This is a genomic window from Aeromonas sp. ANP5 (genome assembly GCF_963870295.1).
Taxonomy (GTDB): domain Bacteria; phylum Pseudomonadota; class Gammaproteobacteria; order Enterobacterales; family Aeromonadaceae; genus Aeromonas; species Aeromonas veronii.
In genome coordinates, this window is the sequence record NZ_CAWMRY010000036.1 from 1 (window position 1) to 52619 (window position 52619).

At 58.7% G+C, this 52619-nt stretch carries 47 protein-coding genes; 25 read left to right on the top strand and 22 right to left on the bottom strand.

What is annotated here, in order from left to right; genetic code table 11:
• Positions 1-150: 150 nt before the first annotated feature.
• Positions 151-1347 (top strand): NnrS family protein, encoded by a 1197-nt coding sequence (locus AACT07_RS17795; protein ID WP_069529242.1) that lies wholly within the window; start codon positions 151-153, stop codon positions 1345-1347.
• 16 nt (positions 1348-1363) lie between these two features.
• On the opposite strand, the gene AACT07_RS17800 is transcribed toward AACT07_RS17795, so the two are convergent.
• Positions 1364-1933 carry a helix-turn-helix domain-containing protein gene (locus tag AACT07_RS17800; protein WP_005340196.1) on the bottom strand — a complete coding sequence of 190 codons (570 nt, stop codon included), beginning with the start codon at positions 1931-1933 and terminating at the stop codon, positions 1364-1366.
• A 119-nt stretch (positions 1934-2052) separates the two neighbouring features.
• Between AACT07_RS17800 and AACT07_RS17805 the strand changes: the two genes are divergently transcribed.
• Positions 2053-3228 (top strand): benzoate/H(+) symporter BenE family transporter, encoded by a 1176-nt coding sequence (locus AACT07_RS17805; RefSeq protein WP_069529243.1) that lies wholly within the window; start codon positions 2053-2055, stop codon positions 3226-3228.
• A 122-nt stretch (positions 3229-3350) separates the two neighbouring features.
• On the top strand, positions 3351-4415 hold the full coding sequence (locus tag AACT07_RS17810; protein ID WP_069529245.1) for a DUF3103 family protein: 1065 nt from the start codon (positions 3351-3353) through the stop codon (positions 4413-4415).
• Between the two features lie 69 nt (positions 4416-4484).
• On the opposite strand, the gene metF is transcribed toward AACT07_RS17810, so the two are convergent.
• The gene (metF, locus tag AACT07_RS17815) at positions 4485-5375 is read right to left on the bottom strand and encodes a methylenetetrahydrofolate reductase (RefSeq protein ID WP_005340191.1); all 891 of its coding nucleotides are present in this window, start codon (positions 5373-5375) and stop codon (positions 4485-4487) included.
• Positions 5376-5704: 329 nt separating this feature from the next.
• Here metF and AACT07_RS17820 point away from each other — a divergent pair, with 329 nt between their 5' ends.
• Positions 5705-6505 carry a GNAT family N-acetyltransferase gene (locus AACT07_RS17820; RefSeq protein WP_069529246.1) on the top strand — a complete coding sequence of 267 codons (801 nt, stop codon included), beginning with the start codon at positions 5705-5707 and terminating at the stop codon, positions 6503-6505.
• A 73-nt stretch (positions 6506-6578) separates the two neighbouring features.
• On the opposite strand, the gene AACT07_RS17825 is transcribed toward AACT07_RS17820, so the two are convergent.
• The 12 genes from AACT07_RS17825 to AACT07_RS17880 form a co-directional block, all read right to left on the bottom strand.
• Entirely contained in the window at positions 6579-8054 is a 1476-nt protein-coding gene (locus AACT07_RS17825; RefSeq protein ID WP_069529248.1) for an ABC transporter substrate-binding protein, read from the bottom strand.
• Between the two features lie 8 nt (positions 8055-8062).
• Complete coding sequence (locus AACT07_RS17830) at positions 8063-10042, bottom strand: HAMP domain-containing methyl-accepting chemotaxis protein (RefSeq protein ID WP_069529250.1); 1980 nt, start codon at positions 10040-10042, stop codon at positions 8063-8065.
• Between the two features lie 223 nt (positions 10043-10265).
• On the bottom strand, positions 10266-10862 hold the full coding sequence (locus AACT07_RS17835; RefSeq protein WP_069529252.1) for an OmpW family outer membrane protein: 597 nt from the start codon (positions 10860-10862) through the stop codon (positions 10266-10268).
• A 458-nt stretch (positions 10863-11320) separates the two neighbouring features.
• A complete protein-coding gene (locus tag AACT07_RS17840; protein ID WP_069529254.1) occupies positions 11321-12994 on the bottom strand; it encodes a diguanylate cyclase in 1674 nt (557 codons plus the stop codon).
• 121 nt (positions 12995-13115) lie between these two features.
• Positions 13116-15944 (bottom strand): excinuclease ABC subunit UvrA, encoded by a 2829-nt coding sequence (gene uvrA, locus AACT07_RS17845; RefSeq protein ID WP_069529256.1) that lies wholly within the window; start codon positions 15942-15944, stop codon positions 13116-13118.
• A gap of 89 nt (positions 15945-16033) precedes the next feature.
• Complete coding sequence (gene csgH / locus AACT07_RS17850; RefSeq protein ID WP_253182278.1) at positions 16034-16333, bottom strand: curli-like amyloid fiber formation chaperone CsgH; 300 nt, start codon at positions 16331-16333, stop codon at positions 16034-16036.
• A 125-nt stretch (positions 16334-16458) separates the two neighbouring features.
• Positions 16459-18048 carry a curlin gene (locus tag AACT07_RS17855; RefSeq protein WP_069529260.1) on the bottom strand — a complete coding sequence of 530 codons (1590 nt, stop codon included), beginning with the start codon at positions 18046-18048 and terminating at the stop codon, positions 16459-16461.
• 34 nt (positions 18049-18082) lie between these two features.
• Positions 18083-18604 (bottom strand): curlin, encoded by a 522-nt coding sequence (locus AACT07_RS17860; RefSeq protein ID WP_069529262.1) that lies wholly within the window; start codon positions 18602-18604, stop codon positions 18083-18085.
• A gap of 187 nt (positions 18605-18791) precedes the next feature.
• The gene (locus tag AACT07_RS17865) at positions 18792-19628 is read right to left on the bottom strand and encodes a CsgG/HfaB family protein (RefSeq protein WP_069529263.1); all 837 of its coding nucleotides are present in this window, start codon (positions 19626-19628) and stop codon (positions 18792-18794) included.
• A gap of 7 nt (positions 19629-19635) precedes the next feature.
• The gene (locus AACT07_RS17870; RefSeq protein ID WP_019445195.1) at positions 19636-20037 is read right to left on the bottom strand and encodes a curli assembly protein CsgF; all 402 of its coding nucleotides are present in this window, start codon (positions 20035-20037) and stop codon (positions 19636-19638) included.
• Positions 20038-20048: 11 nt separating this feature from the next.
• Complete coding sequence (locus AACT07_RS17875) at positions 20049-20492, bottom strand: curli production assembly/transport protein CsgE (protein ID WP_069529265.1); 444 nt, start codon at positions 20490-20492, stop codon at positions 20049-20051.
• Complete coding sequence (locus AACT07_RS17880) at positions 20492-21139, bottom strand: LuxR C-terminal-related transcriptional regulator (RefSeq protein WP_069529267.1); 648 nt, start codon at positions 21137-21139, stop codon at positions 20492-20494. The genes AACT07_RS17875 and AACT07_RS17880 overlap by 1 nt, the downstream gene beginning before the upstream one ends.
• A gap of 426 nt (positions 21140-21565) precedes the next feature.
• On the opposite strand from AACT07_RS17880, the gene AACT07_RS17885 reads away from it, so the two are divergent.
• Both AACT07_RS17885 and AACT07_RS17890 read left to right on the top strand, forming a co-directional pair.
• Entirely contained in the window at positions 21566-22153 is a 588-nt protein-coding gene (locus AACT07_RS17885; RefSeq protein WP_069529269.1) for a single-stranded DNA-binding protein, read from the top strand.
• A gap of 149 nt (positions 22154-22302) precedes the next feature.
• On the top strand, positions 22303-23046 hold the full coding sequence (locus tag AACT07_RS17890) for a substrate-binding periplasmic protein (RefSeq protein ID WP_069529270.1): 744 nt from the start codon (positions 22303-22305) through the stop codon (positions 23044-23046).
• 72 nt (positions 23047-23118) lie between these two features.
• Here the strand turns inward: AACT07_RS17890 and AACT07_RS17895 are convergent, their stop codons facing one another.
• Positions 23119-23244 carry a hypothetical protein gene (locus tag AACT07_RS17895; protein WP_019445191.1) on the bottom strand — a complete coding sequence of 42 codons (126 nt, stop codon included), beginning with the start codon at positions 23242-23244 and terminating at the stop codon, positions 23119-23121.
• A 460-nt stretch (positions 23245-23704) separates the two neighbouring features.
• On the opposite strand from AACT07_RS17895, the gene AACT07_RS17900 reads away from it, so the two are divergent.
• The 8 genes from AACT07_RS17900 to AACT07_RS17935 all read left to right on the top strand — a co-directional run bounded on the left by AACT07_RS17900 (position 23705) and on the right by AACT07_RS17935 (position 31384).
• Positions 23705-24607 carry a cation diffusion facilitator family transporter gene (locus AACT07_RS17900; protein WP_043822581.1) on the top strand — a complete coding sequence of 301 codons (903 nt, stop codon included), beginning with the start codon at positions 23705-23707 and terminating at the stop codon, positions 24605-24607.
• Positions 24608-24753: 146 nt separating this feature from the next.
• Positions 24754-25038 (top strand): DUF3811 domain-containing protein, encoded by a 285-nt coding sequence (yjbD, locus tag AACT07_RS17905; protein ID WP_005340165.1) that lies wholly within the window; start codon positions 24754-24756, stop codon positions 25036-25038.
• A 595-nt stretch (positions 25039-25633) separates the two neighbouring features.
• Positions 25634-25846, top strand: a complete 213-nt coding sequence (gene cspE, locus AACT07_RS17910; protein WP_005316548.1) for a transcription antiterminator/RNA stability regulator CspE — start codon at positions 25634-25636, stop codon at positions 25844-25846.
• Positions 25847-26151: 305 nt separating this feature from the next.
• Positions 26152-27510, top strand: a complete 1359-nt coding sequence (locus tag AACT07_RS17915) for an NCS2 family permease (RefSeq protein ID WP_069529272.1) — start codon at positions 26152-26154, stop codon at positions 27508-27510.
• Positions 27511-27748: 238 nt separating this feature from the next.
• Positions 27749-28819 carry a dihydroxyacetone kinase subunit DhaK gene (gene dhaK, locus AACT07_RS17920; protein ID WP_005340163.1) on the top strand — a complete coding sequence of 357 codons (1071 nt, stop codon included), beginning with the start codon at positions 27749-27751 and terminating at the stop codon, positions 28817-28819.
• 9 nt (positions 28820-28828) lie between these two features.
• A complete protein-coding gene (dhaL, locus tag AACT07_RS17925; RefSeq protein WP_069529274.1) occupies positions 28829-29458 on the top strand; it encodes a dihydroxyacetone kinase subunit DhaL in 630 nt (209 codons plus the stop codon).
• Between the two features lies 1 nt (position 29459).
• Positions 29460-30176 (top strand): dihydroxyacetone kinase phosphoryl donor subunit DhaM, encoded by a 717-nt coding sequence (gene dhaM, locus AACT07_RS17930; RefSeq protein ID WP_069529276.1) that lies wholly within the window; start codon positions 29460-29462, stop codon positions 30174-30176.
• A gap of 125 nt (positions 30177-30301) precedes the next feature.
• Positions 30302-31384: a glycerol dehydrogenase gene (locus AACT07_RS17935; RefSeq protein WP_069529278.1), complete on the top strand. Its 1083-nt coding sequence runs from the start codon at positions 30302-30304 to the stop codon at positions 31382-31384.
• Between the two features lie 90 nt (positions 31385-31474).
• On the opposite strand, the gene dhaR is transcribed toward AACT07_RS17935, so the two are convergent.
• The 5 genes from dhaR to AACT07_RS17960 form a co-directional block, all read right to left on the bottom strand.
• Entirely contained in the window at positions 31475-33376 is a 1902-nt protein-coding gene (gene dhaR, locus AACT07_RS17940; protein ID WP_069529296.1) for a dihydroxyacetone kinase operon transcriptional regulator DhaR, read from the bottom strand.
• A gap of 177 nt (positions 33377-33553) precedes the next feature.
• Positions 33554-35860 (bottom strand): hypothetical protein, encoded by a 2307-nt coding sequence (locus AACT07_RS17945; RefSeq protein WP_069529280.1) that lies wholly within the window; start codon positions 35858-35860, stop codon positions 33554-33556.
• Positions 35861-35998: 138 nt separating this feature from the next.
• On the bottom strand, positions 35999-37069 hold the full coding sequence (locus AACT07_RS17950; RefSeq protein WP_069529281.1) for a helix-turn-helix transcriptional regulator: 1071 nt from the start codon (positions 37067-37069) through the stop codon (positions 35999-36001).
• A 207-nt stretch (positions 37070-37276) separates the two neighbouring features.
• Positions 37277-38362 carry an AI-2E family transporter YdiK gene (gene ydiK / locus AACT07_RS17955; protein ID WP_069529283.1) on the bottom strand — a complete coding sequence of 362 codons (1086 nt, stop codon included), beginning with the start codon at positions 38360-38362 and terminating at the stop codon, positions 37277-37279.
• Positions 38359-39747, bottom strand: coding sequence for a bifunctional NUDIX hydrolase/phosphatase PAP2 family protein (locus AACT07_RS17960; RefSeq protein WP_069529285.1), 1389 nt, complete (start codon positions 39745-39747; stop codon positions 38359-38361). The genes ydiK and AACT07_RS17960 overlap by 4 nt, the downstream gene beginning before the upstream one ends.
• Positions 39748-39932: 185 nt before the next feature.
• Here AACT07_RS17960 and AACT07_RS17965 point away from each other — a divergent pair, with 185 nt between their 5' ends.
• From AACT07_RS17965 to AACT07_RS18005, 9 genes are all read left to right on the top strand, one after another.
• Positions 39933-40313 (top strand): hypothetical protein, encoded by a 381-nt coding sequence (locus AACT07_RS17965; protein WP_005340143.1) that lies wholly within the window; start codon positions 39933-39935, stop codon positions 40311-40313.
• 255 nt (positions 40314-40568) lie between these two features.
• Positions 40569-40967 (top strand): ribosome-associated heat shock protein Hsp15, encoded by a 399-nt coding sequence (hslR, locus tag AACT07_RS17970; RefSeq protein WP_005340141.1) that lies wholly within the window; start codon positions 40569-40571, stop codon positions 40965-40967.
• A 77-nt stretch (positions 40968-41044) separates the two neighbouring features.
• Positions 41045-41929 (top strand): Hsp33 family molecular chaperone HslO, encoded by an 885-nt coding sequence (hslO, locus tag AACT07_RS17975; protein ID WP_005340140.1) that lies wholly within the window; start codon positions 41045-41047, stop codon positions 41927-41929.
• A 149-nt stretch (positions 41930-42078) separates the two neighbouring features.
• Entirely contained in the window at positions 42079-43704 is a 1626-nt protein-coding gene (gene pckA / locus AACT07_RS17980; RefSeq protein WP_005340139.1) for a phosphoenolpyruvate carboxykinase (ATP), read from the top strand.
• 193 nt (positions 43705-43897) lie between these two features.
• A complete protein-coding gene (locus tag AACT07_RS17985; protein ID WP_069529286.1) occupies positions 43898-44563 on the top strand; it encodes a GntR family transcriptional regulator in 666 nt (221 codons plus the stop codon).
• A gap of 33 nt (positions 44564-44596) precedes the next feature.
• A complete protein-coding gene (locus AACT07_RS17990; RefSeq protein ID WP_005355029.1) occupies positions 44597-46399 on the top strand; it encodes an aminopeptidase P family protein in 1803 nt (600 codons plus the stop codon).
• Between the two features lie 87 nt (positions 46400-46486).
• Positions 46487-46891 (top strand): nitrous oxide-stimulated promoter family protein, encoded by a 405-nt coding sequence (locus AACT07_RS17995; protein ID WP_005356534.1) that lies wholly within the window; start codon positions 46487-46489, stop codon positions 46889-46891.
• 112 nt (positions 46892-47003) lie between these two features.
• Positions 47004-47501 carry a GNAT family N-acetyltransferase gene (locus tag AACT07_RS18000; RefSeq protein ID WP_069529288.1) on the top strand — a complete coding sequence of 166 codons (498 nt, stop codon included), beginning with the start codon at positions 47004-47006 and terminating at the stop codon, positions 47499-47501.
• Between the two features lie 97 nt (positions 47502-47598).
• Positions 47599-48066: an outer membrane lipoprotein gene (locus AACT07_RS18005; RefSeq protein ID WP_005340126.1), complete on the top strand. Its 468-nt coding sequence runs from the start codon at positions 47599-47601 to the stop codon at positions 48064-48066.
• Between the two features lie 81 nt (positions 48067-48147).
• On the opposite strand, the gene amt is transcribed toward AACT07_RS18005, so the two are convergent.
• Entirely contained in the window at positions 48148-49575 is a 1428-nt protein-coding gene (gene amt, locus AACT07_RS18010; RefSeq protein ID WP_069529290.1) for an ammonium transporter, read from the bottom strand.
• Between the two features lie 505 nt (positions 49576-50080).
• On the opposite strand from amt, the gene AACT07_RS18015 reads away from it, so the two are divergent.
• Entirely contained in the window at positions 50081-51004 is a 924-nt protein-coding gene (locus tag AACT07_RS18015; protein WP_069529292.1) for a GGDEF domain-containing protein, read from the top strand.
• A 90-nt stretch (positions 51005-51094) separates the two neighbouring features.
• On the opposite strand, the gene AACT07_RS18020 is transcribed toward AACT07_RS18015, so the two are convergent.
• Positions 51095-51718, bottom strand: coding sequence for an outer membrane beta-barrel protein (locus AACT07_RS18020; RefSeq protein WP_069529298.1), 624 nt, complete (start codon positions 51716-51718; stop codon positions 51095-51097).
• Between the two features lie 251 nt (positions 51719-51969).
• Here AACT07_RS18020 and AACT07_RS18025 point away from each other — a divergent pair, with 251 nt between their 5' ends.
• Positions 51970-52608, top strand: coding sequence for an exopolysaccharide biosynthesis protein (locus AACT07_RS18025; protein WP_069529294.1), 639 nt, complete (start codon positions 51970-51972; stop codon positions 52606-52608).
• Positions 52609-52619 lie beyond the last annotated feature (11 nt).

Genomic DNA, 52619 nt, shown 5'->3' on the forward strand with positions numbered 1-52619 from the left:
CAGCAAAAAAGTTCGTTCGCTCAGATATCAAGCAATCACCTCTTTTTTTGCTCGAAATGACATCAATTCTGACTATTGCCGGATTTAAATTGAACATTTGAAAAGCCAATTTTATAATTACCATCTCAAATGTTTAATTAGAATGCCCTCATGCATCAAATCCTCGATAGCCATAAGGAAGAGCAAATCGTCCCGCTGTTCCGCTTGGGGTTCCGACCCTTCTTCTTGTTTGGGGCTCTGTTTGCGGCCGTCGCCATGTTGCTCTGGCTGGGGCAGCTCAACGGTTGGCTAACCTTGCCAGGGATTGCCAACCCGATCTGGTGGCATGGTCATGAGATGCTGTTTGGTTTCGGGGCTGCCATCGTCGCGGGTTTTCTGCTCACCGCGGTGCAGAACTGGACGGCCCATCCCGGTGTTCGGAGCTGGCCATTGGCAATGGTGGTGGGGTTGTGGATGTTGCCAAGGACCTTGTTACCCTGGCTGGGTGAAGAGAATACGATTCTGATGTTGGCAGACCTGCTCTGGTTGCCGCTTTGCGCCTGGTTCCTTGCCAAGCCTATCTTGATAACCCGGCAATGGCGCAACCTCTTCTTCGTGCCCCTGTTGCTGATACTGACCCTGCTCAATGGCGCCAGCTGGTTATGGCATAAAGAGTGGACCACCGTTGAGCATCTGCTGATCACCACTGTGCTGTTGTTTACCAACCTGATCGCTGTGATGGGTGGAAGGGTGATTCCGTTCTTCACCGCCCGGGCAACCGGTCAGGAGAAAGCTGCACCTCAGCTCTGGCTGGAACGGGCGGCGCTCGCGGCACTGTGGCTTATATTGCTGTGCTGGTTGCTGCTCCCCACTCAATGGGTCACCAGCATATATATAGTGCCTCTCTATATAGTGGCGGCGAGTTTGCATCTGTGGCGGCAACTGCGTTGGCATCTGCCATCGACCCTTGCGCATCCCCTGCTGTGGTCACTCCATCTCGCCTATCTGTTTATCCCTCTTGGCCTACTCGCACTTGCGGCACATAGCGCGGGTCAGCCCATCACGTTGTCGATGGCCAGTCACCTGCTCAGCGCAGGCGGTATGGGCACCATGATCCTGGGCATGATCGCGCGAGTCTCCCTCGGCCATAGCGGTCGGGCCTTGCAGGTAGGACGCAGGATCACTGGCGCATTCGCACTGGTTATCGCCGCCGCCACAATGCGGGTGGTGATTCCCCTGCTCTGGCCTGCTTATACCCTGCATGGCTGGAACCTCAGCGCGCTTGCCTGGATCGCTGCTTATGGTCTGTTTGTCTGGGTCTATACCCCGATACTGATCCGCCCCAGAGCAGATGGTCGACCGGGTTGATGACTGCGGAACATGTTCAGGGTGTTGCCAGCGGATAGTGGATCAGGTTGTGGAAGATCGCCGGGGCTATGCCCAGATTGCGATAACCGTGGGGGCGATCGGCAGCAAAACGCACCGCCTCTCCTTGCACCAGTGAGCGCCACTCCCCTTCCACCAGCACCTCCATCATGCCACTGATGACGATGACATGCTCGGTCACTCCCGGCTCATGGGGCTCGGATTCACGCTGGTAACCCGGCAACAGGGTCAGTTCAAGCAACTCGAAACCAAACCGGTTTTCATAAGGGAAGAGGGGGGCCACTTGCATGCCCTCTCCCGCAGGCTGCTGGCGAATGGCATCGGCGGTGCGATAGAGCACCTCTGCCTGCGCAGCGGGTGTGGGCTCAATAAAACTGGAAAATGAGACTCGAAAACCGGTGGCTATCTTCCACAGCGTCGCCACTGTCGGGCTGGACTCTCCCCGCTCAATCTGCCCCAGCATCGCCTTGCTGACACCCGTTTCGCGCGCAGTGGCATCCAGGCTCCAGCCGCGCTCGCTGCGCAGCCCCTTCAGTCGAGCAGCCAGATGCTGACTCATCTCTTGCATAACTGCCTCTTTATTACTCTTGCACGATGCACCTTGTGCGCTATAACGCACAGCGATATAGTCAAAGCTGTATTGTACGTAATAACGCACAGCGCGTCACAACGCCAAGAGGAAGAGTCATGCCCTTCGCACTCCCCCATCTGGTCGCAGGCTTTATCGCCGTGATGGTCGGCTACACCAGTTCCGTCATCCTGATCATCCAGGCCGCCACGGCAGCGGGTGCTGATACTGCTCAAGTCGCCTCCTGGCTCTGGACGCTGGGGATCGGCATGGGGGTGAGCTGCATCGGCCTCTCTCTCTATTACCGCATACCCATACTAACCGCCTGGTCCACACCGGGCGCGGCACTGCTGATCATCACGCTTGGCAACTTCACTCTGGCGGAAGCCATCGGCGCCTTTGTGATCTCCTCCCTGCTGATCACGCTGTGTGGCATCAGCGGCTGGTTCGACCGTTTGATGAAACATATCCCGGCTCCACTGGCCGCCGCCATGCTCGCTGGCGTGCTGCTCAGATTCGGATTGGATCTGTTCAAGGTCGCCCCGCAAGATCCCTTGCTGCTTGGCACACTGCTGCTGGCCTTCCTGCTGGGTCGTCATCTCTGGCCCCGCTATACCATGGTGCTGGTACTGGGAGTGGGGATGCTGATCTGCAGCGTGCGGGGGGATTTGCAAATGGGCACCCTTCACTGGCAACTCGCCAGCCCGGTCTGGACATGGCCAGCCTTCTCCCTTGATGCTCTGTTTGGTATCGCGCTGCCGCTGTTCATTGTCACCATGACATCGCAAAACATGCCGGGAATTGCCATCTTGCGGGCCCATGGCTATCAGCCTTCCACCTCCTCGCTGATCAGCTGGACTGGCCTGACTGGCCTGCTGCTCGCCCCTTTTGGCGGCTATGCCTTCAATCTGGCCGCCATCACTGCCGCCATCTGCATGGGCAAAGAGGTCGACCCGGATACCAAGCGCCGCTGGCCAGCTGCGGTATGGGCGGGTTGCTTTTATCTCGTGACCGGCTGCTTCGGCGCAACCGTCGCGGCCCTGTTTAGCGCCTTTCCGGCAGCCCTTGTCACCTGCGTCGCTGGTTTGGCCCTGTTAGGCACCATCGGCAGCAGCCTGCACTCGGCCTTGCAAGAGGATGAAGCGCGAGAAGCTGCGCTGCTCACCTTTATCATTACCACGTCCGGGATCAGCCTGCTCGGCATCGCGGCAGCCTGCTGGGGTCTGCTGATTGGTCTGGCTATCTATCAGTTCCAATCATATCGACAAAGGAATCAATTGAACCTCAAACCGTGAACCTCTGCACACTATCCAGATAAAATGATTCACAAGTGAAACTAATTTCCTTCTAGTGGTGCCAGGGCACCAATCTTCCCGGACATGGTGCCCTGTCAGGTTCCATGCAACGGAGTATAAAAATGAAAAATCAGGCTGTCTTGTTACTACTGGCCATACTGGGTGCTACGAGCGTCCAGGCTGCCGATACGGATCGAGAGCTGGCTCGCCAGCTCGCACTTCAGCAGAAAAACCTGCTGCCCCTGCTGAGCAACCAGCAATACCAGAGCCCGCTTCCCAACCTGCTGCAGAAGGCCAGCCCGCGCCTTAAACGGCAGGCGAGCGATGCCAACCAGGCAGCCATCAGCCGGCAAGGACTGGATGGCGAGGTCAAGCAACTGATGCAGTTGCGGCTGGCCAACACCGATCAGGCCGCCGCACTGCAACAGGGGGTCGAACCGCTGGTCGCCTATGTTCCAAGTGGAGATGAGAAGAGCTGGAGCGCCATTGAAGCGTTCGACAGCGCTGGCAATCCCGTCTATCTGGATGTGGACAAGGCACCGGCCCGGCCGGTTCTGGTAGTCGAAGCCGATCCCGTCAAAGCCAAGAACGCAGGCTTGAAGGTGATGCGCAAGGCGCTGGCCGATGCGGACCTGCAAAGCGCCCCGCGAGTAACGGCCAGCACGGCGCCACTCAAGACCAGTATCCTGAAAAAGATCAGACTGAAGGATGATCAGGAGCCCTGGCTGCTCGGCGCAGCCGAAGTGTATGCAGTGGTCGCAGGGGTTAATCCCAGCCGGGATGAACCAGTGGTCGATATTGTCGACATGCCCTACCTCGACTATGACAACACAGACTACACCCCCAACCAGATCCTGGTTTACTGGGATCGCTATCGCTGGGGTGCCGTCGATGTGGTTATGATGGAGCAGGATGACAACGTCAACTACAAGGAGCTGAGCGCCCTGCTGATTGAAGCTCTCAAACTCGGCTTTACTGCGGGTGGCGTGCCGGAAGCCCTGCCCTTCCTCGATCTCGGCGGTCGCATCGTCAAGGCACTGCCCGACTCCTGGATGACCAATAACGACGACTATCTGGATACCTTCTACACACTGGAGCAGGATCAGGTCTATCGCCAGTATCCGGGGGCTGCCGGTAATGCGGTTATCGATCTTGAGCCAAAAGAGATCGCCCCGACCAGACCTTGATAATCGGCCATAACGAAAAAGCCAATGAGCAACTCATTGGCTTTTTGCTTTTATCGCGGTGACCACCGGTCAACCCTTGGGACGAACCCCCAGAGTATGGCAGATGGCATAAGTCAGCTCGGAGCGGTTCAGGGTATAGAAGTGGAAATCCTTCACCCCTTCCTGACTCAGCACGCGCACCTGATCGATGGCGATGCTCGCCCCCACCAGATTGCGGGTCATCTGATCGTTATCCAACCCCTCGAAACGCTGATGCATCCAACGCGGGATCTTCACGTTGGTAAAACCGGCAAACTTGGCCAGGGTCTGATAGTTGGAGACCGGCAGGATCCCCGGCACGATTTCAGCATCGATGCCGATAGCGGCGCAGCGATCCCGAAAGCGCAAATACGTTTCCACATCGAAGAAGAACTGAGTGATGGCGCGGTTGGCACCGGCATCAATCTTGCGCTTGAGATTGAGCAGGTCGGATTGCGCACTCTTGGCCTCCGGGTGACCTTCCGGATAGGCGGCAACCGAGATATCGAAGTCCGCCTCTGACTTGAGCAGGGCAACCAGATCGGTGGCATACATATCCGGTTTCTCCAGCCCCTGCGGCAAGTCACCGCGCAGAGCCACGATATGACGAATACCGCTGTTCCAGTAGTCGCGGGCGATGGTGCGCAGCTCGTCGCGGCTGGCATCGATACAGGTCAGGTGCGGCGCCGCAATCAGGCCTGTCCGCTCCTTGATGTCCTTAATCACCTTGTGGGTGCGATCACGGGTACCGGAGTTGGCGCCATAGGTGACGGAGACGAACTTGGGTTCCAGTACCTTCAGCCGTTCGATGGACTGCCAGAGGGTATTCTCCATCCCTTCACTGTTGGGCGGAAAAAACTCGAAACTGACCGATATATCGCCATTCAAATCTGCCAAGCTCTGGTTGAGCGCCTCAACCTGACGTGCACTGTGAAATCCCATCTGCTCTTCTCCCTGTCCTGCAATCCATCTGCCTACGTCAAAACGGATGTTTGGACGTCTAAACGTCTTTATATTTATGAGTAAAACGACACAAAGTCAACAGGGATTTACCTCACATCCGATCTGACGAACTTCATAATTACAAAATTAACGGTACGTAACCGAAAAGTGCCCATCCCAAAATTGCCCCAGTCGAGTTATGATGGGGTCAGATCGTCCTGGACGTTCTGAATCTGCGTGTGATTGTTTGGCCGGAGGTTTCTCCGGCCCCTTTTCATCTATTTCCCACTCCTGCCGATAACAGAATGAGTCTTTGCAGGAGCACCATCATGGATACCCACCCCGGCTTTGCCACCGACTTGCTGTTCGATCGCTATCAGGGCGAGGTTGTTCAGCACGATCAGTTCTGGGCGGTTCGCACGCCGGATGCTCCCGATTACTACTTCGGCAACTACCTGCTACTCCCCAACCCACCCAGCGACCGTGACAAAGGCTGGCTGGAAGCCACATTTGATCAGCTGATCGGCCAGGATCCTCGAGTGCGCCACCGCACCTTCCAATGGCCGCTGGCCGCCGGGCAAAACAGCCGGATCGCCGGTTTTGTTGCAACGGGATACCAATATATGGAGTGCGTGGTACTGGCGCTGGATGAACAGAGCTGCCCACCTCCTCACGACGACATGAACAAGGTTGAGGCACGCACCTTCACCACAGCTGATTGGCCTGAGTGGCTCGACTTCGAACTCCATGAGCGGGATGAGGGGCACACGGCAGAGAGTTATCTCCCCTATCTGCAATCCCGCTGGGCGCTCTATCAGGCCATGATTGCCGATGGTCTCGGGGACTGGTGGGGGATCTGGCAAGAGGGGCAACTGGTCGCCAGCTGTGGTCTCTTCTTTTGCGGCACACTTGGGCGCTTCCAATTGGTACGCACACACCATGCGTGGCGCAACCAGGGGTTATGCCGCCAGTTGCTGAGTCAAGTGGCTCGCGCAGGATTATCCCGTGCCAAACAACTCATCATAGTGGCCGACGAACACTACCATGCCCAGCGCATTTACCGCTCTCTGGGGTTTGCCCCGGTAGCCCGCATCGGCAGCCTCTGCCGCTGGCCCCACGAAGCACAATAAAGCGATACATGCTGGCCGCGAACCATAAAAAAACGGGAGGCTGATGCCTCCCGCTCTTATTGATGCAGATGACCTATTGCTGTGGCTGCTGTGGCGCTTCCAACTCGTTGGAGAGCGCCTGTTCCACCTCATCCGACTGCGCCGGTAATGGGGCAGCAACCGCTGATGCGGGTTCTGCGGAAGTCACAGCTGGTGCCACCACGGCCGATGTTTCACTGGTCGCGGGGGCTGCGGACACCTCAGTCGCTGGCGCTGAAGCCGAAGCAGGAGCAGGGGCAACAGCATCACACTGACAATCCGCGCTCTTGGCCTTGTTGCCCTGATGAGGGGCATACCAGCCCTTCAAGCCACTTTCCAGTCGATCAGCGGCAGCTTTGGGCTCCATCTTGCCAAGCAGCACAGCCTGACTCACCTCTGCCAGTTCATCCCCCAACTTGGGCGTACCACGGGAGAGGATCTGGGTCGCCACCCGAATGGTCGAGTCACACTGATCGCGCCACTCCATCATCTCTTTGGCCGCCGGATTGGTGACATCGAAGAAGTGGTTGGAGAGGGAGAAGAATCCCGGCAGCGAGTTGGTATAGAGCTCGGCAAATTGCGGCGTCGTCAGCCACTGCAGAAAAGCCATTGCCCCCTCTTTATTCTTGCTGGCCGGATTCATCCCCATACCGATATCGGTGTGGTCGGTAAAGAAACAGCCATCACCCTGTTTGGCCACCGGCGGACGCATGACGCCAAAATCGACCTTGCCGGTGAAGGGGGCAATCTCCCAGGAGCCCGCCACGTAGATGGCGGCCTTGCCCGAAGTGAACAGCTCGTTACTGGTCGCATAATCGCGGCTCTCTCCACCTTCACCGAGGTAGGAACGCCAGCGGGCCAGCTCGTCGAACACCTTCACATATTGGGGGTTGTCCAACCGCTCCTGCCCGCCGATCAGTGCCAGACGGCCGTCCTCCCCCTTCCAGTAGTTGGGGCCAATGTTCTGGAACCCCAGTTCGGAGGCAACCCAGCTCTCGGAACCACTCATGGCCAGCGGCACATAGCGACCGTCGGCCTTGATCTTGTCCAGCACGGCGAAGAACTGATCGCGGGTTTGCGGCAAGGTGAGCCCCAACTCACTGAAAATCTTCTTGTTATAGAAGAAGCCATGGATCACCGAGGCCATGGGTACACAGAAGGTCTGGGCACCGGAATCGGTCTGCCAGGGTGACTGGGCAAAACTCGGGAAGTTCTCCATCCCTGCCATCTCGGTCAGCTCGGCCAGATGGCCCGCCTTGAACAGGGCGAGCGAGTCATCAAACGGACGACAGGTAATAAGATCCCCCGCCTTACCGCCTTTCAGGCTCTCCCACAGAGTGGGCATGTAGTTGACGTTCTGCACCGGATGAAAACTCACCTTGATGCCGGGATGCGCCACTTCAAACGCCGGGATAATCTTCTGCTCCCACAACGCCTTGTCATCGGTTCGCCAGCTTTCAATCACCAGCTCGCTGGCCATCAGCTGGCCACACAACAGGAGACTCAGGGCTCCAATCCACTTTTTAGACATAAGCCCTCCTAGACCTTGAAATGTGCGATCAATTGCTGCTGTTTGGCGACCAGGTCGGCCAGCACTTCGCTGCTGCTGGCGGATTCGCGCGCCTCCCGCTCAGTCTCGTATGCCACATCGGCAATACCGGCGATATGACGAGCGACCCCCTGACTGACGGAGATCTGCTCCTGAGCGGCATGGGCCACCTGATCCGCCATCGATTTGATGGCCCCCATCCGATCAGCAATGGATTGCAGCGCCACATCCATCTCGCGAGTCTGCTCGACACAGCTCTGGGTCTGCTCCTGGCTACGCCCCATCACTTCAACCACATGCTTGCTGGAGCTCTGCAGGTTCTCAATCATCCCCTGGATCTCTTCGGTCGAAGTCTGGGTGCGATTGGCCAGCGCCCGTACCTCATCGGCCACCACCGCAAAACCGCGACCGGCATCGCCAGCACGAGCCGCTTCGATGGCGGCGTTCAACGCCAGCAGGTTGGTCTGCTCGGCAATGCTGCGGATCACATCGAGAATGCTGCCGATATTGTTGCTGAATTCCCCAAGCTTATAGGTGATGCCGACCGCCTCCTCCATGGCGCCAGCCAGCTGCTCGGTGATCCGGCGAGTGGTGGCCACTTTCTGGCGACCATTGCGCGCCTCTTCATCGGCCAGATCCACTTCCCGCTTGGTGCCATCGGTAGAGCGGGCCACCTCGGTGGCGCTCACTTCCAGCTCGGTAATGGCGGCGGCCACCTGATCGGTCTGGCTCTTCTGCTCCTGCACCCGGGACATGGCCCGTTCGCTGATCTCGGCGGCGCGGCTCGCCTCATCCACCAGATGGCGGGAGCCCGCATTGATTTGAGAGAGCAGCTCGCCGGTCTTGCCCGCCAGCGTATCGATAGAGCGAGAGAGGCTGCCAAATTCGCAACTGCTGCGGTAGTTGATGCGGCGGGTCATGTCACCGGCCGCCATGTAATCGAGCTCCTTGTTGATCATCTGCAACGGGCGCTGAATGCTGCGCGCCGTGGTATAGCCGATCACCAGTGCGGCAGCGGCCGACATCGCGGCAACCACCAGGATCCAGAAGCTGGCGCTACTGACCGCTGCATCGGCATTGATCCGGCTATCGCTGGCGATGGCTCCGGCAGACTTGCCCATCTCATCGAGCAAATTGAGGCTGTTGACCAGACTGGCATCCAGCTGCTGATTTTGCGTGGCCAGCGACAGCGCCAGTTGCTGAGCCTGACGCATGGTTGCCAGCAAGCCCTGAGCGCCAAGTGCCAGCTCCTGCATCCGATCCAGATTGGAGACAAAGCGCGCTTTCACATCATCGGGCACCAGCACCCGCTCCAACCGCTTGCGGGCCATCTCGATGTCCTTGCTCAACACCTTTTCCAGCTCGTTCAGGTCGGTTTTGGCATCGGCACGGCGGATATTCTTCAGGTCGCGGGCGATACCCGAGGTAATAAGCTCCGCCTTGTTGCGCATGGAGCGCTTGCTGGCGGTCTGTTGCAGCAGCAAATCCGCCACCCACTGGTAGGTATCCTCAAGGCGGATAAATTCCATCTCCAGCTTGTGGCGCTGCTCCAGTGCACTGACCCACTGCCGATGCTGGGCCAACACCTGATCCGCCAAGCCATAAAATTGGGTGGTAGCACTCTCGACCTGCTGGAAGCGGGCACGAGCATCCGCTACATCGGTAAATTTACCCATCTCCTGACTCAGCTGGGCGAAGCGGTTCTGCTGCTCCTTGAACTGATTGGCCAGCTGCGGCAACTGGGCGGCATCTTCACTGGTGCGGTAGACCAGCACCCAGCGGTTGCTATCCTGCAGTGCCCCCTTGAGGCCTGCGACAGCCACGACCAGCGGGGTTGCCCGGTCAGATACGGCAGAGAGGCCGTCATTTATACCCTTGATTTTAAAGGTACTGATCACACCAAGCAGGATCAGCAACAGCAGCATCAACACGAATCCGGCGATGATCCGCTGCACGATAGATAAACCCATGGAGACATCCTCACTCATTGGGGGGAAGGTAAAGTGAACATAGTCACTATCGGCAGGGGTGGCGAATAACTGAAATATAGCGGCAGGTATTTAATTGATTTGTATCGGGTTGGATCACAGTCCAGACAAAATCAGCCAACCAAAAAAAGCCCGGCACAAGCCGGGCTGAAAGAGACGTACTTTGCTATCTTCCGCGATCCGTTCAGAACCGCAGTCAGAATCATTAGAAGCGGTAGCCAACACCCACCATAAAGGCCATCGGGTCGACCTTGGTATTAATGGTGCCAATCGCTGTATGCACATCGGTATCGATATCCATGATCCAGGCTGAACCGTTGACAAACCAGCGGTCAGTGATCGCCATATCGATACCAACTTGTCCGGCAACACCCCAGGAGTCATCGACTTTGACATCGGTTCCTGACAGTGCACCACGACCCTCTTCATCAAAGAAGGTGGTGTAGTTCACGCCAATACCGACATACGGGCGAACCTTGCTTTGAGCATTGCCAAAATAGTACTGACCCATCAGAGTCGGCGGCAAATGCTTGATCTTGGCAACTTCAGCGCCACCCAGTTTGACTGAATGAGAGAAGGGGGTTGCAGCCAGCAATTCGACACCCCAGTTATCAGTAATCATGTAAGAGAGAGTCAATCCCAATTGCATGTTGTCATTAATTTCCAGCTCTACAGGCGTGCTGCTTTCCTGCGGCGATACAAATGCCAAACCACCACGAACCAGAATATCACCAGCCTGATGGGCCATGGCGAAAGGAGAGGTCACTGCAGCGGCAATCATCAGAGGAAGTAATTTTTTCATCACGTAATCCCTTTTTTTGTTTTCATTTGATGCTGTAAGCCCGCTGACTATATGCCCTTGTAAATGCAAAGTTATTGACTTGGAGCAAAGGTTGCACAGAAATAAATCGATTGGTGTGACATCTTTGCGCGCCCTCCCAATCTCGTTGAGTCCCCAGACAACAAGCTGAAATACCTGTTTCGACAGGTTGTAACTACCCGCATCCAGCGCCAAAAGGGGCAAACAAACCACATCTTATTGCGCGGCAGAGTGGCTATTAATTGTTGTTAATATGGGCAAATCAGCGTATTTTTTGCGCCATACAAGTTACTGGGAAGTAATGGTTTATTTATGAAAAATGAGTCGAAATGGCAAAAGGTGGGGGCCTTTCTCGCGGCCGTGTGGGGAATCGGATCCTTTCTCTTTATCCTGCTCGGTTTTATTGTCGCCCTGGCCTACCTGGTATTGGTACGGCAGGGTTAATCCGGGTTGACAGAGTGCAGCAGGGTGATATTCCCCCCTTCAGCAAGCTGTTCCGGAGTCTGGCCCATGCCCTCCGCAGAGAGGGTACCAGCGTAGCCACACCACCGATTTCGCCCGCCGACTTTGGCCTGATACAGCGCCATGTCCGCCAGTTTGAAGCTATGACTCCAGAATGAATCCGGGTACTCCGGGTGCAACGGATAGCGGCAGAACCCCAGCGACACCGTCAACCAGAGTGGCGCATCCTCTCTGCCAAAGCGGTGCTGAGCGACACGCTGGCGCAGATATTCGACCCGCAACGCCAACTCTTGCTCGTCATCCACTTGTAGCAGCAACAAGAACTCCTCCCCGCCCAGCCGGATGATAGGCTCGCGCTCCCCTGTCACCACCTTGCGCAGCAGATCCGCCAACTGTTTCAGCACCAGATCCCCGATGTCATGGCCAAGGCGGTCATTGATCCGCTTGAAATGATCCAGATCCAGCAGCAATAACAGACAAGGTTTGGCCCGGTTGGCCTGCAACCAACCATCGAGATAGCGACGATTGAAACAACGGGTCAAGGGGTCGGTGAATGCAGCCATCTCCATCTGGCTGGATTTTTCCAACAAATCATCGTGTTGCTGACTGACCTTGCTGGCCATCTCCTTGAACTTGCCGCTCAGGGTCGCCATCTCGGCGCTGCTGTCGATATAGGGGATCAAGGTGGCATCTGGCCGATCGCCAAAGCGTTGCAACGCCGACACCAGCTGCTGCAACGGGGTAAGCACAATGCTGTTGAGCCGATACATGGCGATCATGACGCAGATAAAACTGATAAACAGCATGCCGATAAAGGTCCAGAGCGCCCCCTCCATGACGCCACTCAAGATCTTTCTCTCCTCCTCAATCACCAGAGTCAGCACCGGCTGGTTATCGCTGTTGAGCAGTCGCACCTCTCCCCTGAGCCGGGTGAGCCCAAGGTCGATCAGGCGATACGTTATTTGCGGTTTCAGTGGTTTGAAGGTAGCGGTGACATCCAGATTGGCGTGGGAAATCGCCAGAGGCAGCGCGGTACGCTCAGATACCTGCTCGAGATAGGCCTTGTCGAGCCAACGTACAACCAGCAAGAAACCGTTGAACGGAGCCGACTCGTCACTGTTTCTGATCGGCTGCCACGAGTACATCAGCGGCCCCCACTGGGAAGCGCGGATCCCGTGCAGATTGATGCCCCCTTGCGCCACCGAGCGCGCCCTTAACTGCTTTTTCAGTTCATCAAGGAAGTAGGGAAACTGGTCCGGATTGATCCCCGGCGCATCGGGTAGCAGGGTGCGCGTCCAGATTTCGTAGCCGGTGAGATCCATGAAGCTCATCAGGTTGAGACTAAAATCCCGCATCGACATATCACTGAACAGGTTGGATTCGATGTACGCCCTGCTTTTGTTGTCCATAAAACGGTGACTGTCATCCCAGATGCCCCAATCCCGACTGAATGCATCCAGAGCGGCCACATCCGCCTGCACCGCCTTGGTAACGCGCAGCAGATGCTCCTTCATTCGCTGCTCTTCAATCCGGCTGGCAGACGGGATCTGGGCCCACGCCAGCAGGACCAGCAATAGCAGGATCGCCCCCAGCCAGATGGGGAACATGGAGTAAGCCAACTGATGATCAATCGTGCGCGGAGCCTGAGCCATAACCCGATATATCCATTACCATGATGCTGAGATGCCAAGCCTGCCCACACTTGACGAGCTTCCCCCTATGCTCCCGATTTTTATAACAAAAAGGGGCCAAAGGCCCCTCGATTATAACGGCTTATCGCGCCAATAGCGGTCGTAAAAAACGAGCTGTATGAGACTCTTTATTAGCGCAAATCTCCTCCGGCGTCCCCGTCACCAGAATGCGGCCACCACCGGCGCCTCCCTCTGGCCCCAAATCGACAATCCAGTCGGCAGTTTTTACCACATCAAGGTTGTGCTCGATGATGACGATGGTGTTACCGCGATCCCGCAGCTGGTGCAGCACCTTGAGCAGTTGCTGGATATCGTGGAAGTGCAGCCCGGTGGTCGGCTCATCCAGAATGTATAGAGTCTGACCGGTATCCCGCTTGGAGAGCTCCCGCGCCAGCTTGACCCGCTGTGCCTCACCGCCCGACAAGGTAGTAGCCGACTGGCCAAGACGGATATAGGAGAGGCCCACGTCCATCAGGGTCTGCAGCTTGCGCGCCACCGCCGGCACCGGATCGAAGAACTCGCGGGCATCTTCCACCGTCATCTCGAGGATTTCGTGGATGTTCTTGCCCTTGTACTTCACCTCCAGCGTCTCACGGTTGTAGCGCTTGCCCTTGCAGACATCGCACGGCACGTAGACATCCGGCAGGAAGTGCATCTCCACCTTGATGACGCCATCCCCCTGACAGGCCTCGCAGCGGCCCCCTTTCACGTTGAAGGAGAAGCGGCCCGGCTGGTAGCCGCGTGAACGCGCCTCCTGGGTGCCGGAGAGCAGCTCGCGGATCGGGGTAAACAGGCCGGTGTAGGTGGCCGGGTTGGAGCGCGGGGTACGGCCGATGGGGCTCTGGTCGATATCCACTACCTTGTCCAGATGCTCCAGCCCCTCGACGCTGCGATAGGGTGCCGGGGTGGACTCGGTCGCCTTGTTGAGCTCGCGATGAGCGATGCGGAACAGGGTGTCGTTGATCAGGGTCGACTTGCCGGAGCCGGAGACGCCGGTGACGCAGGTCATCACTCCGATGGGCAGATCAAGATTGACGTTGCGCAGGTTGTTGCCGCTCGCCCCCTTGAGTTTCAACCACTTGCCGGTAAGCGGCGTGCGCTCGGCGGGAATGGCGATCTGCTTGCGACCGGAGAGGTAGTCACCGGTCAGCGAATCCGGATTGTCGATGATCTGCTGGGGGGTGCCCTGCGCCACGATACTGCCACCATGCACACCCGCCCCCGGGCCGATATCCAGCACATGGTCGGCGAGGCGGATGGCATCCTCGTCGTGCTCCACCACGATCACCGTGTTGCCCAGATCGCGCAGATGGGTGAGAGTCTTGAGCAGCCGCTCGTTGTCACGCTGGTGCAGACCGATGGAGGGCTCGTCCAGTACGTACATGACGCCCACCAGCCCGGCCCCGATCTGGCTGGCCAGTCGAATGCGCTGCGCTTCGCCGCCGGAGAGGGTCTCGGCACTGCGCGACAGGCTCAGATAGTTGAGGCCGACGTTCACCAGGAAGCCAAGCCGCTCGACGATCTCTTTCAAGATCTTCTCGGCAATCTGGGCGCGCTGGCCGGTCAGATTCAACCCTTCGAAGAAGGCGAGCGCATCGCCGATGGACTGCTCGGCGATGGCCGGCAGGTTACGGTTGTCGACGAATACATGGCGCGCCTCCTCCCGCAGTCGGCTGCCACCGCAGCTGGTGCAAGACTTGTTGGCAATGTACTTGGAGAGCTCTTCGCGCACCGAGTTGGATTCGGTTTCCCGGTAGCGCCGCTCCATGTTGTGCAGGATCCCCTCGAACGGGTGCTTGCGCACTACCACGTCGCCGCGGTCGTTCATGTAGCGGAACTCGATCTCGGTGCGACCGGAGCCACGCAGGATCACCTCCTGGGTCTTGACCGGCAGATCTTCCCACGGCGCCTCCAGATCGAACTTGTAGTGCTCGGAGAGGGATTTCAGCATCTGGAAGTAGTAGAAGCTGCGCTTGTCCCAACCACGGATGGCGCCGTTGGCCAGACTGATGGCCGGATCGCCGATCACCTTGGCCGGATCGAAATATTGCTGCACCCCGAGGCCATCGCAGGTCGGGCAGGCTCCGGCCGGGTTGTTGAAGGAGAAGATGCGCGGTTCCAGCTCCGACATGGAGTAGCCGCACTCCGGGCAGGCGAAGTTGGCAGAGAAGGTCATAGAGGCAACCCCCTCCTCCCCGTCCATCGGCACTACCAGTACGATGCCACCGGAGAGGGTCAGCGCCGTCTCGAACGACTCGGCCAAACGCAAGGCAAGGTCCTCGCGCACCTTGAAGCGATCCACCACCACCTCGATGGTGTGCTTCTTGTGCAGCTCCAGAGTCGGAGGATCTGAGAGATCGCACACCTCGCCGTCGATACGGGCACGGATGTAGCCCTGGGCCGCCAGATTCTCCAGCAGCTTGGTGTGTTCCCCCTTGCGATCGCGCACCACCGGGGCCAGCAGCATCAGCTTGCTCCCCTCCGGTTGGGCCAGCACCTGATCCACCATCTGGCTGATGGTCTGGGCGGCGAGCGGAATGGCGTGGGTCGGACAGCGCGGCTCACCGACCCGGGCAAACAGCAGACGCAGGTAGTCGTATATCTCGGTAATGGTACCGACGGTCGAGCGCGGGTTGTGGGAAGTGGATTTCTGCTCGATGGAGATGGCGGGCGAGAGCCCCTCGATATGGTCGACGTCAGGCTTCTCCATTAGGGAGAGGAACTGGCGGGCATAGGCGGAGAGGGACTCCACATAGCGGCGCTGCCCCTCGGCATAGAGGGTATCGAACGCCAGAGAGGATTTGCCCGAACCGGAGAGGCCGGTGACCACGATCAGCTTGTCGCGGGGCAGGGTCAGATTGATGTTCTTGAGGTTGTGGGTGCGAGCACCCCGGACCACGATCTTTTCCATCTTGTTGCACGCTCGATACAGAAACCTGAGCGAGTCAGTATGGCATAGAGACTACTGGATGAATAGACAGTTATGAGATGAAATGCGCATCATCCGGCGCACCCCATCTGCTCTTTTTTCTCCACCAGCAGCCGCTCGTTTTGCCATATCCGGGCGGTGACCTCGACCCGATAGGGGCAACGCAAACCCAGCCCTATTTTGCCAACCGCCATGACCACTCCAGCCTGCAGCGACAGATTACGGCTCTGGCGCTGAGTCGTGCTCCCGGCCGCCCCTTCGCCACGCACCAGCAACCTGAAGCTCACCTTCAAATTGCGCTTGCTGAGCAGCGTCGGTGCAAGTGACAGCCCCTGTTCGCTCTGCACCATATTGAGGGACAAGCGGATCAACGGATCGGGTTCTATCTCGGTTTCCCTTGCAGTTGCTGGTGAAGGAACGCGATAAACCAGCATCAACCCACAGAGCAGCACCAATAAAAGAGGGGCCCGCAGGCCCCTGAATCCGGAGATGACCATCAGTTGCTACCAGAACCCTGATAGACATAGGCCATGTTATCGCTGCCATAGACAGTCACATTGGCAGTGTTGAGGCTGTCGGTTTGTGCAACGTCGACTTCGTTATTACCACCACCCATGCCGCCATTGACGTAAACGTTGGCCACGTGTTTTTCACCGAACTGGCTCACGGTGAGCGTGTTGTCGCTACCCAGATAGGATTCGACCTTGGCATTGTTCAACTCACCATCCTGGGTCACTTTGACCACAGAGTCAGAGTGAGACGCATCGGCATAAGCCCAGTTGTCAGTGCCTTTCTGAGCCACGACCAGCTCGTTGTCCGAGCCCCAGGTCCAGGCTCCTTTGCCCTCAACGCCACGCGCGGCGGCAACCTGGTTGCCAGTGCCGTTCTGGTCAATATCGACCTTGTTGCGACTACCTTCCTCTTGCACTGCATTGGCATAGTTGTCGCTACCCAACTGATCGATAGTGACAGACCCACCCACGCTGCTGGCCAGCTGATCAACCACTGCCTGGTTATTGCTGCCATTCTGAGTGACCTGTGCAGTGTTGCCAGACCCCTGCTGGTTGGTATCGGCCTGGTTGCCATTACCCAGCTGAGTCACGACCGCCGTTTCACCAGTTCCGCTCTGTCTGGCATTGGCGATGTTCTCGTTACCATTCTGGGTGATGGTCAACATATCATCGGTGCCACTTTGGTCAGAGTCGATCTGGTTACGACTCCCGGTCTGGGTCAGAAAGGCGGTTTCACTGGAACCAGCCTGCTTGGCCAGCAGGTTGTTCCCTTGTCCGGCGGTCGCACCAGACTGCTGGGCTTTCACGCTGCCAGCGGTCCCGCTTTGCTCCACCGTTGCCACGTTGGCCAGCCCCAGCTGAGTGACCTCGGCAGTGTTGTCATTGCCACTTTGCTTGACGACCGCAGAGGTGCCCTCGTTTGCGCCGTAACCGAAGTTGCTTGTACGTTGTGCGACTAAGGCCGTGTTATTGCCACCCTCTTGAGCCACGCTGGCAACGGCACCATCGGATTCGCGTTGATCGACATCCGCATTATGCCCACCTTCTCCTGACTGGGTAATGGTCGCGCTGGCATAATCAGACCAGTAGTTATTGATCTGCGCGCTGTTACCATCCGCTTGCTGCTCAATCACTGAAATGGCGCCGTTACCATCATCCTGTTTAATGAGAGCATTGTTACTGTCACCGAGCTGGCTCACCCGGGCAGTGGCCTCACCGTTGTAGTACTGCTGGGTAATCGAGGCCTTGTTCAGCTGCCCGCTGGTATCAATGGTCGCTGTCGATTTATTGGTCACCCCCTGCTGCAATACCTCCCCTTCGTTCTGGCCACCGGCTTGCTTGATATCAGCAGTGGAAGCACCGGTATTGCGCTGCTCGGTCAAGGCGAGGTTGTCGTTACCCTGTTGATAGATCGCCGCCTTGTTAGCCGTGCTCTCCTCGACCTGCTGGATGTACGCCAGGTTGCCGGTGGAGAATTGAGCCTGAGTCACCTCAGCCTGATTGCCAGTAGATGCCGCCCAAGCGGTGCTGGTCGCCAGAAGAACTGCCGAGGCAATGATGGTACGTTTAAACATGATTTCCCTCTCGTGCTAATGGTTGAGCCTAGGCTCAGTTGGTTTGAACGACATTTACTTGCTGATTGGCTCCCGTCTGAATAACGGTTGCCGCCAATCCGTTACCGTTTTGCTCGATGCTGGCCTGATTGCAATCACCCAGCTGGATCGCCCGGGCCTGATTGTCTGCCCCTTGCTGACTGATCCAGGCTTCATTGCCGCTGCCTTGTTGCAGCAGCCAAATCCGGTTATTGATGCCCGCCTGATAGAGCTCGGCGCTATTGCCCTCGCCCAGTTGCGCACCATTGACCCAGTTCTCATCTCCCACCTGGGAGAGCGACAACTCATTGACCCAACCCTGTTGCAGCAGACGCGCCTGATTCAGCTCCCCTTGCTGGATGAGATGCAGTTGCTGCTCGCTACCGAGTTGCCACAACAGCGCCTGATTTCCATCGTTCTGCAGACCGGAATCCAGCTCGCTTGCCATCGCCAGCTCGTCGAAGACGGCAGGCTCTGCGGCGAGTTGCGGGGTGCCCGATATCAGCAGAAAAAAGAGAGCACTCAACAGGTGTTTCATCGCGCCATCGCCTTGTTGGAAAACGCCCACAGTATCCCTGTCAGACCAGAGGTGGCCTATCAGGCACTCCGCTGATTCGAGGATGAAAAGCGCCGCCCTGTCGCTGAGCAGAAAGTCTTAATTCGTATTCGATGGAGGCCAAAAAAAATGCCCTCCACCAGGGAGAGCATTGTGAGAACGGGAAAACTCAAAGTAGCGGGGCATTGTCTTGCAGGTACTCCTGCAGGATCGGATTGTCGATATCCCGCTGGTCGGCCAGTTGCCACAGATTGTCCCGCACGCCATTGGCTATTAGTCGGATCACCCCGGACTCGATAGCCGACATGACACACATCTGTACCGGTTCGTTGGTGCTGAAACCGGCCTCGGCCTCCAGCAGGCGCTTGTACTCGACGAAACGGAATACCCCGGCCTGCACCTGTTGCGACAGTACAGTCTTGGAGGTGGTGACACTGTTCAGGATCCGGCCAGAACGGATATCGACGGCTCGCAGATTGACCGTCACCTGATCGACGCGGTACTCCCCGCTGGCACCGATGCCGAAATACTTGGCCCCCGCCCCGCCGGTTCGCACATTGCTGTCATAGGCGACGATCCCCCCCTCGATCAGGATGTTGGCGGCGACTAGCGAGGGCAGTTGATTGACATTGTTGCCGGGAACGTTGGGCTTGTTCTGAGCCGCCCGCACAATCTTGCGTTCGGTCAGCAGGTTCTGCAGCCCTTCCCGCTCCAGCGGCACAAACCATTGGGAATCCCACAAGGCCGTGCTCAGCATGGCGACCCCACCCTGGGTGACCGCCGTGGAGAAGTTGGACGCCGGAGCAGGCAGGTACTGACCGGTCTGATCGCGAAAATCGTAGACGGCCGCGACAATTTTCCCTTTTGGCTTGGGCAGACTGATCAGCTCCTTGTAAGAGACGGATCGCGGCATCAGGGTTGCCTTCTCATCGGCAACGGGCGAGCCGATATGGGTCGCACAGCCAGCCAGCGCAAGCAGGGGCACTATCAATAGTTGTCGTTTCATCGCGCCCTCAGTCAGCAATCAGACCATTCACTTCGATCATGGTGGTCTGGTTGGTCACCCGGTCGGTGATCGAAACCACCAGGGTGCCATCTTCATCCACCACATTGATGGCAAAATCATCGGTCACCAGACTGCCGCTCTGGCTGCCATCCTTGCCGATATCGGCCAGCAGTTGGCTGATGAGGCGGGATTGCAGGTTGGAGGTCAGGCGATCCAACGCCGAGGTGCCGCTGCTACCGCTGCCACTGGCGGGATCCTTGTAATCATTCTGCGCATTGGCGGTGCCAAGCAGATGACTGCTGTTGAGAGGGTTACCCCCAAAGCTGGGGTTGACGGGGCGATAGACAAGCTCCGACGCATGGAGCGTTGGCGCTATCAGGGCTGCAACTAGCCATAACCGGGCACGCATGAGAAATATCCTTATAGTTCATCATGTTCCAAATCGAAGGTATCCATGAACAGGGTCGCGATCTTCTGCTGTTCGAGGGTCTGCCTGACCTGTGACCAAGCCAGTTTGGCGCTCTGTTCCTGCTGATTGCGGCCGGGAGAGAGCGCGGTTTTAAAAATCACCTTCCGGTTATGAGTGATCCAGATCAGGCTGCCCCAGCGGGCTGTCGGGCGCTCATGAATCGTCAGATTTTCTCTGGCATCCGGGTCTTCATCGCTGCGCAATCGGGTAAATTCGTTATAAAAGCCCTGACCGAAGCGGGTAAAAGTGCGATCCAGCACCAGACCATCCACATCCAGCCGATCACTCTCCTGCTCCGGCTGTACCGACTCCAGCGGTGCATCGGCCTCGGCCGCCACAACGGTCGTGCAGCCCCAGAGCAGCGCGAGGCAACACGCAAGAGAGAGCGCTTTCATCAGTGGGAGTCCGGAGCATCGAGATACTCTTTGGCCCAGCTCACCGCCTGGATCCGGTTCTTCACATTCAGCTTTTTAAAAACGTTATAGAGGTGGGATTTGACGGTGTGCTCGCTGACAAACAGGCTGTCGGCGATCTCGACATTGGAGGCGCCCGTCATCAGATAACGGATGATCTCCTGCTCTCTGGCGGTCAGCAGGGTGTCGTTACGCAGCAGATAACTGTTGCCCTGGCGATAGTATTCGACCAGCTCGCACAGCAGGTGGCGCGGCATCCAGTACTCGCCCAACAGGATTTTCTGCAACCCGGCAACCAGCCGGTCGAGCGGATCCTGACGGAAAAACAGACCACAGATCTGCGGCCAGATCAGCAGCAGGTCGCGATCCGTCGCAGTGGGAGCATTGAGCAGCACGGTGGTCGCCATGCCAAAGCGTTCGGAGATCGCCCGGTTCCAGCCCAATGACTGGCCAGAGCGGATATAGTCGAGATCGATGAGAAACAGCGTGCCGTCACACTGGTTATCTAGCTGATTAATCTCGTGGATTAGCTGGACGGGACGGCTCAAATGAGAGATGAGGTATGCAGCAAATGTGCTGGCCTGCACATTATTTTCAGTGACCAGTGCGATCGGGCATGCGGCTTTCATTGTGTGCTCTTCCTTGAACCTGTAAACCACCTAATCTGGCCGACTGAGTCTACCAAGGAGGTATGGGAGCACAATATTAAAAAAGTATGAGAATGGATCTCATAAATATCGTAACCATATGTTTTTAGTCGATTTAAAAACCGATTCCAATTCGCCAATCAGCCAGCATAACAGGAATATATGGCAGAAATGTGATGCCGGACGCGCCGGAAACAGCTGCAACCCGACCATCACTACAGCAGGAGCCAACAGTTACCTTTGGCGCATCAAGCCGGTTAAGGATGCTGCCAATCCGCTTCGCAACTGTTACTATGACCGTCACATGCGTCTGCGGGACATTGCGCCCCGCACACAGCAACTAATCAGGTATCTAGTCGTGTTGGACCAGGTTTCGACCTGGCCGGTAAATAAGGTGGAAGAGAGATTATGGCCAGTCGAGGCATCAATAAAGTCATTCTGATCGGTAACCTCGGGCAAGACCCGGAAGTACGCTACATGCCGAGTGGCGGTGCTGTGACCAACATTACTCTGGCTACCTCCGAAACCTGGCGCGACAAGCAGACCGGTGAGCAGAAAGAGCGTACCGAATGGCATCGCGTCGTCTTCATGGGCAAGCTGGCCGAAGTGGCTGGCGAGTACCTGAAGAAGGGCTCCCAGGTCTATGTGGAAGGCAAACTGCAAACCCGCAAATGGCAAGATCAGAGCGGCCAGGAGCGCTACACCACTGAAGTGCTGGTCGACAGCTTCACTGGCGTGATGCAGATGCTGGGTGGCCGTCCGCAAGGCGGTCAGGGTATGGGCCAGAACATGGGTGGCCAATCCCAGGGTAACTGGGGTCAGCCACAGCAGAGCATGCCTGCCCAGCAGCCGATGAATCAGCAGCGCCCGGCACCAGCTCCGCAGCAGAGCATGCAGCCGCAAGGCGGTTATGGCCGTCCTGCCCAGCAGCCGCAATCTGCGCCGCCGGTATATAACGAGCCGCCGATGGATTTCGACGACGATATCCCGTTCTAAGAACAGAATATTGAAAAGGCCCTGATAACTCAGGGTCTTTTTTTATGCACTCAGGCTGAACCTCTCAACCCGAAAGGGATATAACGCTTTTTGGTTGCCTCCCCTACAGTGATGGATATTCTCCACAGGAGCGCTTTGTGAAAAGTGCAATGAAACTGCTCACCCCTTTATTGCTAATGCTGACCAGCTTGCTCTCCGGCCAGTTGCTGGCAACGCCACTCAAGGTCGGGGTCAGCTTTGCCATCCCCCCTTATGTCATCGAAAGTAATCAGCGTGGCATTGAGCTGGATCTGCTGAAAGAGGCGTTCGCTGGCAGCGGCTATGAGCCCAGCTTTGAATTTCTGCCGCTGGAGCGCACCTTCCGCCTGTTCGAGTCAGGAAAGCTGGATGCCATCATCAACGTCAGACCCGGTATGGTTGATCCTCACGTTCTGACCCAGCCCGTTATCACCTTCCATAACCGGATCTTCACCCTGCGCAGCACCCACATCAGTACTCTGGACGATCTGCATTCAAAACGGGTCACCGCCTTTCAACGGGCAAGGATCATTCTGGGGGGCGCGTTCGCCACCATGGCCAACCAGAATCCCCACTATGAGGAGGTAGCCAAGCAGCAGGTGCAGGTACATCAGCTGATGCGCGGCAGGGTGGATGCAGTCGTACTGGAGGAGCGGGTGTTCTACTACTACCTCGACCAGCTGATTGCCACCGCCCAGGCAGGCGAGCACTACGAGCGCAATCAGGTCAGGCAAGCAGATCTCTTCCCGCCCACTGTCTATCACTTTGCCTTCCGAGCGGCCGATGCCCGCAATCTGTTTGATAAGCGCCTTGAGGCGATGCGTCAGGATGGTCGTTATCACCAGATTTTCGCGGCTTACGGCGCCACCCCGTGAGCCACAAACATAAAAGCCAGCCGGTAAGGGCTGGCTTTGTACTGGCTCCGAAGGAACAGCAGTAGGGGAGCGTTACTTCATTGCGCTGCCGTTTTTCAGTTCTGCTTTCTGACGTTTGGCTTCGCGTTTCTCTTTCAGTGACATCTGCGGTTTTTTCTTGGCATCTTTGCCGTTGTGATGTTCTTTGTTACTCATCATCAAACTCCAAAAATGTTACCCAGACAGTTGGTTCCTCATGGGAGCCAGCATGTCATCCGAATCATCAACTTAAGTACGCTTGGTGGGATGGTGCAAGACCATCACCAGACCCAGCATACCCTCCAGCGGCATCCGGATCCAGCCTCATTCTCGTCCAAAAAATGCAGTGCTCCGCCCCTTGAGCGCGGAGGCCAAACGACCTCGACAGGAAAGACCAAAAAAGAGTAATTCGCATTATTAAATGTTGTCACGCTTATATTAAGCCATCGTTACCTGGATATTTTCACGGATAAATATAAATCCCTCTCATTATTTATTGCCGCGCAAGATGCCACCATTTTAATAAGCATTCGCAATATCATCGAAAACATCAGGTTACAACACCGAATAGGTTATTTCCGAACAGCCGGATATAATGCGCGCCGCACCGAAATATCCGTTTTATTCAGGAAGCTGTGACATGAACAGAAAAACCAGAGCCGCCATGGTGTCGGTCTGCTCCAATATCAGTCTGATCATCATGAAAATGGTGGCAGGTTTCGCCAGCGGCTCGGTCAGTATCATCTCGGAGGCGATCCACTCCGCCATGGATCTGGTGGCGGCCCTGATCGCCCTGTTCGCGGTGAAAAAGTCCGATCTCCCGCCCGATGAGCGCCACCCCTATGGTCACGACAAGATTGAAAATGTCTCCGGCGTCATCGAAGCACTGCTTATCTTGCTGGCCGCAGGCTGGATCATCTTCGAAGCCGTCGACAAACTGATCACCCCCAGCCCGATTGAAAGCATTGGCTGGGGCGTGCTGGTGATGGTGATCTCGGCGCTGGTCAACAGCGGCGTCTCAGCCTACCTCTACAAGGTGGCCCGAGAGGAGGAGTCGGTCGCGCTGGCTGCCGATGCGCTTCATCTCAAGGCGGACGTGCTCACCTCCGCCGGGGTCGCCGTCGGTCTTGGCGGGATCTGGCTGGCCGGTCTGTTCGGCCATTCACTCGCCATCCTAGATCCGCTGGTCGCCATTGCGGTCGCCATCTTTATTGTCAGAGAGGCGATCAGCATGCTCAACGAGGCCTTCCAGCCGCTGATCGACCAGAGCATGAGCCCGGAAGAGCTGGCGATGACCAGCCGCATCATCACCGAATGCTGCCCTGCCGCCAGCGGTTTTCACGATCTGCGCAGCCGTCGTGCCGGTCGTCGTCGCCATATCGACTTCCATCTCACACTGCCCCCGGAGATGAGCATCGGTGAAGCTCACGATATCTGTGATCGCATCGAACACGCCATCATGGCGCAGCTGCCCCACGCCATCGTGCTTATCCACGTCGAGCCGGAGGAGCAAGAGCTGCCCTCACCGCTCGCCATAAATTGAAATGTGGCAAACAGGCGGGAAAGTGGCAGCGAAATAACGGAAAGTTGGCACAAACCCGCATTTTTACTGCCGGAAAGCCGATTGCATAAGAAGTGATCGGCACAACTGTGTTAGGGTGTCTAACCACCCTGCCGCAGGAGCGCGCCGTGAAAAAGCTGGAAATGAAAGATCTGACCGAGGCCGAAAAAGCCGAGATAGCCTTGTTATTGCAAAAGGCACAAGCCAATGCAGACCACCAGCTGACCAACGGAGAGCGGAACAAGATCCGCGAAGAGGGTCGCCTGAAAATTGTGGCGGACCGCGCCGAAGCAGCCAAGGCAGCCTCCAAGCTGGCTCGCGAGAAAGCCAAAGAGCGTGCCAAGAACCAGGTACTGCCGGAAACCTTCAGCTGGATTGATTCGGTCAGCAACAAGTTTCGCAGCAAGCGCTGATCCCTTCTTGCGAAACGCCCGCTGGCACTTGGTGCCAGCGGGCGTTTGCATGTCTGGGCGATGCTCGATGCGCCAGATTTGGCGCTGCCATTGATTTGCAGCCCAGAAGCTAATCGCAGCAGCAAAGAAGTGATTTACATTGTGAGTTAGAGAAAACGCCAACTGACAATCCACGTCTCTCGCCACCTTTTCATTTTTTCTCATATTTTTTGCCAGAACTGGCTACATAGTCAGGACAAAAAAGCCGAATCCGGTTTGCTACAGGGTGATATGAGTCTGCACTGATTTTTCTATGCCGTTGAAATGCATCATGTTTACTATAAAAAATGATATTTTTGGCTGTTACAAAACATTAATATCGAGATAAAGTTTGCTTTAAAAATGAGAGCGTGTTTTAATCTTTCTCGATGGTTCGGCAGTTCAGACCTGATTATGTTAGGCAGTCATTTTAGTAAAGCAGTGATTAGCATAAGCGTTATCCTCGGATAATTCTTATCAAATAATTCTCCTTCTTTAGTGCTCCCCATACGTATTGCTGACGAAAAATCAAAAATTGCCATTTAGGTGGCATTCAACACTATTTAAGGAAATTATTATGTCTAACAAAATGACTGGTACCGTTAAGTTCTTCAACGCTGAGAAAGGTTTTGGTTTCATCTCCCCGGCTGACGGCAGCAAAGACGTGTTCGTACACTTCTCCGCTATCCAGTCCACCAGCTTCAAAACCCTGGACGAAGGTCAGCGCGTTGAGTTCACCATCGAGCAAGGCCAGAAAGGCCCGGCTGCTGCCAACGTAGTTGGTCTGTAATTCAAGCCGGAGCATGCTGCTGATGGCTTATGCCAGCTGCTGACAGCTCTGCAAGAATTTAAAAAAACCCGCTTCGGCGGGTTTTTTGTTTTTCCCCGCTTTTTCCTCACTGATCTCCCCTCCCCCGACAGCTTGATCCCTCCCTTACACGCTCTCACCGCTTGGGTCTTAGAATGAGCTCCGAATGGACTCAAAATGTAAAATAGTGACGAAAAAGTCCGGTTATCCGCTGTATTTGCCGCGAATTCTTGCTATTTTGCGCGCCACCAACGCAAACGATTTCCTTCACACTTTCAGGATTAGTTATGGCAAAGCAAGATATGGCCGCCCAAACAGGGACTGGCGGCTTTCTGGACTCTTATTTTTCCATTTCTGCGCGCGGCAGCAGCGTGCGTCAGGAGCTGGTCGCGGGGCTGACCACCTTCCTGGCGATGGTCTACAGCATCATAGTGGTGCCGAACATGCTGGGTGCCGCCGGCTTTGAGCAGGGCCCGGTGTTTGTGGCCACCTGCTTGATCGCCGCCTTCGGCTCCCTGCTGATGGGGCTGTGGGCCAAGCTGCCAATGGCTATCGGTTGCGCCATCTCCCTCACCGCCTTTACCGCATTCAGTCTGGTACTGGGTCAGGGACTGAGCATTCCGGTCGCGCTGGGCGCCATCTTCCTGATGGGGGTGCTGTTCACCCTGATCAGCGTCACCGGCGTGCGCCAGTGGATCCTGGACAACCTCCCCTCCGGCATCGCTCACGGCACCGGCATCGGTATCGGTCTGTTCCTGCTGCTGATCGCCACCAACGGCGTTGGCATGGTGATCAAGAACGAAGGGGCCGGTCTGCCGGTTCAGCTGGGTGAAGTGACCTCCTTCCCGGTGATCATGACGGTGCTGGGTCTGGCCGCCATCTTCGGTCTGGAGCGCCGCAAGGTGCCGGGCGGCATCCTGATGGTGATCATCGCCATCTCCATCCTCGGCCTTATCTTCGATCCGAAAGTGACCTGGCAGGGCTTCTTCGCCATGCCGAGCCTGACTGGCGAGAAGGGCTCGCTGGTAGGCAGCATGGATCTGCTGGGCGCCCTCAATCCGGTGGTCATTCCGACCGTACTGGCACTGGTGATGACCGCCGTGTTTGACGCCACCGGCACCATCCGTGCCGTGGCCGGTCAGGCTGGCCTTATCAACGAGCGTGGCCACATCATCAGCGGCGGCAAGGCCCTGACTGCCGACTCCGTCAGCAGCATGGTAGCAGGTGCCGTTGGTGGTGCTCCGGCTGCCGTCTACATCGAATCCGCCGCAGGCACCGCGGCCGGTGGCAAGACCGGTCTGACCGCCGCGCTGGTCGGCGTGCTGTTCCTGCTGATGATCTTCCTCTCCCCGCTCAGCTATCTGGTACCGGCTTACGCCACCGCACCAGCCCTGATGTACGTCGGTCTGCTGATGCTGGGCAACGTCACCAAGCTGGACTTCAGCGACTCGGTCGATGCCCTCTCCGGCATGCTGTGCGCCGTCTTTATCGTGCTGACCTGCAACATCGTCACCGGCATCATGCTGGGCTTCGTGGCGCTGGTCGTTGGCCGCATCTTCGCTGCCGAGTGGAAGAAGCTGAACGTCGGCACCGTCATCATCGCCCTGGCGCTGGTGATCTTCTACGCCGGTGGCTGGGCCATCTAACCCGTCCACATATTCCGGTTATAGCAAAGGGCCCTGCGGGGCCCTTTTTCATGGCTGTGAGTCAGCTAACAGTTTCCCACCCGCCAGCCCTGCGCCGTTTCAGATTGAAACGCCCATCCCCCTTCTGCTGTTTCAAATCCGAACCAAATCGCCCGTCATTTTTATCCCTTTTCCTGTCGTTAGACTGGCTCCATCAACCATTTGCCCACCCGAGCGGTGGCAAGCCAAGGAGTGAGCCATGAAGAAACTGATCAATGCCGTCGATGCCGTGGTCCGTGAACAACTGATGGGGATGGCAGCCGCCCACCCCGAGCTCAAGGTACGTATCGAACCCCACTACATCACCCGCGCCGATTCCCCCGTGATGGGCAAGGTGGCGCTGGTCTCCGGCGGTGGCAGCGGCCACGAGCCGATGCACGGCGGTCTGGTGGGCAAAGGGATGCTGGATGGCGCCTGCCCCGGCGAGATCTTTACCTCTCCGACCCCGGATCAGATGTACGAGTGCGGTCAGGCCGTTGATGGCGGCGCGGGCGTGCTGTTTCTGGTGAAGAACTACACCGGCGACGTACTCAACTTCGAGACCGCGGTCGAGCTGCTGCACGGCGACGGCGTCAAGGTGGGCTTCGCCCTGATCGATGACGACGTGGCGGTCAAAGACAGCCTCTACACTGCCGGTCGCCGTGGGGTTGCCACGACCGTGCTGTGCGAGAAGCTGGTCGGTGCCGCCGCCGAAGCGGGCTACGATCTGGCACGTTGCGAGGCGCTGGCCCGTCGCATCAACAACCAGAGCCGCACCATAGGCGTGGCCATGCATGCCTGCACCGTACCGGCCGCTGGCAAGCCCTCCTTCACTCTGGCGGACAACGAGCTGGAGTTCGGCGTCGGTATCCACGGTGAGCCGGGCATCGAACGCCGCCCTTTCACCGACCTCAATACCCTGGTGGACGACATGTTCAGCGAGCTGGCTGACAATACCCCCTATGGCCGCACCCTGCGCCACTGGGATCGCACCAGCGGCAGCTGGCAGGAGGAGCACACCTTTATCGAACCACTCAACAAGGGTGATCGGGTCATCGCGCTGGTCAACAGCCTCGGTGGCACTCCTATCTCCGAGCTCTATGGCGTCTATGGTCGCCTTGCCACCCTGTGCGAAGAGGCGGGCATCCATCTGGTGCGCAACCTGATTGGCCCCTACTGCACCTCCCTCGACATGACCGGTATCTCCATCACCCTGCTCAAGGTGGATGACGAGCTGATGACCCTGTGGGATGCCCCCGTTCACACCCCCGCCCTGCGTCGTGGCTGCTAAGGAGAACCCATGTTAAGCAAGCATCACATCGTCAACTGGCTGCTCGACTGCGAACACATCTTTACCGAGCAGCGTGACTACCTCACCGCGCTGGATACCGACATCGGCGACGGCGACCACGGCCTCAACATGCAGCGCGGCTTCACCAAGGTGGCCGAGAAGCTGCCAGCAGTGGCGGACAAGGATATCGGTCAGGTGCTGAAAACCACCGGCATGACCTTGCTCTCCTCGGTCGGCGGCGCCAGCGGCCCGCTCTACGGCACCTTCTTTATCCGGGCCGCAGCCAGCAGCGATGCTTGCCAGAGCCTGAGCCTCAGCCAGCTATGCAAAATGCTGAGCGATGGCGTCGAGGGGATCGTCTCCCGCGGCCGCGCCGAGCCGGGCGACAAGACCATGTGCGATGCCTGGTGGCCGGCACTGGCGGCCCTGCAACAGGCGCAGCAGCAAGAGCTGCCCCTGAACGAAGCGCTGGACAAGGCGGTGGCAGCCGCCGCAGCAGGTACCGAGGCGACCATCCAGATGCAGGCCCGCAAGGGGCGCGCCAGCTATCTTGGTGAGCGCAGCATCGGCCATCAGGATGCCGGGGCCACCTCGACCCTGCTGCTGCTGACCGCCCTGCGTGACAGAGCGAGGTTGTGACATGATCGGAATCGTAGTTGTCTCTCACAGCGCCCAGCTGGCAGCCGGCTTGAAGGCGCTGGCCGACCAGCTCGGCAGCCCGGCCCGATTGCTGCTGGCGGCCGGGGTCGATGACCCCGACCACCCCATCGGCACCGATGCCATCGCGGTGATGAGTGCGATTGAAGAGGCGGATGACGGCAGCGGTGTGCTGGTGCTGATGGACTTGGGCAGCGCTCTGCTCAGCGCCGAGACCGCCCTCGAACTGCTGCCCCCGGAGCTGAGTGCACGGGTACGGCTCTGCCCCGCACCGCTGGTCGAAGGTACTCTGGCCGCCGTGGTGGCGGCCGGTTCCGGCCTGACGCTGGACGAGGTGGCCGCCGAGGCGCTCGGTGCCCTTGGCCCGAAACAGGCGATGCTGCCTGCCAGCGCGGCGCAGGCCGCCACCGAGACAGCCCCCGTTGCCGACGACGGATGGCTGCGCTGCGAGGTGGTGGTGGATAACCCCCACGGCCTGCATGTGCGCCCCGCCGCCCGGCTGGTAGCCGCCCTCAAGCCCTTTGCCGCTGAGCTCAAGCTGCAAAAGGGGGATAAAGAGGCCAATCCCCGCAGCCTGACCCGGCTCGCCATGCTCAACGTGCGTCAGGGCGACCAGCTCACCCTGCTGGCGCGCGGCGAGGATGCCAGCGCCGCACTGACCTGCTTCCAGCAGCTGGCCGACGAGCGCTTCGGCGACTGACGCCACTGTTTCAAGGGGCTGCACTCGCTCGCTGAGCCAGTGCAGCACCATTCAAGACGAAGGAGTCCCCGGCACTGCCGCCCCTTCGCCCCGATTCTTAATTCATAAAGAGAGAGGGATAAAATATGGACCGCATTATCATCAGCCCCAGCAAATACGTACAAGGCAACGGGGCCCTCGCCAATATCGGCAACTACGTCAAGGCGCTCGGCGCCAAGCCGCTTATTCTGGCTGACGCCTTCGTCACCAAGCTGGTAGGTGATACCGTGGCCACCAGCTTCCACGGCGCAGGCATCAAGCCGGAGTTCGACTGCTTCAACGGCGAGTGCTCCCGCCCCGAGATCGACCGCCTGCTGGCCCGCTGCCAGCAGACCCCGTTTGACGTCATCATCGGCATCGGCGGCGGCAAAACGCTGGATACCGCCAAGTCGGTCGCCTTCTACCAGAAGGTGCCGGTGGTCATAGTGCCCACCATCGCCTCCACCGATGCCCCCACCAGCGCGCTGGCGGTCATCTACACCCCGGAAGGGCAGTTCAGCGAATACCTGATGATCCCGACCAACCCCAACATGGTCATCATGGATACCGGCGTGGTCTCCCGCGCCCCGGTGCGGCTGTTGGTCTCCGGCATGGGGGATGCGCTCTCCACCTACTTCGAGGCGCGCGCCAACAAGGTCTCCGGTTGCCAGACCATGGCCGGTGGCGCCTCCACGCTGGCGGCGCAGGCCATCGCTGAACTCTGCTACAAGACCCTGCTGGCCGATGGCTACAAGGCCAAGCTGGCGGTGGAACAGGGGCTCTGCACCAAGGCGGTGGAGAACATCATCGAGGCCAACACCTACCTGAGCGGTATCGGCTTCGAGAGCAGCGGACTGGCCGCCGCCCACGCCATCCACAACGGTCTGACCCAGCTGGCCGAGTGTCACCACCTCTACCACGGTGAGAAAGTGGCGTTCGGTACCCTGGTGCAGCTGGTGCTGGAGAATGCGCCGATGGCGGAGATCGAGACAGTGCTGGGCTTCTGCCGCTCGGTGGGCCTGCCGACCAACCTGCATATGATGGGGGTCAAGGAGCTGGATATGGCGCGCCTGATGGAGGTGGCCAAAGCCTCTACCGCCGAGGGCGAAACCATCCACAATATGCCGTTCAAGGTCACCGCCGAGGATGTGCTGGCGGCCATCGTCACCGCCCACCAGCTGGGGCTGTAACCACGCCACCGCTGACCTTGCCATATAAAAACGGCCCCGCAACTGCGGGGCCGTTTCGTTTTCTGCGGGCCAGTTGGCGACGGGTCGCCGTCAGCCGTGATAGTCGGTGGGATCGATCTCGAGCAGTTTGAGCCGCCGCCATAGGGTGGTGCGACTGATGCCAAGATGCTGGGCCATCTGGCTCACCTGCCCCTTGCAGGCGTGAGCGCAGCGCAGGATGGCCTGCCGCTCCAGCTCCGCCAAGGTGAGCAGCGGTTGCCCCACCACCTCGTCCGCCACCTGCTGATAACCGTGGCGAATGGCGGCGGGCAGCGCCTCGGGCGGGATCGGCCCCTGACCGGCGTGGAGCAGGGCATGCTCGACGGCGCTGCGCAACTCCCCCAGATTACCGGGCCAGGGATAGGCGAGCAGACAGTCGAGGGCCGCCGGACTGAACTGGCGCACCGGCTCGCGCCCCTGCACCGCTAACTGCTGGCTGATCAGGCCCGGCAGATCCGCCGCGCGCTCCCGCAGCCCCGGCAGCCACAGCTCGCACGCCTGCAAGGCATAGAGCAGCTGGCGGCCAAACAGCCCCTCCTGCACCAGCTGCTCCAGCGGGGCGCTGCTGGTGGCGATGATGCGCACCTTGAGCGGCAGGATGCGGGCCGAATCAAAGCGCTGGATGCGGCCGGTCTTGAGCAGTTGCAGCAGCGCCGCCTGCATGGGAGCAGAGAGGCACTCCACCTGCTCCAGCACTAACGTGCCGCCGTGGGCCAGCTCGAACTTGCCCGCCCGTTCCTGCCCCGCCTCGTCGGAACCCATCAGCTCCAGCGCCATCCGCTCGCTCGGCAGCGCCTTGCAGTTGAGGGTAATGAGCGGCCCGGCGGCCCACTCACTGCCAAAGTGGATCGCCTCCGCCAGCTGGGCCTTGCCTACCTCCTCCTCGCCGCGCAGCAGGATCGGCCCCTGACTCTGGGCCGCCTGCCGGGCGTAGCGCAGCAGCTTGCGCATGGCGCTCGACTCCCCCACCAGTGCCGACAACTCGGGCACCGTCTGGCGCAGCTGATGGATGGCCCGCAGCCGATCGACCGGGTGCAGCAAGGCGATAAAGCTGACCCCCTCCGGCCCCGGCAACGGCTTGAGGCTCACCAGCGCATTGATAAACTCCCCCTCCTGCGCGCCGAGCCGCTCCAGCGTCACCTCCACATGGCTGAGCGGCGTCTGCCCCCTGATGGCCAGTTGCAACCGCTGTGGCAACAGCAGGTGCTGCTCCAGCGGCTGGCCGAGACAGAGCGCAGGATCGAGCCGCAGCCGGTTGGCCGCCAGCGCGTTGAGGTAGCGCAGCCGTCCCTGCGGGTCCCAGGCCAGCACGCCGTCATCCATGCCATCGAGCAGGGCGTAAAGTTCGCTCAGGTGGTGCTGGGACTCCTGCATCAGGGTCTCCATCTGCAGCAGATGGGCCAGCTCGCGCCCGGCGCTGACGGTGAGCGCCAGATCGCCGGCGCTCGCCTCCTCCACCTTGCAGATCAGAGCGATGATGGCGACCTGACGACCATTGCTGTTGTAAACCGGGCTGGCGCAGCTGTGCCACGGGTGGAGGGTCTGATTGAAGTGCTGGGGGCCGCTGACGCAGAGCGGCATGCCCTCCAGCGCCGCCAGATTGATGGCATTGGTGCCGATGCGCCCCTCGCTGAAAAAGGCGCCGGGGCCAAACCCCAGCGCTGCCAGCTCGCGCAGGGTGTCGGGATGGCCGGTCTGGGCCAGTAGGCAGCCGCTCTCGTCGGTGAGCAGCAGGGCGCAGGGGCGCCCCTCCATAAATTCGTAGAGATCTTCGAGGGCCATCTCGCCGGTGGTGAGCAGGTCGCGCTTGCGCTGGCGCAGGCTCTGCAAGGTCTGCCCCTTGGCGCTGTGGGGCGGATGCCAGAGGGTGGCACTGGTCTGGTGGGCGCAGCGCAGCCAGGATGCCTGCAGATAGTCAGGCCAAGCGAGCAGCGGCTGAAGGTCAGATGGCATGGTCACAGCAATATCCGGCAAGATGTGAGCCGACCATTTAACCACGCCAGCTCCCCCGATTCAGTGACCTGCCTCAGAGGGTGGCAACCACAACGCCGGAGATATCGTTCGTCATAAATGCATCACGGGGCCTCAGGAGCCCCGCGATCACTCTATTTATAAACTCCTCCCTGACAATCAAGGAGCCATGGCTACGTCAGCATCCGCTTCACGCAGGTAAAGTGTTGTAAATGGGCCTGTGTCACTCCAGCGCTTGAATGTCATGATCCCTTTCGCTGGGTCAACGCCGTCAAGCGAAGTAATCCGTTGCTCCCAGCAAGTCCACCAGGCACAGGGTTCCGAACCAATTCCTTTCAGGACAACCAGCGAAGTCATGCCCCCCGCCTGTTGTAGCAACAGGTCCTGTGTGCCGACACGCTGACCATTCACCGTCATTTTTTGTTTGCCAGAGGCACCAAGCCAACTGTCGTTTGTCACCAGATACCCTTTGAACGCAGTGGTAAACAGAGGACCAGACAGCGCAACTTGGTCACAAGCCCCCAATCCGGGCAGCTCAGCGGCTGTAATTTGAGCAAAGCTCTTGCCTTCTGCCAACAGCGCGAGCACTTTGCTAGGGAGATTGTCCACCGCTTGACTACCCCACTCGGCATAGTTATGGCCAATCCACCACCCTTTCATTGCATCCCCATCAACCTTGTGCCGACGCATGACCTTGAACTCCTGGCCAATATCGTTACGGTTGAAGTCATATCCATCCAGCGCAATGTGCTGCCAAGTCACATGGATCTGCTGCTCATCGGCAGATACCTCTTTCTGTTGCACTTTGTACTGATGGAACAAGTAGCCATCCGGGTGTGAGTCATCGCTCTTGCGCAGCTGTTTCTCCTCATCCAGCAAATAGCGCTTCCCTTCCATGGTTAACTGCTGTAGCCCATCTCCCAGGGGGATAGATTCGACCACATTTTCGTACCAATAAGGCAAACGTGTATCTGTGTGGAAGTTGTAGTCCGCATACTCTTCGAACGAATCATCGAGAGGATTGGCCCAAACAATTTTTCCTGACTCATAACGCGTTGTGCCATTTTTGCGACTGAGCAGTGACTCTCGCTGATTGATGGAGCCATCAGCGTTCCAGTCACTCTCATGTGTGATACGTACACCGTCGCCTTCTTTAGCGTAATGCTCCAGTCGGCGGAAACCGGGTTGCCCCGGATTGTCCGGCTTGAACCAGTCGCGCGTCGGTGCATCGGTTTTGTACTCGATCATCTCGATGTCGTGGCCCGTGGCATTGGCATTTTTCGTCCACATCTGAACAAAATCGATAGTACTGTAATCCTGCGCTACGAACTCGGCTCGCAAGTCTCGCCCTTCATATATACGTTTGGGATCATTGCACTGATGTTCATTCAGCTCTTTGCAGTTGGTATCCTCGTCAAAATATTCCACCCACTTGGTGTCGTTCCCCACACTCAGCGATTGTCCCTTGAAGTTTCGCTCGCCATCCTTGTTAAAGTCATGTTCCCATTTTGCATAGCGCTCTATGATTCCATCAGCTTTGCGTGTTGTCTCCAGGCTCCATGTGGTAGCGATCAGTGGTTTGCCATTGTATCTCTCATAATCGTTGGCATTTTTATCCCAGTAATATTTGGTACCTTGGCTTACCTCGACACCGCCCTCCGTTTTACGGGTGGCAAACTCAATGGTGAATGTTGCCTTATGAGTGTTGTAATTGATTTCACTCTTCAGGGTGGGAGCTCCCTGAACGGTGATCTGTTCATCTGTCAGTTTGTCGTAAATAGCAGTGGCTTGACCGCTTTTATTGTTCAGAGCCAAACGCAGGACATCCTGTTCGTTTGCCTCTGCTGGCAGCGAGGCTGGTAGCGCATCGGCGATAACTTTGGCGATAAACAGGGCCCGCCCATCACCCAACGCGACAAAGTCTGCATCCAGCATGTCTGAAGATATGCCCAAGCGCTGAGCCAATGCTTCACGAGCCTGTGCCAGATCGCTATATTTCTGTGTTTCGAGATGCAGCAACGTGGTCAGAGGAGATACGACTCGTTCTGCACCATTACTGCCCGAACCTGCAGGAGCAACCATAGTAAAGGCGGTGTCAACAGGTCCTCGTTCCAGATCGACGGTCTCGCCGGGAATGGTTTCCACATACACATTGGTGCGCGCTTGGCCAGGCTCAAGGGTGAACAGCACTCTCCCCTCACTATCTGACTTGGCTGAGGGTTCTGCTGCATCACGCAGGCCATTTCCGTTGAGATCGATCCACACCAATGCGCCCTGTAACACGCCATCAATCGCTCTTATCTGAAGCGTGGTTTTAGGCTCGGGTGGCGTTGTGCTGTCACCACTACTGCCTCCGCCACCACAGCCGCCAAGAGCGGTAATGATGCTGGCGGCCAGCAATGATTGAGTAAAAAGTTTCATATATCCCCCGGTCCCTGACTTTTTATATGGCTTGCTGTCATCCATGACGGATGCACCGACAGACCCCTTTAAATAACTGACATGTCGCTTTAGCGACTGTGTTGGTTATAGGCTCGTCGTGCATAAACCGCATCCCCCTATCGGGGGATCGGTTGCATGTGGGGAAGGAGAGTAGTGGTGTATTTAATGAGAAATATTGAACAACAAGTTAAGTAGATCGTTTTGGTTGTTGGTGCCAGTTTTATGCAACAGCATTTTTATTTGGCTTTTGCCGGTTTCGACCGAGACACAGCGAAGACGAGCGACCTCTGCTCCGGTCAGGCCACGTGAGAGCAAAGTAAGCACATCCTGTTCGCTCTTGGTCAGGCCATAGAGTAGCTCCATGCGTTGAAGGTGCCGCTCATGCTCCCATCGCGGGTCAATCAGCATCAATTCAAACCATCCGACGGGCTCTGGCAGTGGAATCCATTCGAGGATTACGCGATGAGATTCTGATAGAGGCAGAACAAGACGCCCTTCACTCCCACGGCTCAACGATTCCCGCCAAAGAGTCTGCCAGCGAGAAGGGATGACCAGTTGAAGGTCAACAGGGCTCTGTGTGATGCGATATTCACCCAGCGCCTGTTGCATGGCTCGATTGGCCAGCTGCAGATGTCCATATTGATCCACAACGGCGCGGGGACGATTATCCCGCTCCAGCAGGGCAGTCAATAGTGTACGTTCCTTATTGAACCTCTGACGTCGACGATAACTTCTGGCCCAACATCCCAAACCGTCGGAGAGCAACTGCAACATCTGTTGCTCAGCCGGGGTGAAAGGGGATTGTGTCTGATCCCGATGGAGAGTGATCGCAAACTCATCAATGGTACTCAAAGGAACCAGAATGCACAGAGCATAGCGAGCCTGAAAACGCGGCACCATCTCTTCCCTGAACACGGGGTTGTCGATGCGATCAAAGTTCAACAGCTGATCAACGATGACAGCCTTGCCAGCGAGCATGTTCTGCATATAGGTATTGAGAAAGACATCGTCTGCCATGCGTTCAAAATAAAATGCCAAGTCAGAGCGAGAGTAGCTTTTGGTCCAAACGATGGCATCCTCAGGGGCGTGCCTTGGCGCCAGCACCACGCTGGCAGCGGATGCATTGAACAGGACTCTCACCTCATCAAACAATTTGCACAGGAGTTCATAGTCTTGCTCCGCTTCGTAGAGGCGCCCCTGCAATTCCAGTAGCTTCGAGATACAAATTGACATACACACCAACCTCCACTGTTAGCGTGATGATATGGGTACTACCCATTCTGGCGCATACAGAAGCCAGTGAAAGCGAGCCTGTCTATTTATGTGATCTGTGGTGGAAGTGAATCGCCATAAATCTCGTTCGTCAAAAACCAAAGAGCCGCCCGGTGGGCGGCTCTTTGTATCAGCGATGGATGGCTGAATCGTCTTGCTACCGAATCGTCACTCTGCCTTGGGCGGTTCAACCGCGGCAGCCGCCGGTTGGTCATCTTCCTTGATCCAGGCATCCAGCAGGGTGTAGCCCACCGCCAACACGACCGGGCCGATAAAGAGACCGATGATCCCCATGGTCAGCAGGCCACCGATTACCCCCACCAGAATGAGGATGAGCGGCAGGTCGGCGCCCCGCTTGATCAGGAAGGGGCGCAGGAAGTTGTCCATGGTGCCCGCAATCAGTGACCACACCAGCAGGAAGGAGCCCCAGGTAGTGTCGCCGCTCCAGTAGAGGTAGCCGATACAGGCCAGCAGCACCGGGAAGGGGCCGATCTGGGCGACGATCAACAGGAACATCACCACCACCAGCACCATGGCGTAAGGGATACCGGCAATCAACAGGCCGACACCGGCTACCGAGGATTGCACCAGCGCAGTCACCACCACCCCCATCGCCACGGCACGGATCGCCTGTGAAGCGAGCACAGTGGCGTTGTCGCCACGCTGACCCGCCAGCCGGTGGGCGAAGCGGCGAATGCCAGTCGCCACCACTTCACCCGAGTGATAGAGCACACCGCAGATACCGACCGTCAGCAGGAAGTGAACGAACAGCAAGCCAAGATTACCGGCCTGAGAGGCCAGCCAGCGGGCGGTCTGACCAAAATAGGGGGCCAGCTTGGCAAACAGCACCTGACCACCGCTCGCCAGAATTTGCTGCCAGAAGTCATAGAGCTTGTCGCCCACCAGCGGGATCTGTTGCAGCCAGAGCAGCTCGGGCGGTGGTGACTGGCTGATATGGGTACCCAGCTCGATCAGCATGGGCGCCTTCTCCGCCACATTGGCCAGCGTCATAAAGAGCGGGATGACAAACATCAGCAGCAGTACCAGCGTCATAAAGAGGGCCGCCAGGGTGCGCTTGCCCCACAACAGGCGCTGCACCATCAACATCAGCGGCCAGGTGGCGATGGTGATCATGGTGGCCCACACCAGCGCAGGCAGGAAGGGCTGCAACACCAAGAAACAGGAGATAATCAGGATGCTGAGAAACAGCACCCCCAGGGTTATCTTGGCCAAATCCACTTTTTTCACATTCATAGAGTTCCCTTGTCAGAGCCATTGCCCTTGGGTCGTGTGTCGCATTTCAAGAAAGAGAGTATCCACCAGAGGCCAGCGCTCAACCAGAGCCCCAGCCCGAAAAAGAGCACAAACTGACCAAGCAGGATAGTGAGCGAACTACTGGTCAACAGCGGCAATGCCCAGAGTCCTGCCCCTATCACCGCGCCCCCCGCCAGGGTGACCACGCCGGTCACAATGGGGGGATAACCGCCGCGGATCAGGGAGCGCAAACCGCCAACCCAGAGCCCGAGCGCTGCCATGCCGATCCCGGCCAGATGGGCCGATTGGGTCAGCCCCCCGAGCGCCAGCGCAGATGCAATCAGCAGCAGCCAAGCCGCCGACTGCCTGTCGGCACGCCAGCAGGGGCGGGCGGCCAGCAGAAAGGTGCCTATCAGCAGGCCAACCGCCACATCGGAGATAAAGTGCACCCCGAGCCAGACCCGCGCCAGACCTGTGCTCAGCGCCAGCAGCAAGGCCAGCGAATAAGCCAGCCCGCGCCGGGCAGGCCAGAGCCAGCCAAACAGTGCCCCCCAGAACAGCAGGGCCGAAGCGGTATGGCCGCTCGGCATGCCAAAGCCTTGCGCGCTCTGGGCCGCCAGCAGCGGTTGCAGATGGAAGGGGCGCGGCCAGCCGATCCCCTCCTTGCTCGCCTGCACCAGCAAGCCAAGCCAGAGCATGGCGAACAGCAACTGGCGCAGCCGCGACCACCCCAGCAGCGGAAGCAGCAAAGGTATCAGGGCAAGCTGAAAGCCGCCTGAACCAAACAGATTGCTGACCGACAGCCACCAGACATCGGGCCCCAACCACTGTTGCAGGTGCAGCATCAGCGGGATCTCGGCCTGATGCAGCGCATTGCCCTGCGCCACGAAATCGGCCTGCCAGTGCACCTCGCTCTCGGGCACCTTATCCAGTCGGGATTGCAGCCAGTCGAGCTGATCCGGGAAGCGGCGCTGCTCGCGGGGGAGCTGGTCGATGGCGATCAGCCGGGCGTTAAGGATCTCCCCCCCCAGATTGGGGGCCTTCAGCAGCGAGACAAAATCGGAATCTTGCTGCGCGACAATCGGTTCCAGCGTGCGACAAGCGAAGATGACCGCCCGCTGCCAGCGGCCCAACTCCTGCACCACCTCCCCCCGCAAGCCGGTTTCTTCATAGAGTTCGCGCAGCGCCGCCTGCTCGGGGCGCTCGTCGCCATCTATGTAGCCGCCGCTCAGGCTATAGCGGGAGGAGATGCGATCCTGCACCAGCAGCAGTTGATCCTGATGACGAATGGCGCAGGCCGCTGCCGTGGGGCCAGCCGGTTCGGCACTCAGGGGTGGCAGAGCGGCAAACAGCGCCAGCAACAGTAAAAAGAGGGTTCTCGACATCAATTTGCTTTCCCTATGCACAATGGCGACAAGCCTCCCAGAAATCAGATAGTTGGGCAACGGTAGCGGCCAGATTGCCGCCGTTCCCGCCGCGCTGGCGGTGCACGGAAGATTGCGATGAAGCAGGGCACTCCCTACTATTGGCGGCTATCTTCAATTTCATGCAGCAACTGCTGGAGCCCTCCATGAGACAGTTCGGCTTTTTCCTCGGCATCGCCATCGGTGTCATCCTGATCCTGTTCGGCAGCATCGTCATCTTCCAGGCGCTCCCTGCCGCACTGGATGTACTGGAGATGCCGAGCCGCATCCCGTTCGTGCGCGAGGTCTACACCTGGCTGATGACCAGCGCCAACGGCCTGACCGCCCAGCTGGAGCAGAACTTCCTGGAAGCCTTCCAGACCGTGCTCAAGCTGATCCTGCTCATCACCTTCATGTGGGTCTGCGTCAAGCTGGTCAACATGGGGGTGCTGATTATCCGCGCCGGAGTTGATCTGATCCGCACCGCCATCGCCCACAGCGAAGGCCCCCACGACCAGAAGAAGCCGGATCAGCACGATCACTTCTGACTAAGCAGTGGTCAACGGATGTGAACGCTGCCGCCCCCAACCGGGGCGGCAGCTTTATATGTGCGGTATGGAGGCCCTTCTCAGCCCCCATGGATACCCGATAAAGCAGCGCTTTCCCTTGTGAATCAGCAAACTGCCCATATGTTGCATCACCTTGACATGGTTTGCGCCCCGCGCGGCGGCTGCCCGGTTTCTATCCCGACCCCGTGCTCTGGTATAATCGACCACCTCTTTTCCCCGTTATGGAGCCTGTTCATGCCCAATCATGCAGAAAGTGCCCTCGAGGTTCGTCTCGACAAGTGGTTGTGGGCAGCCCGTTTCTACAAGACCCGCTCCATTGCGCGGGATCAGATAGACGGGGGCAAGGTGCACTACAATGGTCAGCGCAGCAAACCGGGCAAACAGGTGGAAGTGGGGGCATTGATCCGCTTCTGGCAGGGGCAGGACGAACGCGAAGTGCGGGTGCTGGCCTTGAGCGAGCAGCGCAAATCAGCCCCGCTGGCCCAGCAGCTCTATGAAGAGACCGCCGAGAGCCTGAAAAAACGGGCCGAGAACAGCGAGGCGCGCCGCTTCAACAGCCAGTTTGCCCCCAGCCCCGAGCGCCGCCCCGACAAGCAGGAGCGACGCCAGTTGCTCAAGGTCAAACAGTACTGACCGACCCCGATTTGATACCGGGCTGGCAGCAACCCCAGTCCGCCCGATTTACCTCACCGAAAAGCCAGGAATACATGATGAGCAACCAAGATCTGCTGTATCGCTATCTGTTTGAAGAGTACGAAGTGCGTGGCGAGCTGGTCCAGCTGGATCACACCTACCGCCACGTGGTGGAAGCCCAGAACTACCCGGTGCAGGTGCAAAAACTGCTGGGCGAGCTGCTGGTCGCCACCAGCCTGCTGACCGCCACCCTCAAGTTTGAAGGCTCCATCACAGTGCAACTGCAGGGCGATGGCCCGGTGCGTCTGGCCGTGATCAACGGTGACAACAACCAGCAGCTGCGCGGCGTGGCCCGCTATGAAGGCGAGCTGCCGAGCGATGGCAAGCTGCAGAGCCTGATTGGCAACGGCCAGCTGATCATCACCATCACCCCGGAGCAGGGCGAGCGCTATCAGGGCATCATCGCGCTGGACGCCGACACCCTGGCGGGCTGCCTGGAGCACTACTTCGCCCGCTCCGAACAGCTGGCCACCAAGCTGTGGATCCGCACCGGCTACCACGAAGGTGCGCCGCGCGCTGCCGGCATCATGCTGCAAGAGCTGCCCGCCCAGAGCGAGGATCACAGCAACGACTTCGATCACCTGACCCAGCTCACCAGCACCATCAAGGATGAAGAGCTGTTCGGCCTGCAGGCAGAAGAGATCCTCTACCGTCTCTACCATCAGGACAAGGTGCGGGTGTTCGATCCGCAGGCGGTCGAGTTCCGTTGCACCTGCTCCCGCGAGCGCTGCGAAGGGGCCCTGTTGCAGATAGAAAAGGAAGAGGTCATGGAGATGGTGCAGGAGCTCGGCAAGATCGACATGCACTGTGATTATTGCGGCGCCCAGTACCAATTTAATGGGATCGATGTCGAAACCCTGTTCAGCAGGGCTCCCGGCAATGATGCAAACCAGTTACACTAATTAAAGGCGGGCAAAACCCGCCTTTAACTTTAATAACAAAAAAACACCCTATTTTATAAAGTTTGATGGCGATCGCTAAACTCTACCACCTAAGTGATAGGATGAACGTCAGATAGAACCCTACAAACCTCTGAACCCAGGAGAATACAATGACAATCGTGGCAGAACCCACCCTGGCCCAACAATTAGGACTGGACCAGTACGGCATCAAAAACAGCCAGGAAATCGTTCGCAACCCCTCGTACGAGCAGCTTTTCGCGGAAGAGACTCGCCCTGACCTGGAAGGGTTCGAGCGCGGCGTCGTCACCGAACTGGGCGCCGTCAACGTCAACACCGGTATCTTCACCGGCCGCTCTCCGAAAGATAAATATATCGTCAAAGATGCCACTACCCAGGATACTGTGTGGTGGTCTGACCAGGGTAAAAACGATAACAAAGCGATTACCCCCGAAGTGTGGTCACATCTGAAAGGGCTGGTTACCAAACAGCTCTCCGGCAAGCGCCTGTTTGTGGTCGACGGCTTCTGCGGTGCCAACCCGGACACCCGCCTGGCCGTGCGCATCATCACCGAGGTGGCCTGGCAGGCACACTTCGTGAAAAACATGTTCATCCGCCCGAGCGATGAAGAGCTGAAAACCTTCAAGCCTGACTTCGTGGTGATGAACGGTGCCAAGTGCACCAACCCGAACTGGAAGGAGCAGGGTCTCAACTCCGAGAACTTTGTTGCCTTCAACATGACAGAGAAGATGCAGCTCATCGGTGGCACCTGGTACGGTGGCGAGATGAAGAAGGGCATGTTCTCCATGATGAACTACTTCCTGCCCCTGCGCGGCATTGCCTCCATGCACTGCTCCGCCAACGTGGGTCAGGACGGCGACGTCGCCATCTTCTTCGGCCTCTCCGGCACCGGCAAGACCACCCTCTCCACCGATCCCAAGCGTCAGCTGATCGGCGATGACGAGCACGGCTGGGATGACCACGGCGTGTTCAACTTCGAAGGGGGCTGCTACGCCAAGACCATCAAGCTCTCCGAAGAAGCAGAGCCGGACATCTACCACGCCATCCGTCGCGATGCGCTGCTGGAGAACGTGACCGTTGCTGCCGATGGCACCATCGACTTCGATGATGGCTCCAAGACCGAGAACACCCGCGTCTCCTACCCCATCTATCACATCGACAACATCGTCAAGCCGGTCTCCAAGGCAGGTCACGCCACCAAGGTGATCTTCCTGACTGCCGACGCCTTCGGCGTGCTGCCTCCGGTCTCCAAACTGACCAAGGAGCAGACCAAGTACCACTTCCTGTCTGGCTTCACCGCCAAACTGGCCGGTACCGAGCGCGGCATCACAGAGCCGACTCCGACCTTCTCCTCCTGCTTCGGCGCAGCCTTCCTCTCCCTGCACCCGACCAAGTACGGTCAGGAGCTGGTGAAACGGATGGAAGCGGCAGGTGCAGAAGCCTATCTGGTCAACACCGGCTGGAACGGCACCGGCAAGCGCATCTCCATCAAGGATACCCGCGCCATCATCGATGCCATCCTGGATGGCTCCATCGAGAAGGCCGAGACCAAGGTGCTGCCGATCTTCAATCTGGAGATCCCGACCGCGCTGCACGATGTGAACCCGGCGATCCTCGACCCGCGCGACACTTACGCCGACAAGGCTGAGTGGGATGCCAAGGCCGTCGATCTGGCAGGGCGTTTCATCAAGAACTTCGAGCGCTTCACCGATAACGATGAAGGCAAACGTCTGGTTGCGGCAGGCCCGCAGCTGTAACAGGCTCGCTTCGTATCAGTGACACCATGCCGGTCAGCTATGCTGACCGGCATTTTTGTTTTTGTGGAGCCCCGAACGCCGCCATCGGCCCCGTTAAAGGGGCCAAAACCTTGCCTTTGCCCATTGTGACAGGTTAGATTCAGCCAAACTTTATACAATATACAATTCTGTAACGCCCAATCGTGACCCGACCATGACCCCACCCTACAAGACCCGAACCCAGATGGTGATGGAAAACCTCCGTGGCCGGATCCTCCGTGGGGAGTTCCCCGCTGGCGCCCCCTTGCGTCAGGATGCCATTGCCAAAGAGCTGGCCGTGAGCCGCATCCCGGTGCGCGAAGCCCTGATGCAGCTGGAAGCGCAGGGGCTGGTGAAGTTCGAAGCCCATCGCGGCGCCGTGGTCACCATGCTGGACGCCTCGGCCATCGAAGAGCTCTTTTATTTGCGAGCGCTGCTGGAAGCCGATACCCTGTTTCACGCCGTCGACAAGATGACGGAAGCCACCTTCGCACAAGCGGAGGCGATCCTCGCCCAGTTTGATCGCGCCCTGGAGTCAGGCACCCAGATCGAACATTGGGCCGAGTTGAACCACAGCTTTCACGCCACCCTCTATCAGGCAGCCGGTCGCCCCCAGGCACTTGAACTGATCGCCCAGATCAATCTGAGCTGTGACCGCTATGTCCGCTTCGAGCTGCTCTTTGCCAGCGACGGGGTGGACAAGGCGGAGCGTGAACACGCCCAATTGCTGGAACTGTGCCGCGCCCGGCGCAAGCACGAGGCGGTGGTGCTGCTCAGGCAGCATATCGAAGCAGCGGGTCAGTCGATCAAGCGGATCCTGGCCAGCGGCCATAAAAACTGAACACTCATATAGCAACCATCTGGCACTAACGACATGAATAATTTCGAGATAATTGAAACCCGCGTCGCCCAAGTCAGGGCCGAGCTGGCCATGCAGGAGTTGGACGCCTTTATCGTCCCCCACGATGATGAGCACCTCGGCGAGTACATCCCCGCCTATGCCGAGCGGCTTGACTGGATCACCGGTTTCAACGGCTCTGCCGGCGTTGCCATCATCATGGCCCAGCGGGCAGCCCTCTTTGTCGATGGTCGCTATACGGTGCAGGCGCGGATGCAAACCCCCGCCGAACTGTTCGAATTCCTCCACCTCATTGAAAATCCTCATGTCCAGTGGCTGGCCGAGCAACTGCCGTCAGGCTCCCGGGTTGGCTTCGATGCCCGCCTGCACAGCCTGACCTGGTACAAGAATGCCAAAGCCGTGCTGGCCGATCGCGGTATAGAGCTGATCCGTGTCGAGCAGAACCCCATCGACCTGAACTGGAGCGATCGCCCGGAGCCGACCAAGAGCCCGGTCATCCTCTACAGCGAGGAGTTGGCGGGCCAGTCCAGCCAGTCCAAACGTGAACAGCTGGCGGCCGACCTGCGCAAGCGCGGGCTGGATGCCGTGCTGCTGACCCAGGCCGAGCCCATCAACTGGCTGCTCAACCTGCGCGGCCGCGACATCGACCGGCTGCCGGTGGTGCTGGGCTTTGCCGTGCTCTACGCCAACACCAGCATGGATTTCTTCGTCGATACCGACAAAATTGACTGCTTCGCCTTTACCCAGCACGTGGGGCAGGATGTCTCCGTCTACCCCATCGACAAGCTGGGCGACGTGTTGCAGCGCATCGGTGAAGATCAGCAGAAGGTGCTGGCCGATCCGGACAGCGCCAACGCCTGGACCCAGCTCGTCATGGAAGAGGCGGGTGCCATTCTGGTGGCAGGACAAGACCCCACCATGCTGCCGAAAGCGTGCAAAAACGAGATCGAGCTGACCGGCATGCGTGCCGCTCACCTGCGCGATGGTGTGGCTATGACCCGCTTCCTCGCCTGGCTGGATCGGCTGGTCGCCTCCGGCGAGTTCGAGGGGGTGGATGAAGGCACCCTGGCCGATCAGGTGGAAGCGTTCCGCCGCGAGCAGGAGCACTACGTCGAGCCAAGCTTCGATACCATCTCCGCGCTAGGCCCCAACGCCGCCATGTGCCACTACCACCACACCAACGGCACCCCCCGTGCGTTCGGTCAGGACAGCCTCTATCTGCTGGACTCCGGCGCCCAGTATATGGATGGCACCACCGACATCACCCGCACCATCAAGGTGGGTGAGGTGAGCGACGAGCAGAAAGCGATGTTTACCCGGGTACTGCAGGGCCATATCGCGCTGGATCAGGCCCGCTTCCCCCGTGGCACCGCCGGTATCCAGCTCGACGTGCTGGCCCGCATGCCGCTGTGGCAGGCCGGTTACAACTACGACCACGGCACCGGCCACGGCGTCGGCCACTTCCTGAGTGTCCACGAAGGGCCCCAGCGCATCGCTCCGAAAGGGAGCATGGTTGCCCTGCAACCGGGCATGGTGCTCTCCAACGAGCCGGGCTACTACCGTGAAGATGGCTTCGGCATCCGTTGCGAAAACCTGGTAGTGGTGACCGAGCTGGAACAGGTTGGCGAGCTGCCAATGCTGGGCTTCGAGCGTCTGACCTACGTGCCTTTCGATACCCGCCTGATCGACCGCAGCCTCCTGAGCCCGGCCGAATTCCGCTGGATCAACGAATACCATGTCGAGGTGTTCCGCCGCCTGAGCCCGCTGCTCGAGGGCGAGGATCTCGCCTGGCTGGAGCAGGCAACCAGCCTCATCTGATGACACAGGGCCTGCGGGCCCTGTTTTTTATCCCCCCTTTTGACCTGTATCAACACCCAAAGCGAGCAGGTCAGGAGAATGGCGGCCATGAAAAGTCATCATGCCAGCCCAGCCCGGGGCTCACACGCCGCAGCCAGCAAAAAGGCGAGTGACCATCCCAGACTCATGCGCGAGCAGCAGACGGTCAGCGCCATGATCCGCCTCTACTGCCAGCACCATCATCAGGATCCCCATTGCCGCCACTGTCGCCAGTTGCGGGATTTCGCCCATCAGCGCCTTCGCCGCTGCCGTTATGGCCACGGCCACAAACCCACCTGCGCCAATTGCAACATCCACTGCTACGCCCCGGCGATGCGCAAACAGATCCAGCAGGTGATGAAGTGGAGCGGCCCGCGCATGTTGCTGCGCCACCCCTGGCTCACCCTCCGCCATCTGCTCGACGGCTTGCGCAAAGCGCCCAAACTGCCCCAGAGCCGCCCCCTGCCGCCATAGCCGCCAATCCCTTGCATCCGGTAGGGGATGACCACTACCCTATGACTCCTTTTTTGCCGTTGACCCCAAGGTCAGCGGCGTTGCCGATCCGTTTGCTGCCGATGGAGTCCTGATGCACCACAACCCGCCCCTGCTACGCCCCGCTACCCACCATGACATGCACACCATCTGGCAGATCGATGCCAAGGTGTTTGGCGAAGATGTCTATCCCGCCTTCTTCTTCCGTCAGGCGATGGATTTGTGGCCCGAGTTGTTGCTAGTGGCCGAATACGAGGGGCAGCTGGTGGGTTATGTGCTGGGGGGATTCGGTCAGGAGCGGTCGCAAGGCTGGGTACTCTCGCTGGCGGTGCTGCCCGAGGCGCGCGGTTTTGGTCTGGCCGAGCGCATGATGCGCCAGATGGAGGCCAACCAGCAGGCGCTGCAGATCAGCGAACTGCGGCTCACGGTCGATCCGGCCAATCCGGCCCAGCGCCTCTACTACCGGCTCGGTTACACATTGCAGGCAGAAGTAGCTGACTATTTCGGCCCCGGAGAAGACCGTCTGCTGCTGGTTAAAACCCTCTCCGGTACAGCTGCGATTCAAGGACAAAACCGGTTACAGAACGCATAATTGGTTACATTTTGCCGATTTCATGTGTGACGGGGTTGGAGTAAAGTTCACTCATCAACCGGATTGTTCAAATTACGTGCAGCCCAGGAGGCCCACCATGTTGAAGCGTATGACCCTTATTGCCCTGCTGGCAGCAACCACCATCACCGGATGCGCCAACAGTGACGTTTACTCTGGCGATGTTTACACCAAAGACCGCGCCAAACAGGTGCAGACCGTCAGCTACGGCACCATCATCTCCACTCGCCCGGTGAAGATCCAGGCCGATGAGAACTCCCTGATTGGCACCATTGGCGGCGCCGTAGTCGGCGGTCTGCTGGGCAGCACAGTCGGTGGCGGCACCGGACGCGACATCGCAGCCGCAGGCGGCGCCATCGCCGGTGCAGCGGCAGGTAACGCCATCGGCAACAAGATGAATCAGGTCGACGGCGTCGAGCTGGAGATCAAGAAAGAGAACGGTGAAGCCATCGTGGTGGTGCAGAAAGCCAGCCCCACCTTCACCCCGGGCGCCCGTGTGCGCATGACCCAGGGCAATGGCAGCATCAACGTGGCCGTCGTGAATTAAGCGTGTGAACTCAGGCTTTGCAGCTCTCGAGTCATAAAAAAACCGCCGATCCGGCGGTTTTTTGTTGTCTGGCATTCGGGATTACATGCTGTAAGCCTTCTCGCCGTGGGAGGTAACATCCAGCCCTTCCCGCTCGGCATCGCCGTTCACCCGCAGACCCACCAGCATGTCAACCACCTTGAAGGCAATCGCCGCCACGGCACCGGACCAGAGGATGGTCACGCCAACCCCGATGGCCTGGATCTTCACTTGTCCAAGGATGGAGTAGCCCTCGGCAACCTGATTGGTGACATAGTCCCACACCCCGGTACCGCCCAGATCCGGGCTGGCAAAGACGCCGGTCAGCAGGGCGCCGAGAATGCCGCACACCCCGTGTACGCCAAACACGTCCAGACTGTCATCGGCCCCTAGCATGCGCTTGAGACCGTGGACCCCCCACAGACCCGCCACGCCACTGATAAGGCCCATCACCAGACCACCGCCCACACCGACGAAACCGGCTGCCGGGGTGATCACCACCAGACCGGACACTGCACCAGAGGCGGCCCCCAGCAGGGAGGGACGTCCCTTCATCACCCACTCGGCCAGCGTCCATGACAGAGCTGCCGCAGCCGGCGCCACCCAGGTGTTGATAAAGGCGAGTGCGGCAATACCGTTGGCTTCCAGCGCGGAGCCCGCGTTGAAACCGAACCAGCCGAACCAGAGCAGGGAGGCACCGATCATGGTCATGGTCAAGCTGTGGGGGGTCATGGGATCACGACCGTAGCCCAGACGCTTGCCCACCAGATAGGCACCCACCAGACCCGCCACGGCGGCGTTGATGTGCACCACTGTGCCGCCTGCAAAGTCCAGCGCACCATGCTGGAACAGATAACCGGCCGTTGCAGTCGCTGTGGCGGCAGCCTCGGCGCTGGTATAGGCATCCGGACCTGCCCAGTACCACACCATATGAGCCAGCGGGATATAGGCGAAGGTGAACCAGATCACCGAGAAGAGCAGCACGGCAGCAAACTTGATGCGCTCGGCGAACGCCCCCACGATAAGGCCGCAGGTGATGGCGGCAAAGGCCCCCTGGAACACCACATAGATCAGCTCGCTGATCCCGACCCCCTTGCTGAAGGTGGCGGCGATGGAGTCAGGGGTTACACCCTTGAGCAGCACCTTGCTGAAGGAGCCGTAGAAATTGCCCCCCTCGGTAAAGGCCAGCGAATAGCCGTAGATCACCCAGAGCACGCAGATGAGGCAGAACAGGGTAAAGACCTGCATCAGCACGCTCAGCATGTTTTTGGCCCGCACCAGACCACCGTAGAAGAGGGCCAGACCGGGGATCGACATCAGGATCACCAGCGCCGCCGAGAGCAGCATCCAGGTGTTGTCACCCTTGTTGATTGTCATGGCGGCAACCGGTGCCACCGCAGTCTGTACCTGAGCGACCTCTTCGGCCCAACTTGGGGTAACCAGCAAGGCAGGCAACATCGTCAGACCCGCCATCATCCATTTTTTGACCATAGAGCACTCTCCTTCCCTGTCGTACCGGTACAAGACCGGCTCCGTTTCCCTGATTGAATCTGTGGCGAACCGCAAGGTGTTGCTGCAACCCGCCAGAATCACACCCGCGCCCGGCACGGGGATGTCTCTTGCCACTTCCTCATCACTGCGTCTGCCGCCGATGACCGCAAGAGACCGTCTGACATGTAAAAAGCATAAAGCGGGCCACAAATATAAATCCTTTTAAATCAATGCATTAGTAAGAACGCGCATCATCAACGCACCAATTTGGCGCATGAGCTGCGCTAACCTGCCCAGGGTCGCCCTGTCACAGGGCAGGCGATACTTCACGCACCAGAAGTGCGCAAACCCTGAGCCAGCCCACAAGCTGACGTCATCGATATCGCGCGCTGCGGGCCCGCTCGTTTACACTGACAGACCAGCCGTTTCCTGTTATCCGACCACGGCATGCCATTACGCAGCCTCTTGTTTGCAACCTGATGGCAGTCCCAATCCGAGGAACACCATGCAGTTCGATCGTCTCGACATCAGCCTCTCCCACTACCGTCATCTCGACCGGGAGCATCGCGCCCACATCGCGCTGCTGGGGATAGTGATGCTGGCCATCATGGCCCTGCATCTGTTGCTGCTGCCCCACTTCCCCTACGAGCGCTTTTACGCCGTCAGCTTTGGCTTCGAGGTGATCAACTGGCTCACCATGCTGTTCCTGTTCTGGGTGGTGCAGTGCGCCCACCTGCCCACCCACACCTACCGCATGCTCTCCTGCGGTCTGATGTTGTGGATCATGGGGGCCACCGCCGACATCATGGATGAACTGGTGGCGCAGCCACTCTGGCTCGCCATCTATGCCGAGGATCTGCTGCGCTCCAGCGGCATCCTGCTCAGCAGCATCGGTATCCTGAGCACCATGCACCACCTCTTCCACATCAATACCCAGCTCAGACAGCAGGCGCTGTTCGACGATCTGACCCGGCTGCCAAACCGGCGCTACTTTCATCAGCAGCTGTTTCTGGAGCAGGGGATTTGCCACGCCCTCATCCTGCTGGATCTGGATCACTTCAAGGGGATCAATGACAACTACGGCCACGATATCGGGGATCGGGTGTTGCAGCAGTTTGGCGAGCTGTTGCAACAGCACTGCCCGCCCGGTGCGCTGGCGGCCCGTGTCGGGGGTGAAGAGTTTGCCCTGCTGCTGCCCGTCGCCCACGAAGCCGAGCTACAGCAACTGGCCAACACCCTGCTCACTGCGACCCGCACCATAGCCCCCGACCCGGCCCATACCATGACGGTCAGCCTGGGAGTGGGGATCCGCGAGCCCAAGGAGCCGGCAGTCTCGCTGTTCAAACGGGTGGATCAGGCGCTTTATGGCGCCAAGGAGGCGGGTAGAAACTGCGCGGTATGGGCGATGCCGACTAATAAAGAGGCGTAAAGAGCTATAGGTGGAGTGCCGATCACGGCGGAACATTGCTGCAGAAACAGGGGCCCGAGGGCCCCTGTTTCATGGGAAAAATCCCCTCGCCTAAAAGCGGAAGGTAAGACCGATATTGGCCTGCCACTGGGTTACCAGCTCCCCGCGCACCTTGAATACGCACTGCTCCGGGTTGCAGAGAAACTGGTTGTTGTCGTTGACCAGCGAGCCATAACCGCGCACCTCGGCCCGCAGCGCCAGATGCTCGGCGAGGCGCGGTTGCACCCCGAGCGCCAGCGACATGGAAGGTGCCACTTCACTGTCGTAGGCGGCAAAACGGGTCACCCCGATCCCGGCGCCGATATAGGGCGCCATCAGGTTGTCAGAGAGGGTCAAGGCACCGGAAAAGTGCAGGGTATCGACCGTCAGGCGATCCGGCAGGTCGGGAGAGAGAGTGGTGGACTGATGGCTGTAGAGCAGTTCAATCATGCCGGGATCATCCACCTCCTTGCTGATAAAGAGGCCCCAGCTGCCGGAGCCCTGCCCCTGCAGTGAATCGAGCGAGGCCGAGACCGGCACCGGCTGCACCACATCGTCACTCTTCTCGAAGTCGATGGCTGAGCTGTAGCCGAAAAATGGCGTCACCTGCCAACCGGATGTGGTCGCGGCCTCGCTACTCCAGGCCTGCCCCAGTGGCAGCAACAGCCCCATCATCACGATCCCGGTTCTCTTCATCATCATCCCCTGCTCCCTATGTGATTGTGCAGAAAGCATACCAGAGGCGTCCTAGGCCCATCCTAAACGGCGGCTGTACCGGATCACTTTCATCGCGGGATTTCCCTCTCGCCGGAACCTCCGCCGAGCCGCACCACTGGCGCAGCTACGCGCCCCAGCCACCATTCATCGACGGTTAACCTCTGCCACGTATGCTGGCGCCAAATCGGGTCATCGGGGCCCGTTATCACTACTCAAAAGGACATCAGGGAATGGTTGCCGCGCAACTTCACGACCCCCAAACTACCCTCGCGGATACCCTGCGGGCCACCGCGCATGCCATCGACGAGAGCCACATCAGCCTGCGCCAGATGCTCGCGCTGGTGGGCGAGCAGGGCATGCTGCTGTTTTGCGTGCTGCTCACCGTCCCCTTCCTGCTGCCGGTCTCCATTCCCGGGGTCAGCACCCCGTTTGGCCTGTTGATCCTCTTTATCGGGATCGGCATCACCCTCAATCGGGTGCCCTGGCTGCCCGCCATGCTGATGGAGCGTCGCTTCGCCGCCGACCAGCTCAAGCCGACCCTGCACAAGGGGGCGGATCTGCTGGCCCGGGTCGATCGCGTTATCCGCCCACGCCTGCTGGTTCTGACCGGCAGCAACACGGTCAACCGCTGCAACGGCCTGCTGATCATGCTGGCCGCCCTGCTGCTGATGCTGCCCCTGGGCGCCATCCCGTTCACCAACGCCATGCCTGCCTGGGCCATCCTGCTGCTGGCCACCGGCATGTTGCAGCGGGACGGTCTGTTCGTCGCCAGCGGCTATCTGCTGGTAAGCGCAACCCTGGTCTGGTTCAGCGTGCTGGCCATCGGCTTGCTGATGGCGGGCCAGAGCGCCAGCGGCCTGCTCGGCTAACCCCGATGTGT

What these genes read in the sequence shown, in the direction of transcription:
- AACT07_RS17800 (WP_005340196.1), bottom strand. Translation starts at nt 1,933, where the DNA reads ATGCAAGAGATGAGTCAGCATCTGGCTGCTCGACTGAAGGGGCTGCGC.
- AACT07_RS17840 (WP_069529254.1), bottom strand. Translation starts at nt 12,994, where the DNA reads ATGGCTCAGGCTCCGCGCACGATTGATCATCAGTTGGCTTACTCCATG.
- dhaM (WP_069529276.1), top strand. Translation starts at nt 29,460, where the DNA reads ATGATCGGAATCGTAGTTGTCTCTCACAGCGCCCAGCTGGCAGCCGGC.
- hslO (WP_005340140.1), top strand. Translation starts at nt 41,045, where the DNA reads ATGAGCAACCAAGATCTGCTGTATCGCTATCTGTTTGAAGAGTACGAA.
- AACT07_RS17995 (WP_005356534.1), top strand. Translation starts at nt 46,487, where the DNA reads ATGAAAAGTCATCATGCCAGCCCAGCCCGGGGCTCACACGCCGCAGCC.
- dhaK (WP_005340163.1), top strand. Translation starts at nt 27,749, where the DNA reads ATGAAGAAACTGATCAATGCCGTCGATGCCGTGGTCCGTGAACAACTG.
- AACT07_RS17865 (WP_069529263.1), bottom strand. Translation starts at nt 19,628, where the DNA reads ATGAAACGACAACTATTGATAGTGCCCCTGCTTGCGCTGGCTGGCTGT.
- AACT07_RS17960 (WP_069529285.1), bottom strand. Translation starts at nt 39,747, where the DNA reads ATGTCGAGAACCCTCTTTTTACTGTTGCTGGCGCTGTTTGCCGCTCTG.
- AACT07_RS17855 (WP_069529260.1), bottom strand. Translation starts at nt 18,048, where the DNA reads ATGTTTAAACGTACCATCATTGCCTCGGCAGTTCTTCTGGCGACCAGC.
- AACT07_RS17985 (WP_069529286.1), top strand. Translation starts at nt 43,898, where the DNA reads ATGACCCCACCCTACAAGACCCGAACCCAGATGGTGATGGAAAACCTC.
- AACT07_RS18025 (WP_069529294.1), top strand. Translation starts at nt 51,970, where the DNA reads ATGGTTGCCGCGCAACTTCACGACCCCCAAACTACCCTCGCGGATACC.
- AACT07_RS17870 (WP_019445195.1), bottom strand. Translation starts at nt 20,037, where the DNA reads ATGCGTGCCCGGTTATGGCTAGTTGCAGCCCTGATAGCGCCAACGCTC.
- AACT07_RS17950 (WP_069529281.1), bottom strand. Translation starts at nt 37,069, where the DNA reads ATGTCAATTTGTATCTCGAAGCTACTGGAATTGCAGGGGCGCCTCTAC.
- hslR (WP_005340141.1), top strand. Translation starts at nt 40,569, where the DNA reads ATGCCCAATCATGCAGAAAGTGCCCTCGAGGTTCGTCTCGACAAGTGG.
- AACT07_RS17830 (WP_069529250.1), bottom strand. Translation starts at nt 10,042, where the DNA reads ATGGGTTTATCTATCGTGCAGCGGATCATCGCCGGATTCGTGTTGATG.
- AACT07_RS17895 (WP_019445191.1), bottom strand. Translation starts at nt 23,244, where the DNA reads ATGATGAGTAACAAAGAACATCACAACGGCAAAGATGCCAAGAAAAAA.
- dhaR (WP_069529296.1), bottom strand. Translation starts at nt 33,376, where the DNA reads ATGCCATCTGACCTTCAGCCGCTGCTCGCTTGGCCTGACTATCTGCAG.
- AACT07_RS17965 (WP_005340143.1), top strand. Translation starts at nt 39,933, where the DNA reads ATGAGACAGTTCGGCTTTTTCCTCGGCATCGCCATCGGTGTCATCCTG.
- AACT07_RS17935 (WP_069529278.1), top strand. Translation starts at nt 30,302, where the DNA reads ATGGACCGCATTATCATCAGCCCCAGCAAATACGTACAAGGCAACGGG.
- AACT07_RS17875 (WP_069529265.1), bottom strand. Translation starts at nt 20,492, where the DNA reads ATGAAAGCGCTCTCTCTTGCGTGTTGCCTCGCGCTGCTCTGGGGCTGC.
- metF (WP_005340191.1), bottom strand. Translation starts at nt 5,375, where the DNA reads ATGGGATTTCACAGTGCACGTCAGGTTGAGGCGCTCAACCAGAGCTTG.
- AACT07_RS17890 (WP_069529270.1), top strand. Translation starts at nt 22,303, where the DNA reads ATGAAACTGCTCACCCCTTTATTGCTAATGCTGACCAGCTTGCTCTCC.
- AACT07_RS18000 (WP_069529288.1), top strand. Translation starts at nt 47,004, where the DNA reads ATGCACCACAACCCGCCCCTGCTACGCCCCGCTACCCACCATGACATG.
- AACT07_RS17810 (WP_069529245.1), top strand. Translation starts at nt 3,351, where the DNA reads ATGAAAAATCAGGCTGTCTTGTTACTACTGGCCATACTGGGTGCTACG.
- AACT07_RS17820 (WP_069529246.1), top strand. Translation starts at nt 5,705, where the DNA reads ATGGATACCCACCCCGGCTTTGCCACCGACTTGCTGTTCGATCGCTAT.
- dhaL (WP_069529274.1), top strand. Translation starts at nt 28,829, where the DNA reads ATGTTAAGCAAGCATCACATCGTCAACTGGCTGCTCGACTGCGAACAC.
- AACT07_RS17805 (WP_069529243.1), top strand. Translation starts at nt 2,053, where the DNA reads ATGCCCTTCGCACTCCCCCATCTGGTCGCAGGCTTTATCGCCGTGATG.
- AACT07_RS18020 (WP_069529298.1), bottom strand. Translation starts at nt 51,718, where the DNA reads ATGAAGAGAACCGGGATCGTGATGATGGGGCTGTTGCTGCCACTGGGG.
- AACT07_RS17885 (WP_069529269.1), top strand. Translation starts at nt 21,566, where the DNA reads ATGGCCAGTCGAGGCATCAATAAAGTCATTCTGATCGGTAACCTCGGG.
- AACT07_RS17795 (WP_069529242.1), top strand. Translation starts at nt 151, where the DNA reads ATGCATCAAATCCTCGATAGCCATAAGGAAGAGCAAATCGTCCCGCTG.
- AACT07_RS18005 (WP_005340126.1), top strand. Translation starts at nt 47,599, where the DNA reads ATGTTGAAGCGTATGACCCTTATTGCCCTGCTGGCAGCAACCACCATC.
- AACT07_RS17825 (WP_069529248.1), bottom strand. Translation starts at nt 8,054, where the DNA reads ATGTCTAAAAAGTGGATTGGAGCCCTGAGTCTCCTGTTGTGTGGCCAG.
- AACT07_RS17990 (WP_005355029.1), top strand. Translation starts at nt 44,597, where the DNA reads ATGAATAATTTCGAGATAATTGAAACCCGCGTCGCCCAAGTCAGGGCC.
- ydiK (WP_069529283.1), bottom strand. Translation starts at nt 38,362, where the DNA reads ATGAATGTGAAAAAAGTGGATTTGGCCAAGATAACCCTGGGGGTGCTG.
- AACT07_RS17900 (WP_043822581.1), top strand. Translation starts at nt 23,705, where the DNA reads ATGAACAGAAAAACCAGAGCCGCCATGGTGTCGGTCTGCTCCAATATC.
- AACT07_RS18015 (WP_069529292.1), top strand. Translation starts at nt 50,081, where the DNA reads ATGCAGTTCGATCGTCTCGACATCAGCCTCTCCCACTACCGTCATCTC.
- AACT07_RS17835 (WP_069529252.1), bottom strand. Translation starts at nt 10,862, where the DNA reads ATGAAAAAATTACTTCCTCTGATGATTGCCGCTGCAGTGACCTCTCCT.
- AACT07_RS17880 (WP_069529267.1), bottom strand. Translation starts at nt 21,139, where the DNA reads ATGAAAGCCGCATGCCCGATCGCACTGGTCACTGAAAATAATGTGCAG.
- AACT07_RS17945 (WP_069529280.1), bottom strand. Translation starts at nt 35,860, where the DNA reads ATGGATGACAGCAAGCCATATAAAAAGTCAGGGACCGGGGGATATATG.
- uvrA (WP_069529256.1), bottom strand. Translation starts at nt 15,944, where the DNA reads ATGGAAAAGATCGTGGTCCGGGGTGCTCGCACCCACAACCTCAAGAAC.
- AACT07_RS17915 (WP_069529272.1), top strand. Translation starts at nt 26,152, where the DNA reads ATGGCAAAGCAAGATATGGCCGCCCAAACAGGGACTGGCGGCTTTCTG.
- cspE (WP_005316548.1), top strand. Translation starts at nt 25,634, where the DNA reads ATGTCTAACAAAATGACTGGTACCGTTAAGTTCTTCAACGCTGAGAAA.
- pckA (WP_005340139.1), top strand. Translation starts at nt 42,079, where the DNA reads ATGACAATCGTGGCAGAACCCACCCTGGCCCAACAATTAGGACTGGAC.
- AACT07_RS17860 (WP_069529262.1), bottom strand. Translation starts at nt 18,604, where the DNA reads ATGAAACACCTGTTGAGTGCTCTCTTTTTTCTGCTGATATCGGGCACC.
- amt (WP_069529290.1), bottom strand. Translation starts at nt 49,575, where the DNA reads ATGGTCAAAAAATGGATGATGGCGGGTCTGACGATGTTGCCTGCCTTG.